The sequence below is a fragment of the Mycolicibacterium iranicum genome (assembly GCF_002101705.1).
Lineage (GTDB): Bacteria > Actinomycetota > Actinomycetes > Mycobacteriales > Mycobacteriaceae > Mycobacterium > Mycobacterium iranicum.
Genome location: NZ_LQPC01000031.1, coordinates 171,652 through 229,322, shown reverse-complemented (window position 1 = coordinate 229,322; position 57,671 = coordinate 171,652). Strand labels below are relative to the sequence as shown.

Annotated in this window: 47 protein-coding genes (2 of these 47 only partly in view); 33 read left to right on the top strand and 14 right to left on the bottom strand. The window is 66.7% G+C overall.

The annotated features are described in order from the left end of the window. The 4 genes in view from sufC to AWC12_RS17020 are tightly spaced (at most 1 nt apart) and all read left to right on the top strand, a layout consistent with a single transcriptional unit that may run on beyond the window. On the top strand, positions 1–601 hold the 3' portion of the coding sequence (sufC, locus tag AWC12_RS17035) for a Fe-S cluster assembly ATPase SufC (protein ID WP_024449338.1). The gene continues 170 nt to the left of window position 1, outside the view; 601 of the gene's 771 nt are visible here — the last part of the coding sequence; its start codon lies off the left edge, out of view; its stop codon occupies positions 599–601. 1 nt (position 602) lies between these two features. Further along, positions 603–1,865: a cysteine desulfurase gene (locus AWC12_RS17030; protein ID WP_085175723.1), complete on the top strand. Its 1,263-nt coding sequence runs from the start codon at positions 603–605 to the stop codon at positions 1,863–1,865. Beyond that, positions 1,865–2,326 (top strand): Fe-S cluster assembly sulfur transfer protein SufU, encoded by a 462-nt coding sequence (sufU, locus tag AWC12_RS17025; RefSeq protein WP_085175721.1) that lies wholly within the window; start codon positions 1,865–1,867, stop codon positions 2,324–2,326. The genes AWC12_RS17030 and sufU overlap by 1 nt, the downstream gene beginning before the upstream one ends. Further along, a complete protein-coding gene (locus tag AWC12_RS17020; protein ID WP_051226965.1) occupies positions 2,326–2,709 on the top strand; it encodes a metal-sulfur cluster assembly factor in 384 nt (127 codons plus the stop codon). The genes sufU and AWC12_RS17020 overlap by 1 nt, the downstream gene beginning before the upstream one ends. Here the strand turns inward: AWC12_RS17020 and AWC12_RS17015 are convergent. Continuing rightward, positions 2,699–3,589 (bottom strand): helix-turn-helix transcriptional regulator, encoded by an 891-nt coding sequence (locus tag AWC12_RS17015; RefSeq protein WP_051226966.1) that lies wholly within the window; start codon positions 3,587–3,589, stop codon positions 2,699–2,701. The genes AWC12_RS17020 and AWC12_RS17015 overlap by 11 nt on opposite strands. Before the next feature lie 156 nt (positions 3,590–3,745). Between AWC12_RS17015 and AWC12_RS17010 the strand changes: the two genes are divergently transcribed. The 3 genes from AWC12_RS17010 (at position 3,746) to AWC12_RS16995 (ending at position 6,323) form a co-directional block, all read left to right on the top strand. Continuing rightward, entirely contained in the window at positions 3,746–4,522 is a 777-nt protein-coding gene (locus AWC12_RS17010) for an SDR family oxidoreductase (RefSeq protein WP_085175719.1), read from the top strand. A gap of 586 nt (positions 4,523–5,108) precedes the next feature. Continuing rightward, on the top strand, positions 5,109–5,471 hold the full coding sequence (gene trxA, locus AWC12_RS17000; protein WP_024449308.1) for a thioredoxin: 363 nt from the start codon (positions 5,109–5,111) through the stop codon (positions 5,469–5,471). 18 nt (positions 5,472–5,489) lie between these two features. Continuing rightward, on the top strand, positions 5,490–6,323 hold the full coding sequence (locus tag AWC12_RS16995; protein WP_234814053.1) for an enoyl-CoA hydratase: 834 nt from the start codon (positions 5,490–5,492) through the stop codon (positions 6,321–6,323). Here AWC12_RS16995 and AWC12_RS16990 read toward each other — a convergent pair. Next, positions 6,295–8,892 carry an alpha/beta fold hydrolase gene (locus tag AWC12_RS16990; protein WP_165762819.1) on the bottom strand — a complete coding sequence of 866 codons (2,598 nt, stop codon included), beginning with the start codon at positions 8,890–8,892 and terminating at the stop codon, positions 6,295–6,297. The two genes, AWC12_RS16995 and AWC12_RS16990, sit on opposite strands and share 29 nt — an antisense overlap. A 433-nt stretch (positions 8,893–9,325) precedes the next feature. Between AWC12_RS16990 and pks2 the strand changes: the two genes are divergently transcribed. From pks2 to AWC12_RS16970, 4 genes are read left to right on the top strand one after another with little or no spacing between them, the layout of a single operon-like run. Then, positions 9,326–15,544, top strand: a complete 6,219-nt coding sequence (gene pks2, locus AWC12_RS16985; RefSeq protein WP_420087723.1) for a sulfolipid-1 biosynthesis phthioceranic/hydroxyphthioceranic acid synthase — start codon at positions 9,326–9,328, stop codon at positions 15,542–15,544. Next, the gene (locus tag AWC12_RS16980) at positions 15,544–17,010 is read left to right on the top strand and encodes a condensation domain-containing protein (RefSeq protein WP_085175713.1); all 1,467 of its coding nucleotides are present in this window, start codon (positions 15,544–15,546) and stop codon (positions 17,008–17,010) included. Before pks2 ends, AWC12_RS16980 begins: the two co-directional genes overlap by 1 nt. Position 17,011: 1 nt before the next feature. After that, positions 17,012–18,349, top strand: coding sequence for a hypothetical protein (locus AWC12_RS16975; RefSeq protein ID WP_110808665.1), 1,338 nt, complete (start codon positions 17,012–17,014; stop codon positions 18,347–18,349). A gap of 1 nt (position 18,350) precedes the next feature. Beyond that, entirely contained in the window at positions 18,351–19,673 is a 1,323-nt protein-coding gene (locus AWC12_RS16970; RefSeq protein ID WP_110808664.1) for a hypothetical protein, read from the top strand. On the opposite strand, the gene AWC12_RS16965 is transcribed toward AWC12_RS16970, so the two are convergent. Further along, positions 19,654–20,916 carry a glycosyltransferase gene (locus tag AWC12_RS16965; RefSeq protein ID WP_085175707.1) on the bottom strand — a complete coding sequence of 421 codons (1,263 nt, stop codon included), beginning with the start codon at positions 20,914–20,916 and terminating at the stop codon, positions 19,654–19,656. The genes AWC12_RS16970 and AWC12_RS16965 overlap by 20 nt on opposite strands. Before the next feature lie 25 nt (positions 20,917–20,941). Here AWC12_RS16965 and AWC12_RS16960 point away from each other — a divergent pair, with 25 nt between their 5' ends. Together AWC12_RS16960 and AWC12_RS31645 are read left to right on the top strand one after the other, a co-directional pair. Then, positions 20,942–24,070 (top strand): MMPL/RND family transporter, encoded by a 3,129-nt coding sequence (locus tag AWC12_RS16960; protein ID WP_085175705.1) that lies wholly within the window; start codon positions 20,942–20,944, stop codon positions 24,068–24,070. A 79-nt stretch (positions 24,071–24,149) separates the two neighbouring features. After that, the gene (locus AWC12_RS31645; protein ID WP_234814052.1) at positions 24,150–25,901 is read left to right on the top strand and encodes a DUF222 domain-containing protein; all 1,752 of its coding nucleotides are present in this window, start codon (positions 24,150–24,152) and stop codon (positions 25,899–25,901) included. Here the strand turns inward: AWC12_RS31645 and AWC12_RS16945 are convergent. The 5 genes from AWC12_RS16945 to AWC12_RS16925 are packed head-to-tail and all read right to left on the bottom strand — an operon-like array spanning position 25,865 to position 30,716. Further along, positions 25,865–26,644 (bottom strand): ABC transporter permease, encoded by a 780-nt coding sequence (locus tag AWC12_RS16945; RefSeq protein WP_085175703.1) that lies wholly within the window; start codon positions 26,642–26,644, stop codon positions 25,865–25,867. The genes AWC12_RS31645 and AWC12_RS16945 overlap by 37 nt on opposite strands. Continuing rightward, positions 26,641–27,381 carry an ABC transporter permease gene (locus tag AWC12_RS16940; protein ID WP_085175701.1) on the bottom strand — a complete coding sequence of 247 codons (741 nt, stop codon included), beginning with the start codon at positions 27,379–27,381 and terminating at the stop codon, positions 26,641–26,643. Before AWC12_RS16940 ends, AWC12_RS16945 begins: the two co-directional genes overlap by 4 nt. Continuing rightward, complete coding sequence (locus AWC12_RS16935; RefSeq protein WP_234814057.1) at positions 27,378–28,310, bottom strand: efflux ABC transporter ATPase subunit, DrrA-related; 933 nt, start codon at positions 28,308–28,310, stop codon at positions 27,378–27,380. Before AWC12_RS16935 ends, AWC12_RS16940 begins: the two co-directional genes overlap by 4 nt. Continuing rightward, positions 28,307–29,026 (bottom strand): glycosyltransferase, encoded by a 720-nt coding sequence (locus AWC12_RS16930; RefSeq protein WP_085175697.1) that lies wholly within the window; start codon positions 29,024–29,026, stop codon positions 28,307–28,309. Before AWC12_RS16930 ends, AWC12_RS16935 begins: the two co-directional genes overlap by 4 nt. A 7-nt stretch (positions 29,027–29,033) precedes the next feature. Then, entirely contained in the window at positions 29,034–30,716 is a 1,683-nt protein-coding gene (locus AWC12_RS16925; protein ID WP_085175695.1) for an AMP-binding protein, read from the bottom strand. 145 nt (positions 30,717–30,861) lie between these two features. On the opposite strand from AWC12_RS16925, the gene AWC12_RS16920 reads away from it, so the two are divergent. Next, positions 30,862–32,499 (top strand): ABC-F family ATP-binding cassette domain-containing protein, encoded by a 1,638-nt coding sequence (locus tag AWC12_RS16920; RefSeq protein WP_024446402.1) that lies wholly within the window; start codon positions 30,862–30,864, stop codon positions 32,497–32,499. A gap of 91 nt (positions 32,500–32,590) precedes the next feature. Next, positions 32,591–32,785 (top strand): helix-turn-helix domain-containing protein, encoded by a 195-nt coding sequence (locus tag AWC12_RS16915; protein WP_024446401.1) that lies wholly within the window; start codon positions 32,591–32,593, stop codon positions 32,783–32,785. Between the two features lie 6 nt (positions 32,786–32,791). On the opposite strand, the gene AWC12_RS16910 is transcribed toward AWC12_RS16915, so the two are convergent. Both AWC12_RS16910 and acnA read right to left on the bottom strand, forming a co-directional pair. Continuing rightward, on the bottom strand, positions 32,792–33,364 hold the full coding sequence (locus tag AWC12_RS16910) for a TetR/AcrR family transcriptional regulator (RefSeq protein ID WP_024446400.1): 573 nt from the start codon (positions 33,362–33,364) through the stop codon (positions 32,792–32,794). Positions 33,365–33,373: 9 nt separating this feature from the next. Further along, the gene (gene acnA / locus AWC12_RS16905) at positions 33,374–36,190 is read right to left on the bottom strand and encodes an aconitate hydratase AcnA (RefSeq protein ID WP_024446399.1); all 2,817 of its coding nucleotides are present in this window, start codon (positions 36,188–36,190) and stop codon (positions 33,374–33,376) included. 164 nt (positions 36,191–36,354) lie between these two features. Here acnA and AWC12_RS16900 point away from each other — a divergent pair, with 164 nt between their 5' ends. The 9 genes from AWC12_RS16900 (at position 36,355) to AWC12_RS16860 (ending at position 45,195) form a co-directional block, all read left to right on the top strand. Continuing rightward, positions 36,355–36,948 (top strand): Rv1476 family membrane protein, encoded by a 594-nt coding sequence (locus AWC12_RS16900; RefSeq protein WP_085175693.1) that lies wholly within the window; start codon positions 36,355–36,357, stop codon positions 36,946–36,948. Positions 36,949–37,167: 219 nt separating this feature from the next. Further along, a complete protein-coding gene (gene ripA / locus AWC12_RS16895; protein ID WP_024446397.1) occupies positions 37,168–38,583 on the top strand; it encodes an NlpC/P60 family peptidoglycan endopeptidase RipA in 1,416 nt (471 codons plus the stop codon). An 11-nt stretch (positions 38,584–38,594) separates the two neighbouring features. Next, positions 38,595–39,281 (top strand): NlpC/P60 family peptidoglycan endopeptidase RipB, encoded by a 687-nt coding sequence (ripB, locus tag AWC12_RS16890; RefSeq protein WP_085175768.1) that lies wholly within the window; start codon positions 38,595–38,597, stop codon positions 39,279–39,281. Positions 39,282–39,437: 156 nt separating this feature from the next. Further along, positions 39,438–40,577, top strand: a complete 1,140-nt coding sequence (gene moxR1 / locus AWC12_RS16885; RefSeq protein ID WP_024446395.1) for a chaperone MoxR1 — start codon at positions 39,438–39,440, stop codon at positions 40,575–40,577. Positions 40,578–40,616: 39 nt separating this feature from the next. Further along, positions 40,617–41,522, top strand: coding sequence for a DUF58 domain-containing protein (locus AWC12_RS16880; protein WP_036464955.1), 906 nt, complete (start codon positions 40,617–40,619; stop codon positions 41,520–41,522). Between the two features lie 27 nt (positions 41,523–41,549). Next, on the top strand, positions 41,550–42,557 hold the full coding sequence (locus AWC12_RS16875) for a VWA domain-containing protein (RefSeq protein ID WP_024446393.1): 1,008 nt from the start codon (positions 41,550–41,552) through the stop codon (positions 42,555–42,557). Between the two features lie 52 nt (positions 42,558–42,609). Then, positions 42,610–43,332: a 3-oxoacyl-ACP reductase FabG1 gene (gene fabG1, locus AWC12_RS16870; RefSeq protein WP_051226633.1), complete on the top strand. Its 723-nt coding sequence runs from the start codon at positions 42,610–42,612 to the stop codon at positions 43,330–43,332. Positions 43,333–43,353: 21 nt separating this feature from the next. Next, positions 43,354–44,163: an NADH-dependent enoyl-ACP reductase InhA gene (gene inhA, locus AWC12_RS16865; RefSeq protein WP_024446391.1), complete on the top strand. Its 810-nt coding sequence runs from the start codon at positions 43,354–43,356 to the stop codon at positions 44,161–44,163. Next, positions 44,164–45,195, top strand: coding sequence for a ferrochelatase (locus AWC12_RS16860; protein WP_085175691.1), 1,032 nt, complete (start codon positions 44,164–44,166; stop codon positions 45,193–45,195). It abuts the gene before it with no gap. On the opposite strand, the gene AWC12_RS16855 is transcribed toward AWC12_RS16860, so the two are convergent. Continuing rightward, entirely contained in the window at positions 45,192–46,061 is an 870-nt protein-coding gene (locus tag AWC12_RS16855) for an Rv1486c family protein (RefSeq protein ID WP_085175689.1), read from the bottom strand. The genes AWC12_RS16860 and AWC12_RS16855 overlap by 4 nt on opposite strands. Before the next feature lie 59 nt (positions 46,062–46,120). Between AWC12_RS16855 and AWC12_RS16850 the strand changes: the two genes are divergently transcribed. Genes AWC12_RS16850 through AWC12_RS16840 form a run of 3 tightly spaced genes read left to right on the top strand, consistent with a single transcriptional unit; the run spans position 46,121 to position 48,153 of the window. Then, positions 46,121–46,555: an NfeD family protein gene (locus AWC12_RS16850; RefSeq protein WP_085175687.1), complete on the top strand. Its 435-nt coding sequence runs from the start codon at positions 46,121–46,123 to the stop codon at positions 46,553–46,555. Between the two features lie 15 nt (positions 46,556–46,570). After that, on the top strand, positions 46,571–47,794 hold the full coding sequence (locus AWC12_RS16845) for an SPFH domain-containing protein (protein WP_024446387.1): 1,224 nt from the start codon (positions 46,571–46,573) through the stop codon (positions 47,792–47,794). Beyond that, the gene (locus AWC12_RS16840; RefSeq protein ID WP_024446386.1) at positions 47,791–48,153 is read left to right on the top strand and encodes a DoxX family protein; all 363 of its coding nucleotides are present in this window, start codon (positions 47,791–47,793) and stop codon (positions 48,151–48,153) included. The genes AWC12_RS16845 and AWC12_RS16840 overlap by 4 nt, the downstream gene beginning before the upstream one ends. Here the strand turns inward: AWC12_RS16840 and AWC12_RS16835 are convergent. Beyond that, positions 48,140–48,847 carry a TVP38/TMEM64 family protein gene (locus AWC12_RS16835; RefSeq protein WP_085175685.1) on the bottom strand — a complete coding sequence of 236 codons (708 nt, stop codon included), beginning with the start codon at positions 48,845–48,847 and terminating at the stop codon, positions 48,140–48,142. The two genes, AWC12_RS16840 and AWC12_RS16835, sit on opposite strands and share 14 nt — an antisense overlap. 99 nt (positions 48,848–48,946) lie before the next feature. Here AWC12_RS16835 and mutA point away from each other — a divergent pair, with 99 nt between their 5' ends. From mutA to lipL, 4 genes are read left to right on the top strand one after another with little or no spacing between them, the layout of a single operon-like run. After that, complete coding sequence (gene mutA, locus AWC12_RS16830) at positions 48,947–50,815, top strand: methylmalonyl-CoA mutase small subunit (RefSeq protein WP_085175683.1); 1,869 nt, start codon at positions 48,947–48,949, stop codon at positions 50,813–50,815. 1 nt (position 50,816) lies between these two features. Next, positions 50,817–53,075: a methylmalonyl-CoA mutase gene (scpA, locus tag AWC12_RS16825; RefSeq protein WP_024446383.1), complete on the top strand. Its 2,259-nt coding sequence runs from the start codon at positions 50,817–50,819 to the stop codon at positions 53,073–53,075. Next, positions 53,062–54,051: a methylmalonyl Co-A mutase-associated GTPase MeaB gene (meaB, locus tag AWC12_RS16820; protein WP_085175681.1), complete on the top strand. Its 990-nt coding sequence runs from the start codon at positions 53,062–53,064 to the stop codon at positions 54,049–54,051. The genes scpA and meaB overlap by 14 nt, the downstream gene beginning before the upstream one ends. A gap of 51 nt (positions 54,052–54,102) precedes the next feature. Further along, complete coding sequence (gene lipL / locus AWC12_RS16815; protein ID WP_272937892.1) at positions 54,103–55,356, top strand: esterase/beta-lactamase LipL; 1,254 nt, start codon at positions 54,103–54,105, stop codon at positions 55,354–55,356. Positions 55,357–55,417: 61 nt separating this feature from the next. Here the strand turns inward: lipL and AWC12_RS16810 are convergent, their stop codons facing one another. Next, complete coding sequence (locus tag AWC12_RS16810) at positions 55,418–56,152, bottom strand: hypothetical protein (protein WP_085175677.1); 735 nt, start codon at positions 56,150–56,152, stop codon at positions 55,418–55,420. 53 nt (positions 56,153–56,205) lie between these two features. Then, positions 56,206–56,580 (bottom strand): transcriptional regulator, encoded by a 375-nt coding sequence (locus AWC12_RS16805; protein WP_085175766.1) that lies wholly within the window; start codon positions 56,578–56,580, stop codon positions 56,206–56,208. A gap of 135 nt (positions 56,581–56,715) precedes the next feature. Here AWC12_RS16805 and AWC12_RS16800 point away from each other — a divergent pair, with 135 nt between their 5' ends. Both AWC12_RS16800 and ileS read left to right on the top strand, forming a co-directional pair. Beyond that, positions 56,716–57,324 carry a hypothetical protein gene (locus AWC12_RS16800; RefSeq protein ID WP_085175675.1) on the top strand — a complete coding sequence of 203 codons (609 nt, stop codon included), beginning with the start codon at positions 56,716–56,718 and terminating at the stop codon, positions 57,322–57,324. A gap of 251 nt (positions 57,325–57,575) precedes the next feature. Continuing rightward, a protein-coding gene (gene ileS / locus AWC12_RS16795) for an isoleucine--tRNA ligase (RefSeq protein WP_085175674.1) crosses the window boundary here: on the top strand, positions 57,576–57,671 show its start. 3,048 nt of this gene lie beyond the right edge of the window; the window shows 96 of its 3,144 coding nt (coding positions 1–96); the start codon lies at positions 57,576–57,578; its stop codon lies beyond the right edge, outside the window.

Genomic DNA, 57,671 nt, shown 5'->3' with positions numbered 1-57,671 from the left:
TCCGAAATACACCGTAACCTCCGGGTCGATCACCCTCGACGGTGAAGACGTCCTGGAGATGTCCGTGGATGAAAGAGCGCGAGCGGGGCTCTTTTTGGCCATGCAGTACCCCGTAGAGGTACCCGGCGTCTCGATGTCGAACTTCCTGCGCACGGCGGCGACCGCGGTGCGCGGCGAGGCGCCGAAACTGCGGCACTGGGTCAAAGAGGTCAAGGGCGCGATGACCGACCTCGACATCGACCCGTCTTTCGGGGAACGCAGCGTCAACGAAGGCTTCTCCGGCGGCGAGAAAAAGCGCCACGAGATCTTGCAACTGGGCCTGCTCAAGCCGAAGATCGCCATCCTCGACGAGACCGACTCCGGCCTGGACGTCGACGCGCTGCGAGTCGTCAGCGAGGGCGTGAACCGCTACAAGGACGCCGAGGACGGTGGCGTCCTGCTGATCACGCACTACACCCGCATCCTGCGCTACATCAAGCCGCAGTTCGTCCACGTCTTCGTCGGTGGACGGATCATCGAATCCGGCGGCCCCGAACTGGCCGACGAGCTCGAGGAGAACGGCTACGAGCGCTTCACGCAGGCTGCCTCCGCAGGAGCCTGACGTGACGGCCGCACGCACGCTCGACGTTACGGCCATCAGGGCCGACTTCCCGATCCTGAGCCGGGTGATGCGCGGCGGAGACCAGCTGGCCTACCTCGATTCCGGTGCGACGTCGCAGAAGCCGCTGGCGGTGCTCGACGCAGAGCGCGACTTCCTGCTGAACTCCAACGGCGCGGTCCACCGTGGCGCGCATCAGCTGATGGAAGAGGCCACCGACGCCTACGAGCAGGGACGCGAGGACATCGCATCCTTCGTGGGAGCCGACGCCGACGAGCTCGTCTTCACCAAGAATGCCACCGAGGCCATCAATCTCGTGGCGTACACCTTGGGAGACAAGCGCTTCGAGAACGCCATCGGGCCCGGCGACGTCATCGTCACCACCGAGTTGGAGCATCACGCCAACCTTGTGCCGTGGCAGGAGTTGGCGCTCCGCACCGGTGCCACCCTCAAGTGGTACGGGGTCGTTTCTGAAGGACCTGAAGCAGGCCGCATCGACCTCGACTCGCTGCAGCTCGACGACAACGTCAAAGTCGTTGCGTTCAGCCACCATTCCAATGTGACGGGTGCGGTTGCGCCGGTGGCGGAGCTGGTGGCCCGGGCCAGGGCGGTCGGCGCGCTGGTGGTTCTCGACGCCTGCCAGTCGGTCCCGCATCAGCCGGTGGACTTCCACGATCTCGGCGTCGATTTCGCCGCGTTCTCGGGGCACAAGATGCTCGGCCCGACCGGGATCGGCGTTCTCTACGGCCGGCGCGACGTGTTGACGACCCTGCCTCCTTTCCTCACCGGTGGTTCCATGATCGAGACCGTCACCATGGAAGCGACCACGTTCGCGCCTGCGCCGCAGCGTTTCGAGGCGGGCACCCCGATGACCTCGCAGGTGGTCGGATTGGCCGCTGCAGCAAGATATCTGGACGCCATCGGCATGTCTACGGTGCAACAGCACGAGGACGAACTGGTCGCGGCAGCGCTGGCCGGACTGTCGGACATCGGCGAGGTCCGCATCATCGGGCCGACGTCGATGCAGCACCGCGGTTCGCCGGTGTCGTTCGTCGTCGACGGGGTCCACGCTCACGACGTGGGACAGGTGCTCGATGACGATGGTGTGGCCGTGCGTGTGGGCCATCATTGCGCGTGGCCGCTGCACCGCCGCTTCGGCATCGCCGCGACTGCCCGCGCGTCGTTCGCGGTGTACAACACCCTCGACGAGGTGGACCGGCTGGTGGCCGGGGTGCGCAGGGCTGTCGAGTTTTTCGGGCGGAACTAGTGCGGCTGGAGCAGATCTACCAGGAAGTGATCCTGGATCACTACAAGCATCCGCATCACCGCGGCCTGCGGGAGCCGTTCGCCGCCGAGGTGCATCACGTCAACCCGACGTGCGGTGACGAGGTGACACTGCGGGTGGCGCTGTCGGAGGACGGTGAAACGGTCACCGACATCTCCTACGACGGCCAGGGCTGCTCGATCAGCCAGGCTTCGACGTCGGTGCTGACCGATCAGGTGATCGGACTGACGGTGGGGGATGCGCTCAAGACCGTGGCGGCGTTCTCCGAGATGGTGTCGTCGCGGGGCAAGGTCGACGGTGACGAAGATGTCCTGGGCGACGGAATCGCGTTCGCCGGGGTGGCGAAATACCCGGCACGGGTGAAGTGCGCGCTGCTGGGCTGGACAGCCTTCAAAGCGGCATTGGCGGAGGCCCACGGGCCCGAGAATTCTGAGGAGAGCTGATGAGTGATACCGCACCGGCGGGCACGAGCGAAGCGAGCGGGGAATTGGTCGAGCCCAATGACGAGCTCTTGGCGGACCTCGAGGAGGCCATGCGCGACGTCGTCGACCCCGAGTTGGGGATCAACGTCGTCGATCTGGGGCTCGTGTACGGAATCAACCTGGAGAACAGCGATGCCGGACCGGTGGCGCTGATCGACATGACGCTGACGTCGGCCGCGTGTCCGCTGACCGACGTCATCGAGGATCAGTCCCGCACCGCGCTGGTCGGCGCCGGCCTGGTGAACGAGATCAAGATCAACTGGGTGTGGAACCCGCCGTGGGGCCCGGACAAGATCACCGATGACGGTCGCGAGCAGCTGAGGGCGCTCGGCTTCACCGTCTAGCGGACTCAGCGCTCGGTCCGTCGACGGATTCGTGCGTTCGGTCCTGATGCCAGTTCGCCAGTAGGCGCAGCGCGGTGTCCGAGGACGACCCGGCCTCGGCCGTGTAAACGATCACGGACTGGTCTTCATCGCCACCGGGATGAAGCGCCTGATACGTCACCGTCACGTCGCCGACGACGGGATGGTGGTAGCTCTTCGTGCCGGTCGTTCTACGTTGCACGTCGTGTCGGGACCACCAGGTGCGGAACTCGTCGCTGTGGATCGACAGCTCCCCGACCAACGTGGAGAGTTTCGGATCGTCGGGATGGCGCCCGGCTTCATGGCGCAGCATGCCGACAGTGTCTACAGCCACCTGCCGCCAGTCCGCGTAAAGCTCGCGGGCGTGGGGTTCGAGGAAGACGAATCGAGCCTGATTACGTTGTGCCGCAGGCATGCTGCGGAACTCGGCGATCAGTGCACCGGCAAGTCTGTTGTGGGCGAGGACGTCGAGTCGCCGACCGAGGATGAACGCCGGTGAGAAGACGAGGTCCAGCCGCTCAAGAAGTTCCAGCGTTTCCGGAAGCACGCGCTGCGGGCGCGGTCGGCCGGTCCGCCGCGCCGGTCGCGGTCTACCGAGCTGATGAAGGTGTTCGCGTTCCGCGTCGTCAAGCTGCAGCGCCGTCGCAAGAGCATCGAGTACCTCGACGGATGCGCTGCGGCTGCGTCCCTGTTCGAGTCGCGTGTAGTAATCGACACTGACGCCCGCGAGTTGGGCCAGCTCTTCCCGACGAAGGCCCGGCACCCTCCGCCGGTCGACGTCGTCGAGGCCGACATCGGCTGGCGACAGTCTGGCGCGGCGGGTCCCGAGGAAGTCGGCGAGCTCGGAGCGGTTCCTTTCCACGACACCCAGTGTGTCGTGCTCCACCCGGTGTGGCACGGCCGAGGGTGGCCCAGTTTGTCCCGGGATCGACTGGGCCCGCTCGGGCGCGTCGGGGACGGGATTTCGGTGGTTGTTTGGACTGCACCACCTGACACCACCCCGGAAAGGAAAGCGAACATGTCACAGCTCATCACAGGCGCGCCGCTGACGGGACGTACCGCCGTCGTGACCGGCGCATCGAGCGGAATAGGCGAGGCCACCGCGCAGCGGCTCGCCGCCCTAGGCGCCCGCGTCGCGTTGATCGCACGTCGTCAGGATCGGCTCGATGAACTGGCACGGCGCATCTCTTCGGCCGGCGGCGCCGCGTTGGCGGTGCCCGTCGATGTCACCGACCGTGAATCGGTGTCACGCGCGGCCGGGCGCGTGGCAGCCGAATGGGGGCAGGCGGATCTGGTGTTCGCCAACGCAGGCGTGCAACTCATCTCCGCCATCGATGACCTCAAGGTCGACGACTGGCAACGCCAGATCGACCTCAACATCACCGGCGTGATGAACACCATCGCGGCCTTCGTCCCGCATTTGATCGAGAATGCAGACGCGGGGCGGCCCGCCGATCTGATGACCACATCGTCGATCGCGGCGACACGGGTGCTGGAGAAATTCTCCGTCTACTCCGGCACCAAGGCGTATCTCAGTCAGCTGACCCGGCTGCTGCGCGTCGAACTCGGACAAAAGATGGTGCGCGTCTCGACGATCGAACCGGGCATGGTCGACACTGAGCTGCCGGACCATGTCACCGATCCGGACGCAAGCAAGCTGATGGCCGATCTGATCGAGAACATCGACGTCCTCAGCGCCGCCGATGTCGCCGAGACCGTGGCTTTCACCGCCGCACTGCCGCGCCACGTCAATCTCACCGAGATCACCATCCTGCCCACGCAGCAGGCGATCTGAGGCCGGCGGGACCATCGAGATGTGACGGACCCCGCGTCTGCTTGGCGTCACGGGCCGGTTCTGCGCCCCTCATCCTGGGCGGCGCTGTCGGCCTGGGCGCGGGGGTCCTCGCCTGGCTCGACTTTGGCTCCTGGTTGGCCGGAACGACGCGGCGGTGTACCTCGTGGCCTTGCTCGAGGAGGTCTTCTGGTGGCCGAGACGGACGAAGGCGTTGCTGGCCAATTCTGTTCGCGCAGCGGCGTTCCGTCGCTCAACGTCGCCCGATCATTTCGACGCAATTTGGCCGCCTTGAATAAGTCGATCTCTAACGGCGGAACGACTGGCACGCCGACAAGATCGTCTGGCACGTCGACGGTATCGAGGTCGGCCGGATCACCAAGGCGCAGTACGAGGCGCTGGGCGGCAACTGGACGCCGTTCTCCGGCGCCTGGGAGCACTACCTCATCCTGAACGTGGCCGTCGGCAACCCATGGAACGGCGACCCTGATCCGTCGAAGCCGTTCGAGGCGCAGATGAAGGTCGACTGGGTGAAGGCCTACTCTCTGTAGAAAGGAACATCACAGCCGGAAGAAACGTTGAGGTTCACGTGGCTACTCGAGACATCACCGCGCAAGAGTTCAACGACACCATCAACGGCAACGACATCGTTCTGGTGGATTTCTGGGCGTCGTGGTGCGCGCCGTGTCGGGCCTTCGCGCCGACCTTCTCGGCCTCGTCGGAGAAACATCCCGACATCGTGTACGCCAAGGTGGACACCGAGGCCGAACAGCAGCTCGCTGCCGCCGCCGACATCCGGTCCATCCCCACACTGATGGCCTTCAAGAAGGGCAAGCTGGTGTTCAACCAGGCAGGTGCGCTTCCGGCCGCGGCCCTTGAAGACCTCATCCAGCAGGTCAAGGACTTCGACATCGACGCCGCGATCGCGGCCCAGGACAACGGGCAGAGCTGACCCGCTAACGTGCATCCCGTGACCGAAGCCACGGGATTCGTCCTCGTCGAACGACCGCGACCCCACGTCGCCCTGGTGACGCTGAATCGGCCCGAGCGGATGAACTCCATGGCATTCGACGTCATGGTGCCTTTGAAGGCGGCCCTCGATGAGCTGACCTGCGACAATGACGTTCGCGTGGTGATCCTCACGGGCGCGGGTGCCGGTTTCTCGTCGGGCGCCGACCACAAATCGGCGGGTGCGGTGCCGCACGTGGACGGGCTCACCCGTCCCACCTTCGGGCTGCGTTCGATGGAGGTGCTCGACGATGTCATCCTGGCGTTACGCAAGATGCACCAGCCGGTCATCGCCGCGGTCAACGGTGCAGCGATCGGCGGCGGCCTGTGCCTCGCGCTGGCCGCCGACATCCGCGTCGCCTCGAACGAGGCCTATTTCCGGGCGGCCGGCATCAACAACGGGCTCACTGCCAGCGAGCTGGGGCTGAGTTATCTGCTGCCGCGGGCGATCGGCTCGTCGCGGGCCTTCGAGATCATGTTGACGGGGCGAGACGTGGATGCTGCCGAGGCCGAGCGGGTGGGGCTGGTGTCGCGCTGCGTTCCACCGGAGGAGCTGCTGGAGACGTGCTATGGGCTCGCCGAGCGGATTGCCGCGTTCTCCCGCCCGGGCACCGAACTGACCAAGCGGACCTTGTGGAGCGGCCTCGATGCCGGCTCGCTGGAGGCCCACATGCAGGCCGAAGGCCTGGGTCAGCTGTACATCCGTTTGCTGACAAGCAATTTCGAGGAAGCCGTCGCCGCGCGGAAGGACAGGCGGGCGCCTGTCTTCACCGACGACAAGCGCGAGACGCATTGAGTGCACCGACGACGGCGTCGATGTGGGGTGGGCGCACCATCGAGTGGTGATCGCAGTCGAGCACCATCGACTGCACGTCGCCGGTCAGGATTCTCGGCCACAGCCTCGGGTCGTCGGAGTTGAGGTGGCTCAGGATCAACAGCGCGCGCCCGTTCCACGGTTGCGGGCGGTGCCGGTAGCCGGCGATCATCCCGACTTCCTCCACCGCGCGGGTCTTGCGGTTGTAGTCGCCGAAGAACAGACCGGCCAGGGGGACCGTCTTCTGCCGTTCCCACCACGTCCTGAAACCGTTGGCCTCGTCGGTCTGCAACGTGACGGTCGCGCCCGGAACCTCCCGGGCGACGCGGGGGGACAACCACGGGTCCAGCATGACGACCAGGTCGACGGTTTCACCGCCGGCCTCGAGCTGGCGTGCGGTCTCCAACGCGATGTGCGCACCGAGGGAGTGGCCGATCAGCGTGTACGGCCCGCGCGGCTGGATGCGCCGCAGATCTGGGAGGTGCCGTTGCACCGCCCGCGTAATCGACCAGTCGGGAAGTGTGCCTTGGTTCAGGCCGCTGGGCTCGAAGGCGTAGACGGCGGTGTCGGCGCCGACGCGCTGCGCGAGTGGGACGAAGCACAACGCCGAGGCGCCCGCCCCGGTGAAGCAGAACAGCGCAGTGTCGGTGGTGTCGGCCGAAATCGGCCGCAAGGCCACCGTGGTCGGTTGCAGATCGGCGGCGGGCCGGCGCTGCCCGAGTCGCTGGGCGAATTCGGCGAGTGTGGGGGCGGCCGCCAGATCGGACGGTTGCAGCGCGACACCATGCGATTCGCGGAGTTCGACAAGCATCTGAGCCACCGTCAGAGAGTCGCCGCCGAGGGCGTAAAAGCTGTCCGCCCGCCCCACCGTGTCAACCCGCAGCACTTGCGCCCACAGCTCGGCGACCGCTGATTCGTCAGCCCCGCAGGGGGATTGGAACGGGATGCGGTGGGGTCTCGGAAGTGCCATCCGGTCGACCTTGCCCCGGTCGCCGCGCGGTAGCGCGGAGAGGATGTCGATGTGCGCGGGCACCATCCACGGTGGCAGGTCCCGGTGCAGCCGGATGCGTAGCTCGGCCACCGAGGGTGTCCGTGCTGTTGCGCTCGGGGCGACGTATGCCGCGAGCTCGGGTGTGCCGGCGGTGCTCTGCGTCGCGACGACGGCGACTTCGCGCACATCGTCGTAGGAGGCGAGCGTCGCCTCGATCTCGGCGGGCTCCACCAGGTATCCGCGGATCTTGACGGTGTTGTCGGCTCGGCCGGAGAACACCAGATATCCGTCGTCGTTCCACCGTCCGACGTCGCCGCCGCAGTATGTGGTCGTGCCGTCACCGTTGTCGACGAACGTCGCGCTGGAGGCGGAGCTGTCGAGATAGCCGCGGCCCAAGTATGGCGACGTGATGGAGACGGCGCCGGTGTCGGCGACGTAGACCGTCTTGTGCGGTGCCGGGATTCCCACTGGGACGACGCCTCGGGGAAGCGGGGCGGTGGGTGCGATGTCGTGGCTGGCGATGGCGAGCGTCTCCGTCGATCCGACCCAGTTGGTGATGATCGCGTTGGGCGCCAGATCTCTGGCCAGTTTCACGTGTCGCGCGTGGATCGGCTCACCGGTGGTGACGATGCGCTCGACCGACGGTGCCGTGGCTCCGCGCGCTGCGTGATGCAGGGAGTCCACGAACGACGGTGTGCAGGTGATGACCTGAGCGCGGGTGGCGCGGATGCGGTCGAACGCTTCGCGGGCGCTGTACTGCCGGGGGTCGACGGCGATGATCTCGGCGCCTCCCATCAGCGATCCGAGAAGGACGTTGAGGCCGCCGGCGAAGCTGATCGGCATGCACAGCGCCACCCTGCGTGCGTCGCCCAGTCCGAACCGATCGTTGAGCAGCTGCGCGTCGGCCAGCCAGAGACCATTGGTGTGCAGCACCGCTTTGGGTGTGCCGGTGGATCCTGAGGTGAATTGGATGCTGGTCACGACGTCGGGGGTGAACCCCAGGCACAGCGGCGGGAGACTGGTCAGCTGGTCCTGCGTGATGCGCGCGATGTCCGGCGCCACGTCGATCGGTGTCACGCGGTAACCGTGTTCGGTGAGGATCTCGGCGATCTTCTCGACGCGGGTGGCCGGCATCTCGGCGTCTAGGGACACCAGTGTGGTGCCGCGCGCGAAGAGTCCGAGGACGACCGATACCGTTGCAGGAGTCAGGTTTCCGCGAACGAGTGCGGCCTGAAATGCGTCATCGGGCAGCGATGTCTCATCGCGAGCAGCGTGCGCGGCGGCGAGCAACTCGCCGTAGCTGACCGACCGGTCCGGGAAGCGGAGCGCGACACGTTCGGGGTAGCGGCGCGCGGTCGCCTCGAAGTGCGCTGCGACCGTGGGATGTGCGAGGGGGCGTTCGGTTGGAACGTCAGACGGAGTGCAGGCCGGAATCGTCGGGCCCGCCCCGCGCGGTTCCGTTACGGCGTGCCGCTGTCGGGCGGCGCGGTGTCGCGCGAGGGGGATGACAACGAGGGCTCCCGCTGCAACCAGGCAGCCGGCGAATTTGATCCGGCTCATGGGAGGCGTCCTTCGCACGTGATGACCACGGTCGGCGGCACCGACCGACAGGACCATAGCGTAGGCTAGCCTAACTACGCCAGCGGTGGGGGTCACCGTGAGGTAGCCCCCACACCGGCGTGGCGAGCGGTTAATGTGCTCCGTCGCAGGCGATCGATGGGCGACTCCCGCCAGCAGAATTTGCTGGCATCTGCAGCCGTGTCCTGGGAATCGTACTGCTGACCTCGGCCCGACGGCGATGTTCCGGAGGGTTCGGTCGTCGTAACATAGTGCAGCACAATCGGTTTCACTCACACTTTGCTCGAGCCCAGGCTTGTGCTGAGTGCTCGCATGTTCGCTTAGGCTGTGCTAACTTTCCTCAAATTGACTTTGCCGTTGTTTCGTGGGGCCGTCAGGGGGAGCCCGGGCCTGCGTGGAAGAGGTAGGGAACTACGTGGTCGAGAGGTCGTCTTTGACCCCCATTGCCGTGATCGGGATGGGGTGCCGACTGCCAGGAGGCATCGAGTCGCCGCAGCGACTGTGGGAGGCGTTGCGCAGTGGTGCCGACCTCGTGACAGAGGTTCCTCCGGACCGCTGGGACGCCGAGGAGTTCTACGACCCCGAGCCCGGCGTGCCCGGCCGCTCGGTGTCCAAATGGGGAGGATTCCTCGACGACGTCTCAGGCTTCGACGCCGAATTCTTCGGAATCGCCGAGCGCGAAGCCACCGCGATCGACCCGCAGCACCGATTGCTCCTCGAAGCGTCCTGGGAGGCCGTCGAGCACGCCGGCATCGACCCGGCGACCCTGGCGGGCACTCAGACCGGTGTTTTCGTCGGCATGACGCACAACGACTATCAGCTTGTCGCCGCCGAGGCCGACGCCATCGCCGGTCCGTACGGCTTCACCGGCAGCAATTACGGGTTGGCGTCGGGGCGCATCGCGTATCACCTTGGCGCGCACGGGCCGGCGTGCACCGTCGACTCCGCGTGCTCCTCCGGACTGCTCGCCGTGCACATGGCATGCCGCAGCCTGCACGATGGTGAGAGCTCGCTCGCGCTCGCCGGTGGAGTCAACGTTCTGCTGGAGCCGCGCAAGCTGTCCTCGGGATCAGCGCAGGGAATGCTGTCGCCGACGGGCCGATGCCGCGCCTTCGACGCCGGCGCCGACGGGTTCGTCTCAGGAGAAGCAGCGGTGATGCTGCTCTTCAAGCGTCTGCCCGACGCGCTGCGCGACGGAGACCGGGTGCTCGCCGTCGTGCGGGGTACCGCGACCAACCAGGACGGTCACACCGTCAACATCGCCACGCCGTCACGACCCGCGCAGACCGCGGTGTACCGGTCGGCCCTCGAAGCGGCAGCTATCGACCCGGCCACGATCGGCTATGTCGAGGCGCACGGCACCGGAACGCCCGTCGGGGATCCGATCGAGTACGCCAGTCTCGCCGAGGTTTACGGCACAGCGGTGCCCTGCGCACTCGGGTCGGCAAAGACGAACTTCGGGCACTCGCAGTCCGCGTCGGGTGTCGTCGGCCTGATGAAGGCCGCACTCGCTCTCGATCACGCCGAGGTGCCTCCCAATCTGCACTTCGAGCGACTCTTCGACGAGGCCGCCCAGATCGACACGGCCCTGTTCGTCCCGCAGGCCGTCACGGCATGGCCGCAGATCGGCGAGCACCCCCGCCGTGCCGCGGTCTCGTCCTACGGACTGTCCGGAACGAACGTGCACGTCGTCCTGGAGCAGGCGCCCGACCGCGGGCCGACTTCTCACGCCGGCGAGACCATCGCGGCGCCGTGGCTCTTCCCGGTGTCGGCAACCTCACCGGAAGCGCTGTGCAGCAACGCATCCCAGCTCGCCGACTGGGTGTGCGCCCGATCGGGTGAGCTGGACCTCCGTGATCTGGCCTATACGCTGGGTCGCCGCCGCGCGCACCGCACCGTACGCACCGCCGTGCTGGCCGGTACCGCCGAAGAACTCGTGAGCGCACTGCGGGCCGTCGCGGCCGGTGACGCGCCGCCGCCGGCAACTGCGCCGGACGGCAACCGCGGCCCGGTCTGGGTCTTCTCGGGCCAGGGCTCACAGTGGTCGGCCATGGGTGCGGCGCTGCTGTCTCGCGAACCGCAGTTCGCGGCGGCCATCGCCGAGATCGAACCGCTGATCGCCGCGGAATCCGACTTCTCGGTGACCGACGAGGTGACCGGGTCCGAAACAGTCAGCGGCATCGACCGCGTCCAGCCCGCCGTCTTCGCTGTTCAGGTGGCCCTTGCCCGCACTTTGGCGTCCTACGGAGTGCGCCCGGGCGCAGTCATCGGCCACTCGATGGGAGAGGTGGCCGCCGCGGTCGTGTCCGAGGCGCTCAGCCTCGAAGACGGAGTCAAAGTCATCTGCAGGCGATCGCGGCTGATGCAGCAGGTCGCCGCCGGCGGCGCGGCAGCCGGTGCGATGGCTTCAGTGGAACTGCCTGCCCAGCAGGTGCTTTCCGAACTGGCCGCGCGCGGAGCCGGTGACGTCGTGCTGTCGGTCATCGCGTCGCCCCGATCGGCGGTGATCGGCGGCGCGAGATCGACGATAAGTGCGCTGGTTCAGGAGTGGGAAGACCGCGGTGTGATGGCGCGAGAGGTGGCCGTCGAGGTCGCATCGCATTCGCCGCAGGTCGACCCGATCCTCGACGATCTGGTCCAGGCCCTCGCGGATCTCGAACCCGCCGAACCCAAGATCCCATATTACTCGGCGACACTTTATGATCCGCGCGAGCTCGCAGATTACGACGCGTACTACTGGGCGGACAATCTGCGCCACGCGGTGCGGTTCGCGGCCGCTGTTCAGGCCGCGGTCGAGGACGGGCACCGGGTTTTCGCCGAGTTGTCGCCGCATCCGATGCTGACCCACGCCGTCGGCCAGAACGCCGAGAGCCTCGATGTCAGCGCGATCGCGCTGGCGACGATGCGCAGAGCGCAAGATCTGCCGCACGGTCTGCGTGAGGTGCTCGCAGATCTTTACAGCGCCGGTGCCACAATCGATTTCGCCGCTCTGTATCCGGAAGGGAATTTGGTCGACGCGCCATTGCCCGTGTGGTCGCGACGGCAGCTGATGCTCTGCCGGGACACTGCACAGCCGGTCGTGGCCGCACCTTCCGACACGCATCCGCTGCTGGGTGCGCACGTGCGGCTCGCCGAGGATCCGGAACGCCATGTGTGGCAGGCCGACATCGGCACCCGGACCCATCCCTGGCTGGCCGACCACCGCATCCATCAGGTCGCCGCGTATCCCGCCGCCGCGTACTGCGAGATGGCCCTTGCGGCGGCGCGCACGGTGCTCGGGGACACGGCCGAGGTCCGCGACATCAGCTTCGAGGCCGCATTACTGCTCGACGACACAACCCCGGTGGCTGCGTCGGCGTCGCGGAACGGCTCCGGCGTCGCGACCTTCACCGTCGACACCCACGTCGACGGCGAGCGGGTGCGGCACGCCGGCGCCACCCTCGCAGACGCGGTCGACCTGCGCGATCCGGAACGGTACGACGTCCCTGCCCTGCTGGCCGCGCACCCCGTCACGATGGCAGGCGAATCGCTACGCGCGTGGTTCGACGAGCGTGGGGTCCAGTACGGTCCCGCCTTTGCGGGACTCAGCGCCGTCCACACCGTCGAGGGCGGCGTATCCGTCCTGGCCGAGGTCGCGCTGCCGGGGTCGCTTCGATCGCAGCAGAGGGCGTATCGCGTTCAGCCCGCGCTGCTCGATGCGTGCTTCCAGGCGGTCGCCGCTCACCCCGACCTACAGGCGGGCCGCACCGGAACTCTCATGCTGCCCTTGGGTATTCGCCGCATCCAGGTGTGGAGGTCGTTGCGCGGGGCCCACTACTGCCGCATCTGCGTGACCGAGGTGACTCCGGCGGGGGTCGACGCGGATCTCGACATTCTCGACAGCGACGGCACGGTGCTGATGTCACTGTCGGGTCTGCGCCTGGGCACCGGCCTGTCGGCATCGGCTCGGCGCGAGAAGCTCTTCAACGACCGCCTGCTGGGCATCGACTGGCATCGCGCCGAACTGCCCGAGGCGGACAGGGCCGGTGACGGACGGTGGCTGGTCATCAGCACGGCGCCTGAGGCCGACGGACGCGCCGGCGAGCTCGCCGCCGCGTTGCACGACAGGGGTGCTGACGTGAGCACCGCATCATGGCCGGTGGGCGACATGGCGCACCAGGCGATCACCGGTGTGGTCGCCGTGGTGTCCGGCCAGGAAGCCGAGGTGGTGTCTCGTCTTGTCCACGTCGCCCGCGGCGTAGCCGACATCGCTGGCGCGCCGCCTCGACTGTATGCGCTGACCGCTCAAGCGCAGTCGGTGTCGCCGGACGACGAGGTGGATCTCGACCACGCGGGTGTGCGCGGACTGATGCGCGTCATCGGTGTCGAACACCCCGGGCTGCGTGCCACCCAGATCGACGTCGACGCGCTCACGGAGCTCGAACTCGTGGCCGCCCAGCTGGTGGCAGGGTCCGACGAGGACGAGACCGCATGGCGCGACGGCGCCTGGTATGTGGCACGGCTCAAGCCCGGCCCGGTACGCCCCGAAGACCGCTTCACGACGACCGTCAAGCACGACTCCGAAGGCATGCGCCTGCGCATCCGCACACCCGGTGACCTGCAGTCGCTGGAGCTCGTCGCTGCCGAGCGCACATCGCCCCGCCCCGGCCAGATCGAGGTGAGGGTGACGGCGTCGAACCTCAATTTCGCCGACGTCCTGGTGGCCTACGGTCGCTACCCGAGCTTCGAAGGCAGGCTGCCGGAATTGGGTGCGGACTTCGCCGGTGTCGTGACGCGCGTCGGAGCGGGTGTCACCACCCATCAGGTGGGCGACCGCGTCGCGGGAATCACCGCCGACGGCGCCTGGGCCACCTACGTCACCTGCGATGCGGACATGGCCGTGACGCTGCCATCCGGTCTCGCGGATGACCGCGCCGCTGCAATCCCCAGTGCCCATGCCACGGCGTGGTACAGCCTGCACGATCTGGCCGGGATCTCATCGACAGACAGGGTGCTCATCCATTCGGCGACAGGAGGCGTCGGCCAGGCCGCCATCGCCATCGCCCGCGCGGCCGGTGCGCAGATCTTCGCCACCGCGGGCAGTCCGTCCCGGCGAGAACTGTTGCACAGCATGGGTATCGACCATGTCTACGATTCACGCACGGTGGATTTCGCAGACCAGATTCGCCGCGACACCGGCGGGTACGGGGTTGACATCGTGCTGAATTCGCTGCCTGGGGCCGCTCAGCAGGCGGGTCTGAAGCTGTTGGCGCCCGGCGGCCGCTTCGTCGAGATCGGCAAGCGAGACATCTACGCGGACAACAAGATCGGTCTATACGCGTTTCGCCGTAACCTGTCCTTCTTCGCCGTCGATCTCGCCCTGCTGACGCTGACCCGGCCTGGTCTGGTGCGGCGTGTCCTGGAGGCGGTGTTCGCCGAGATCGCCGACGGTGACCTGCCGCTGCCGGAGACCACCACCTACCCATTGTCGGATGCGGCCACCGCGATCAGGGCCATGGGGGCCGCCGAGCATACCGGCAAGCTCGTCCTCGACGTACCCAGCGAAGGTCACAGCCAAGTGGTGGTACCGCCCGCGCAGGCGGTGGCGTTCCGTCGCGACGGGGCCTACGTGATCAGCGGTGGTCTCGGTGGCCTCGGCTTGTTCGTCGCCGAGCGGCTCGCCGAACTGGGTTGTGGACGCCTCGTGCTGACCGGACGGTCGGAACCCGGTGATGCGACCTTGGCTGTGCTGGAAAGGATTCGCCTCGGCGGCACGGAGGTCGAGGTCTGCCTGGGCGACATCAGCGAGCCCGCCGCGGCCGAGCGTGCGGTGTCGGTGGCCACGGCGAGCGGCCGACCCGTGCGTGGGGTGCTGCACGCAGCGGCCGTCGTCGAAGATGCGGCATTGACGAACATCACCGACGGCCTGATCTCCCGCTGCTGGGCGCCGAAGGTCACGGGGGCGTGGAACCTGCACGAAGCCACCGTCGGACAGCCGCTGGACTGGTTCTGCATGTTCTCGTCGGCGGCGGCCCTGGTCGGATCGCCGGGCCAGGGCACCTACGCAGCAGCCAACAGCTGGCTCGACGCATTCACGCACTGGCGACGCGCGCACGGTTTACCCGCCACCACCATCGCATGGGGGCCGTGGGCCGAGATCGGTAAGGGCCAGGTCCTGGCCAAGAATTCGGCGATGGCCATCGCGCCGTCCGAAGGCGCCTACGCGCTCGAGTCGCTGCTGCGGCTCGATCGTGGATACACCGGCTACGCCCCGATCGCAGGCGAACCCTGGCTCACGGAGTTCGCGCAGCACAGCACGTTCGCCGAAGCGTTCCGCACGTTGGGGGAGACGCGGTCGGAGAGCAGCGCCTTCCTGATGGAACTGCGCACTGTGCCCCCGCAGGAGTGGGTGGGCCGACTGCGTCGGCTCATCGTCGACCAGATCGGCGTCATCCTGCGCCGCACGGTCGATCCTGATCGGCCCCTTGCCGAGTACGGCCTGGATTCCCTTGGCGTGCTGGAGGTTCGGACCCGGATCGAAGCCGAGACGGGGGTGCGCGTCGCGACCACCGACATCACCACCGTGCGTGCCCTCGCCGAGAACCTGGCCGCGGTGCTGACCCAAGAACTACTCGCCGACGGGAGTACGCACTGATGGTGGCATTGAGATCGATTCACGACTGGGTGGGCGAACCGGGCCGTGTCGTCTCCTGGCACCCCTCACCTGCGACGATGGCCAAAATGCGCGAAGCCCCGGTCAGCTCGGTGCCCGTCAGTTATCAACAGGAACAACACATCCGGACCTTTCGCAGGCGCCAGGCGGCCGGTGCCGACATGGCCCGGCTCAACATTCCCGCGTGGGACATACCGGGCCAGTGCGATCTTCGGGCGATGTCACACGTCCTCAATGCCTACCTGAGGCGGCACGACACCTACCACAGCAGCTTCGAAGTCGCTGACGGCGACGTCATCGTGCGACGCACCCTGAAGAACCCGCGCGATCTGAAGTTCGTTCCCACCGAACATGGGGCCATGACCGCGGCCCAATGGCGTTCCCATGTCCTGGCCACCCCGGACCCACTGCGTTGGGACTGTTTCCATTTCGGGATCATCCAGCGCAAGGACCACTTCACGTTCTACATCAGCGTCGACCACGTGCACACCGATGCGTTGTTCATGTGCCTGGTGCTCGTCGAAATCCATCTGATGTATCTGACGCTGATCAGCGGCGGGGCCCCCGTCGCGTTGCAGGAAGCGGGAAGCTACGACGACTACTGCCTCAGGCAACGCCGGTTCACCTCTGCGCTGACATTGGAGTCCCCGGAGGTCAGGGAGTGGATCCAGTTCGCCGAACACAACGACGGCTCCATGCCGCTGTTCCCGCTGCCACTCGGCGACCTGTCGGTGCCGTGCGGCGGCGACATGATGGTCGTGCAGCTCCTCGATGCCCGGCAGAGCAAGAGTTTCGACGCGGCCTGCACGCGCGAAGGTGTGCGGTTCAGCGGCGGCGTCCTCGCCTGCGCCGCCCTCGCGCACCATGAATTCACCGGCGCACCCGTCTATTACGGCGTCACACCCACGACGACGCGCAGCACCCCCGCCGAGTTCATGACCACCGGCTGGTTCACCGGCCTCGTCCCGCTGACCGTGCCGGTGAACTCAGGGTCGTTCGGTGAGACTGCGCGCAAAGCCCAAGCGTCGTTCGACGCACGCGGTGACCTGGCCCATGTCCCGTTCGACCGCGTGCTCGAGCTCGCCGACGGCCGATTCGGCCTACGCGGTGCGGGCCCCGGCGTGCAGATGGTGTCCTATCTCGACGCGGGCCTGCCGCCGCTGTCCCCGGCGATCATCGCCGAGTGGGAACGGATGAACGGAAAGATCTACTGCGACAGCCGGTCTGCAGATCAGATCGGAATCTGGGTGAACCGCACGGAGCGGGAGACCGTCGTGACGGTCGCATTTCCCGACAACCCGGTGGCCCGCGATTCGGTGCAGCGCTACCTGAACGTGATGAAGCAGATTTATGTCCGTATCGCCGAGTCCGAGACGCCGCACGCCGTCCGGCACGGTGTCGCCGCGCTGCACCATGGGAGCCGGCTGTCCCCGGTCCCGGGGAGCTGACATGACGGTGCTCGACTACGTCGATCAGGCCATGTATCTGGGGCTGCGCGCCACCCGCCAAGCCGCTGCGATGCAGTGCGTCTGGATCTACGAACATCCGGTCGACCTCGACGCCGTCCGGCGCTTCCACCGCGACTTCGGGAACGGCTTGTGGGGGCGCAGCATCGAGCGCTCCGCCGTACCGTTCGGCAGGCACCGGTGGGTGAGGGCCGTCAGGCCCCCAGCCGATCTCGACATCGAGGCCCGTCCCCGCCCTCGCGCCGTCCTCGGCGACTGGCTCGACGAAAGGGCGGTGCGGCCCGTCGACCCCGAGTGGGGCCCGAGCTGGCATCTCGGAGTGCTGCCGATGACCGATGGCTCGACGGCGCTGTGCCTGACGCTGTCACACTGCATCAGTGACGGCGGAGGCGCCGTCGCGACGATCCTCGATGCCATCACCGGCGAGATCCGCGACTTCGGCTACCCGGCTCCGCGGTCGCGCACCCGCCGTCGCGCCGTGGTCGAGGACCTCCGGCAGAGCCGACGTGACTTACCGGAAGTGAGAAGCACACTGGGCATCGCGGGCCGCATCGCGCGCCGCAGGCTGCTTGACCGCCCGGCGCGCTCGGCGCCGAAGGGAGTCGCCGGAAGAGGTTTCGACGACACCCGGCACGTGGCGGTCCCCTCGGTCTCGGTGTTCGTCGACCTGGACGCGTGGGATGGGCGGGCCGCCGCCCTCGGGGGCAACGCGTATTCATTACTGGCCGGATTCTGCGCGCGGCTGGCCGATTCCATGGGCAGGCGTGCGGCGGACGGCAAGGTCCCGCTGATCATTCCCATCAACGACCGCGCCGGCGTCGCCGACACCCGTGCCAACGCTGTGCAATTGGCCAGTGTGCGTATCGATCCCGCGGTGGTGTGCACGGATCTTTCCGGCGCGCGAGCCGAGATCCGGCATACGCTGGCCACGCTGGGGGAGGTGCCCGAGGAGGCCGAGCAGCTGCTGCCGCTGATCCCGTTCATGCCGAAGGTCGCGGTCAGGCGGGGCGCCGAGATGGCGTTCAACTTCGCCGAGCAGCCGGTGTCCTGCTCCAACATGGGCAACGTGCCGTCCGACGTTGCACGACTCGACGGCACCGATGCCGAGTACGTCCTGATGCGCGGCGTCGACCAGCACGTGACCCGAAGAGTGCTGGAGCAGCGGCACGGTCTGCTCACCATTGTGAGCGCGCGGGTCTGCGGCCGACTCTCGCTCGCCGTGGTGGGCTATGCGGGCGGAGTCGTCGACACGAGGTCTGCGCTGCGCGTGCGCGTGGAGCGCACGCTTTCCGACTTCCAGCTCATCGGCGCGGTCGTCTGACATGCGCGACGACCGGCTCGCCTACATCGACCAGGCCACGTTTTTGTCGCTGCGCGCAACGGGGCAGGCGCAGGTGGTCCAGCTCGTGTGGGTCTACGAGCATCCTCTGGATCATGTTGGCTTGAAACGTTTTCACGAGAACTTCGGCCATGGGCTCGCGGGCAGACGCATCCAGCGATCCCCGCTCCCGTTCGGCAGACACCGGTGGATCTCGTCGACAGGTCCTGGGTGCGACCTCGATGTCGCGGAGGAACCCCGACCGCGCGAGGACCTGAGCGACTGGATCGACGAACGGTCGCAGGTCCCGGTCGACCCGGAGACGGGACCGGGCTGGCATCTGGGCGTCCTTCCGATGACGGACGGTTCGACAGCGGTCACGCTCGTCGCATCGCACTGTCTGATGGACGGATTGGGTCTGGCGCAGACGCTGGTCGAGGCCATCACCGGCTCGGTTCGTGAATTCGATCATCCGGCGCCGAACGCACGCACCCGTCGCCAGGCGCTCGCAGAGGACACCCGGGAAACGTTGCGCGGCATCGGCGCCGCCGGCCGCGCGATGGTCGCGGCAGTTCGGTTGTCACGGCGGCGGCGCGACGAGACACCCCCGAAACCGCAGCGACGTCACGTCGGGTACCCCGACGAGCTGGTCGTAGTGCCTGCGATCTCCGTCGTCATCGACCTCGGCGATTGGGATCGGAGCGCGAAAAGGCACCGGGGGAACAGCCATTCGCTGTTCGCCGGCTTCGCGGCGGGGCTTGCGCACCGCATGGGCCGCTGCCGTGCCGACGGGACCGTCGACCTCGTCCTCGCGCTGTCCGATCGGACGTGGGAGGACACCCGCGCCAACGCGTTGCGATTCGCGGGCGTGAACGTCGACCCGGTGCGCGCGGCCGGCGATCTTTCGGATGCGCGACGGGACATCCGCGCGGCGGTGGCCGCGCTGCGGGAGAATCCCGACGAAACCTTCGCGCTCCAGCCCTTGACCCCGTTCATCCCCAGGCGCGCGGTCAGAGGACTCGGCGCTACGGTGTTCGGCCCTCAGCCGGTGTCGTGCTCCAGCGTGGGTGAACTGCCCGAGTTGGGCTTCCAGATCGACGGGACCGTCGCCGAGCACGGGTACCTCCGCGCGGTGGACCAGAATGTGAGGCGGCGCCAGATCGAGGGCGCCGGCGGTCAGCTGGTGCTCGTGGCGGGACGTGTCGGCGGGAAGATGAACATCGGGGTGACGGCGTATGAGCCCGGTGCGCGGAACACGAAGCCGCGCCTGCGAGCGCTGGCGGCAGACGTTCTGGCCGAGTTCGGCATCAGCGGCGAGGTACTTTGACCGGTACCCGACCCCTTTTCGCCGAGGCTTCGAGGAGATCTGCTGCGGCGCATAGGCTTTGCGCAGGTGTGGCCATGCGTGCCGCCAGCTCCCAGGCGCGCTGTGCCGACGCGGGCGTGAGCACGCTGCGTAACCCTGCGCGCAGCGAGTCAGCCGTGACGGCCGCGAACTTCTGTGCCTGGCCCACTCCCAATCGCTTGACCCTTGCCGCCCACAGCGGTTGCTCGGCGCCGATCCACAGCACCATCGTCGGAGCACCCGCGCGCAGACCCGCTGCCGTCGTGCCCGCACCGCCGTGGTGGACCACGGCTCGACACCTCGGGAACACGGCCGAATGATTGACCGAGCGCACCACTTTGACGTGGTCGGCGGTGGCGCCGTCGAGTTTCCAGACGCCCGAGCAGATCAGCGCGCGCTCCCCGAGGTCGGCGCACACACGCGAGATCATCGCCACGGCCGCGGCGGGGGATTCGACCGGCATGCTGCCGAAGCCGAAGTAGATCGGCGCGCTCCCAGCGTCGATCCATTCCGACGTCGCGGCGTCGGTGCGAGTGTCGAGTTGCAAGGTCAAGGCGCCGGTCACAGGTCTGCGGCCGGTCCATTCCTCGGCCAATCCCGGAAAGAGCTCTTTGTCGTAGGCCTGGATCTCCAGGGCACCACCGTCGATCATCCTGCGGATGGCTCTGACCCTGGTCTGCGGCAGTCCCAGTTCGCGGCGTTGTGCGTCCTCGGCGGGGCGGATCACTCTCCAGTGCAACGACTCCACGATCGGCCACACCGATCCGACCACGGGTGCCGGCAGCTTGAGGGGCAGGACGTACGGATTGGTGCGAAACGGGAAATAGTGCAGGGCTGCCAGCGGAATGCTGTGGTGCTCGGCCACATTGGCGGCCAGCTCCTGGTAGGTGGTGCCGGTCAGGATGAGATCGGCGTCCGCCGCCAGGCTCACGAGCGTGTTGCTCATCTGCGCCCAGCCCTGCGTCATGTAGTCCCGCACCTCTCGAAACGCGGCCCAGGGATGCCGAATTCGCAAGGGTTGACGGAACACATCGGCTTCAAGCTGCTGCTGGGAATCGACCCCGTAGGCCACGGCGGTTTCGAGTCCGGCCTCCTCGACGAACCGCACCAGGTTGGGCGGCACGGCCATCCGGACCTGATGCCCTCGGCGGAGCAATTCCAGCGCGACCGCCGCGCACGGCTCGACGTCACCCCGAGTTCCGTGAACGGCCACCGCGAATCTCACGCATCGTCCTTCCCGGGAGTCAGAAGTGTTTGAGCACGGGGGGCTTCCGGCCCTGGGCCGTGCGATCGTGCGTCACCCCGTCGTCGTGATCGTAGCCTGGGTCGCGACCGCGGTGCTGCTCTTCCTCACGGTGCCTCCGCTCGCCGTTGTCGCGCAGAAGAACCCGCCGCCGTTCCTGCCCGAGGATTCCCCGGTATTCATCGCGAGCCAAAAGATGGAGGCGGCGTTCGGGGAGGCCGGCTCGGGCAATATCGCCGTCGTCATCCTGAGCAACGAGAACGGATTGACGCCCGCCGACGAAGTCGTCTACCGGACCGTCGTCGACGATCTCAAAGCCGATACGGTGAACGTCGAGTCGGTGCAGGACTTCATCTCGACTCCTGAACTGCGTCAGGTCATGTCGAGCGAGGACGGCAAGGCGTGGAACCTGCCTGTCAGCATGACCGGTGACATGGGCGCCCCCAGCGGGCAGGAGGCCTACCGGCACGTCGCAGAGGTGGTCGAGGACGCGACCGCCGACACCGCGCTGACCGCCAATCTCGTCGGCGCCGCAGCCACATTCGAAGACATCAACGCAATCGGTGCCCGCGATCAGCTCATCATCGAGATCTCGACGGTGATCACCGTGCTGCTGATCCTCATCGTCGTCTATCGAAACCTGGTCGCGATGATCATCCCGCTGCTGACCATCGGCATCTCACTGGGCATCGCGCAGCAGGTGGTGGCGGCCCTGGGCGAGATGGGTCTGGGGCTCGGCCCGCAGACCATGGTGCTGATGACCGGCATGATGATGGGAGCCGGCATCGACTACGCGGTCTTCCTCTTCAGCCGCTATCAGGAGCTTGTACGCTCCGGCCTCAAATCTGACGACGCCCTCGTGGAAGCGCTGCGGTCGATCGGGGAGGTGATCGCCGGATCGGCAGGCACCGTTGCGCTGACGTTCCTGGCCCTGTCCTTCGCCACCCTCGGGGTGTTCTCGACCATCGGCCCGGCACTGGCGATCACGATCGCGATCGGCTTCCTGGCGTCCATCACGTTGCTGCCCGCGTTCATCGTGCTGACCGGCCGGCGGGGATGGATCGCGCCGAGGAAACAGGAACTCACCCGCCAGTTCTGGCGGCGTTCCGGCGTCAACATCGTGCGCAAGCCCGTCGCCCACCTCATGGCGAGCCTTCTCGTGCTGGGGGGCCTGGCCTCCTGTGTGCTGTTCATGAACTACAACTTCGACGACCGCCAGTCGCTGCCCGACGATGCGCAGAGCAACGTCGGCTACGAGGTGATGAACCGGCACTTCCCGATCAGCACAACCCTGCAGCAGTTCGTCACCGTCCATTCGCCGGACCAGGACTTGCGGACGCCGAAGGCGTTGGCCGACCTCGAGCAGATGGCGGGCCGCGTCGCGCAGGTGCCCAACATCGACATGGTGCGCGGCATCACGCGGCCGTCGGGGGAGACGCTGGAACAGGCGCGAGCCACCTATCAGGCGGGTGAGGTCGGCGGGAAACTGCGTGAGGCGTCGACGTTGATCAACGACAATGACGGCAATCTGAACACCCTCAGTGACGGTGCCGGGCAACTCGCCGACGTGCTGAACGAGATCCGCAACGGCGTGGTCGGCGCACTCGGCAGCGTGCGTGGACTGGCAGGTGCGCTCGACGACATGTCGACGCGCTTCGGCGGCGCGGAGACCCTCGATGAGATCGACAAGACCGCGACCCTGGTGGACAACATGCGCTCGCTCGGAGATGCCTTGAGCGAGAACGTCAAACGCGTCAACGACTTCTACGTCTGGGCGACGCCCGTCGTGAACGGGCTCAACACCAGCCTGACGTGCAACATCGATCCTGCGTGTGTGAGGGCACGGGCCGAGCTTCAGCGGATCGCGGCCTCGCGCGATGACGTCGCCCTCACCCGAATCGCCGAGCTGTCCCGGCAACTGCAGACCACCGACGGCACTGACTCCGTGTCGGAGGCACTGCGCGGTATCGGCGACAACCTCACCGCGGCAACGCAAGCCGCCCGTGATCTGGGTATCGGCGAGCCGGGCGGCGTCCAGAAGCAACTCGACACCATGCTCGACGGCGCCAACACACTTGCCGATTCGAGCCGCAGGCTCGCCGAGGGCGTCCAACTCCTCGTGGACCAGACCCGGCAGCTGGGGGGCGGTCTGAACCAGGCGTCGTCATTCCTGCTCGCAATGCGGACCGACGCGGCAGAACCTCCGATGTCGGGCTTCTACATCCCGCCGGAGGTGCTGACCCAGCAGGAGTTCGAGAAGGCCGCGAAGCTGTTCGTGTCCGAGGACGGCCGCACCGTCCGTTATCTCGTGCAGACCGCGCTGAATCCGTTCGGGCGCGACGCGATGGATCAGGTGGGCGACATCATCGCCGCGGCCGAAAGCGCACGCCCCAACACGACATTGGCCAACGCCGAGATATCGATGGTCGGTTTCTCCGCGGTGAACGGCGACATCCGCCACTATTACAGCGGCGACAGCCGGTTCATCATGATCTCGACGCTGATCGTTGTGTTCGTCATTCTGGCACTGCTGTTGCGAGCCATTGTCGCCCCGCTGTATCTGGTGGCGACGGTGATTCTGTCCTACGGCTCGGCGCTGGGTATCGGCGTCATCCTGTTCCAGTTCCTCCTCGGTGAGGAATTGCATTGGAGCGTACCGGGTCTCGCATTCCTGGTGCTGGTGGCGGTCGGGGCCGACTACAACCTGCTGCTGATCTCCCGTATTCGTGACGAGTCGGCGAAGGGAGTGCGCACCGGCGTGATCCGGACGGTGAGTGCGACGGGCGGCGTCATCACATCGGCGGGACTGATCTTCGCGGCGTCGATGCTCGCACTGACGGTGAGCAGCATCAGCACGATCGTGCAGATGGGTTTCGTGATCGGGGTCGGGCTGCTGCTGGACACGTTCGTGGTCCGCACCGTCACCGTGCCCGCGGCGTGCGTACTGATCGGCGACAAGAACTGGTGGCCCTCGAAGGGGCCTCGGGTGGCGCCGAAGCCGCCGAACGCGAAACGGATACCGGCTCCGGTGGCGTGTACCGGAGCGCTTCACGATGACGAAGAGGGTTGGGTGGACTGCGAATTCGCGAACGCGGCCCAGGCGGCAAGCAGGGTTTCCAACGCCTGGGGGAGGTAGTTGTCCACAAACCTGAATCCATCCCCAGGGGTAGATCCTGGCCCTGTCGAGTGCCCGTCGGCTGACTATATTCGAAAGTGTGTTCGACAAGTTTCTGGCGGCGGTATCGGCCGCTCGCACCCCCGGTGAGGGGGTCCGTGCGTGCGCGCGGCTGGAGAATGCCGCCTGCGCCGCGCGGCTCGGGCACATGGCCGACATGCTCGACGCGGCCTATGCCGCCTCAGGGTCAGCGAATCGGGATCAGTGGCGATGCGACAACTGGTCGGCAGTGTGCGCGCAGATCGGAGCCGCTCACGAGGTGACCAGCGGGGTGGCCAGCGGGCTGCTCACCGATGCCGTGGCATTACGCGAGCGGCTGCCACGGGTCGCCGCCGTGTTCGCCGAGGGTTTGATGTCCTACCGTCTGGTCCACACGATCTGCACGCGCACCATGCTGGTGAAAGATCCCGATGCACTACGCGAGATCGACGCCGAGTTGGCGGATCTGTTGGTCAGGTGGGGTGCGAAGTCTCGCGAGAAATCCGAGAAAGATGTCGACGAACTCGTGCTACGCCACGATCCGTATGCGCAGCGTCGCACGGAATCGGCGTGCCGCGACACGCACCTGGACGTGCAGACCGACTCTGCCAACGGCGTGTGTTACGTGACGGCGACGGTGTTGGCACCCGACGGCGAAGCGATTGACAAGCGCGCCGATGCGTTGGCGCGCACGGTGTGTGACCGCGATCCGCGGACCTTGGATCAGCGTCGCGCAGCAGCCCTGTCCGCCATGGCCTATGGCTGGGACCGGTTGCCCTGCCTGTGCGAATCCGACGCCTGCGATGCGGCCGCCAAGCCCGCCGGCGGCGGGGTGGTGATCCATGTGATCGCCCACCAGGACGTGGTCGAGGCTGCCCGGTCCGACGCCGACGCAGGTCCTCACGACGCGCGGGACCCCGACGCGGATCAGCCTCGCGATGAGCAGTCCGACGGCGACCTCGCTCGTCAGACCGATGGTGACGCGGGGCCCGAGGATGCGCGCGAGCACGACGGCGGCGCCCACGGAAAAGCTGGCGTAGCCGATGACAGCGATTGCGCTGCAATCGAGCTGCCGCAACCCACTATCGGCGATCTCACTGCCCAGAGGCGTGCTCTGGTCGGCGAGAATCCCCCGTTGCTCCCGAAGCCGTGGCAGACGTACACGTTGCGCGGTCTGCTTGATGAGCTCGCCGCCGATCCCGGTGAATTCTGTCAAGCGCGGCCCGCGAAGATCCTCGGTGGTGCGGTCCTGCCTGCGCCGGTCGCCGCGCAAGTCGCCCTGCACGCCACCATCAAGGCGCTGATTCACCCCGGGCAGGCTCCATCAGAGCCGCGCTATCGCCCGTCCACAAAGCTGGCCGATTTCGTCCGCTGCCGGGACCAAACATGCCGATTTCCGGGCTGTTCGAGACCGGCGACGATCGCCGACATCGACCACACCATCCCCTACCCGCACGGGCCGACGTGTGCGTCGAACCTGGCTTGCCTGTGTCGGGAGCACCATCTTCTGAAAACCTTCTGGCCGGGCTGGAGCAGCGTGCAATACCCCGACGGCACCATCGTCTGGACAGACCCTGACGGCTGCACCGCCACCACCTATCCGGGGTCCCGATCGTTGTTTCCCGAGTTGTGCTTGCCTACCGCCCAAGTAGCGGTCACCGCAAGCCCGCGTAAGCACACCGAGGGTCTGATGATGCCCAAACGCACCATCACCCGCGCCGAAGCCCGCAAGCAACGCATCGACGACGAACGCCGGCGCAACGAGTCGGGCGGCGGTCAGCCGGCGCCTCCCGATTGGCCGGCACGGCGATAACCACGCGCCGCCAACGGACCGAAGACCGCGAGAAGGACGGCGAGCCAGCTCACGCCGGCGAGCATCGCCGGTCCGGCGGCGTCGCCGTCGGCGAGTGCCCGCATCGACTCCACCACCGGCGTCAGCGGTTGCAGCCGGATCAGCGGCTGCAACCAGGACGGGAACAGCTCGACGGGTGCGAAGCCGCCGGTGCAGAACGCCAGGCCGATGGTCGCGCCGCCGAGCGCCGTCAGCAGCGCGGTGCTCTGCCGGGTGGCCGCGACGGACGCGACGATGGTGGCGAAGACGACGACGACCAGCACAGGGATGAGCAGGAACGGCACCACGGCCAGCGGGTTGCCCTGGAATCGAAGGCCCAGAGCCATGCCGACGGCGACGATGATGATCCCGGCCCCGAGCGTTCTGACGCCCTCTGCGGCAAGGGTTCCCGCGAGGAGGGTGTATCGCTGAACGGGTTGCACCCAGAAGCGGCTGAGCAGGCCGCTGTCCCGGTCGGTGGGCAGCTGGAAGCCTGCTCCGACCGCCCCCATCATGGCGCCGGCGACCGTGCACATCGGCACCAGTGCGCTCAGGTTGTCGCTGCCGGTGAGCTGCACCATCGACTTGCTGACGACGAGGTGATAGGTCAGTAGCAGCAGCGTCGGCAGCAACAGCGACTGCATGGGGATGACGGGGTTCCTTCGCCAGTGCGTCACCATCCGTTCGGCGAGGATCGCCGTCGTGATGAGTGGACCCGTCCTCATCGAGCCCGCCTCTGTGTCCGCACCGCGATCGTGCCGAACGCGGCGAGCAGACCGAAGCACCAGGCCACCGTGATCAATACCTCTGCGCTCGACGCCTGCCCGGCGGCGAGATTGCGCAAGGTGTCGGTGATCTGGGAGACCGGCTGGTGCGTCACGAACGGCTGAACCCAGCCGGGGAACGACTCGGCCGGCGCCAGACACGTCGAGACGAGAATCAGCACGAGCTGCGGAACCATCAGCAGCTGGCCGGCGCCCACCCTTCCGATCCAGGTGCCCGTCGCATCGGCGCCCAGTGACAGCGCCACCGTCAACAGCAGCGGCACGACGAGAAATGCTGCGGCGCTGACCAATCCGCCCGACATCCGGAAGCCGAGCAGATACGCGGTCGCCAAGGCCGCCGCCATCGCCAGCAGGCCCCGCAACAGGCAGTACAGCATCCGCGCCGTCATCGGCGCCAGCAGCGAAATGGGTTGCGTTCGCAGTCGCACCGCGAAACCGCTGGCCTTCTCCCAGCCGGCGCGATCCGCGGTCGTCACCGCACCGAGCAACATCGCCTGCACGATGACGCCGGGAAGTAGATAGTCGGCATAGCTCATGTCCCCGGTGTCGATCACATGCCTCAGTGCGAAGTTCAGGCCGAGGAGCGTCCCGACCGGGGCGACCACGCCGAGCACGAGGTCGAAGTCGCGCAGTGCGACGTGCACCATCCGTTCGGTCAGCGCGGCAAGGGAACTCACGGTGCAAGCGCTGCCTGGGTCAAGTTGAGGAACACCTCGTCGAGCGTGGGCCTGCGCAGCGTGATGTCGATGAGCTCGACCCCGAGCTGATCCGTCCTGCGCACCACCTCGCTGAGGGTGCCGACCCCGTCGACCGCCCGGACCGACACCGTGTTGCTGTTCCGGTCGGCGTCGACCTCGGCGATCTCGGCCAGCGCTGCCGACACCCTGGTGATGTCGGCAGGGTGAACGAGGGTGACCTGACAGTAGGTGGCGCCGGTCTGCGCCTTGAGTTCCTCCGCGGTCCCGCTGGCCACCACCCGCCCGCCGTTGAGGATGACGACCGAATTGCTCAGCACATCAGCCTCTTCCAGATACTGCGTGGTGAGCAGCACGGTGACACCCTGAGCCGACAGTGATGATACGAGCTCCCACACCTGAAGTCTGCTTCGCGGATCCAGACCCGTGGTGGGCTCATCCAGGAACAGCACCTTCGGCGTGGTCACGAGTCCGATGGCGATGTCGACGCGTCGCCGCATCCCGCCCGAGTACGTCTGCACGGGGCGATTCGCGGCGTGCCCCAGCTCGAACTGCTCGATCAGCTCGTCGGCCCGCTGCCGGGCGGCCCTACGCCGCATGCCACGCAGCCGGCCGAACAGCATCAGGTTCTCGCGTCCGGTGAGAAGCTCGTCGAGGCAAGCACTCTGGCCTGTCACGCCGATGCTGGTGCGCACCTCGTCGGCCTGCTCGACGACGTCGTAGCCGGCGACCACCGCCTGCCCCGATGTCGGCGGTATCAGCGTCGACAGGATCTGCACCGTCGTGGTCTTGCCGGCACCATTGTGGCCCAGGAGCGCAAGGACCGAGCCCGTCGGCACCGCGAAGCTGACATCCGCGAGCGCGCAAACCCCGCCGTCGTAGGCCTTGGACAGCCCCGTCACCTCGATCAACGGATCACCGTCCACTCCTTGCTGACCGAGCGGCGGAACGCGAACACCGACACGGAGTTCGAAAACCATTGCCACAGCAGGGTCCGCCATCCGAGGGCGTGTGCCCGGCGCCCGGAGTGATACACGGTCAGGCGGCTCTCGAATCGGGTGCGCCCGATCCGGGAAAGCCTGCGGAACAGGTCCATGTCCTCGGCGGCGGTCAGCGATTCGTCGAAGCCGCTGAGTTCGCGGAACGCGTCGGCGGTGATCATCTGAAACTCGCCGCCCGAACCGCCGATGCCCAGCAGGTTGTTCTGCAGCCAGAACTGCAGGCCGAGCATCGTGAACACGTACTTGTCTGCTGCCGTCGCTGTTTCGGGGTGCACGCGGTACCTGCCGGTCAACGCGACCACCCGGTCGTCGGCCCTGAAGACGTCGAGCGCAATCCGGAAGAAGTCGTCGATGTCGGGCACCAGCACGTCGGCGTCGACGAAGACGAGGTGGTCGCCGCGGGCCGCCGCCGCCCCGGCGTTGCGCGCCTCGGCGATCGTCTGCCTGCGTGGGTGCTCGTGCACGACGACCCGGTCGGCGAACCTGCGGCAGATCTCAACGGTGTCATCGCTGCTGTTCCCGTCGGACACGATGATCTCGTGATCGCCCGAGTAGGCGCTCAGACACCGCAGCGTTCGCTCGATCGTCTGGTGCTCGTTGAGCGTGGGGATGATGAAGGACAGCATCGCGAGCTCAGGCGTCGAGGCGGGCGAGCGAGGCGTCGAGATATTGCTCCACGCACTTTTGTCTGCGGATCTTGCCGCTGGTGGTGATCGGGAGCGAGCCCCGCTTCACGAGCACCAGTTCGGCGAGGGTCAGGCCGTGGGCATTGGCCACCGCGGCGGTCACGTCGCCGACGATGTCGCGGTCGGTCTTGGCTTCGGCGACGACCACCAACTGTTCCGTGCCGTCCTGATCGACGGCGATCGCCGCGCTGCGCCCCCCGGAGATGGCGCTGACGGTGGCTTCGATGTCGTCGGGATAGTGGTTGCGGCCCCGCACGATCAACAGGTCCTTGAGCCGTCCGACGACGAACAGTTCGCCGTCCGAGAGAAATCCGAGATCGCCGGTGCGCAACCACTTCTGGTCGGGTTCGCCGTCGAGTGTGGCGCCGAAGGTATCGGCGGTTTCGTCAGGCTTGTTCCAGTAGCCTCGGCATACGTTGTCGCCGCGGGTCCAGATCTCGCCGATCCTGCCCGCAGCGACTTCGCGCCGGGATTCCGGATCGACGATGCGCAACTCAGGGGAGGCTGGAACTCCGTAGCTGATCAGCGGTGTTCCCACCGAGCCGCGCTCGGCCACACCCTGCGACAGCTTCTCGGCGTCGAACGGGACTACCGTCGGTGCGGCGCCCGGCAAGCGCGTCGCCACGTAGAGGGTGGCTTCGGCCAACCCGTACGACGGACGGATCACGCTGTCCGACAGGTTGAACGGCGCGAATCGTTTCGCGAACCTGTCGACGGTCCCCGGTTGCACCCGTTCCGCCCCGCTCATGATCGCCAGAACGTTCCCGAGATCGGCTCCGGCCATGTCCGCGTCGGCGGTCCGGGCCGCGGCGAGGTCGAAGGCGAAGTTCGGCGCCGCGGTCAGCCCCCACCGGTGACTGCCGAGCAGTTGCATCCAGCGGGCCGGCTTCGTCAGGAACGCCACGGGGCTGGTGAAGACCGTGGTCCAGCCGCCGAGGATCGGTGTGCAGATCCCGAGCAGCAAACCCATGTCGTGATAGAAGGGCAGCCACGACACCACGGTGGTGCCTGGGGGAGCGACCTTGCCGTGGTCGGCGAAGAAGTTGGCGGTCATCTGTTCGAAGTTCGCCGAGAGGTTGCGGTGCGACACCATCACGCCTGCCGGGGTCCGCGTCGAACCCGAGGTGTATTGCAGATAGGCCACGTCGGGGCGATCCTCGCGCCTGCGCTGTGGCCGGCGCCGGGCGTTGAGGTCGAGGCGGTCGATCGCGACGATCGCCGGCGGGGCGTGACGGTCGCCGACGCACCGGACAACATCGTCGACGAGCACCGATGTGGTGAGGATCACCGCGGGCGCGGCATCGTCCAGGACGGCCCTGATCCGTTCATCACCCGAGGGGTGCATCGGCGCCGCCAGCGGCACCGCGATCAGATTCGCCTCCAGCGACCCGAGGTAGCCGACGACGTACTCCATGCCCTGAGGAGCCAGGATCAGCACTCTGTCGCCACGTTGTGCTTGGCCTCGCAGTTCGTCCGCGAGGTTGACCACGCGCCGGTAGAGCTCAGACCAGGTCAATGCCTCGGGTACGCCCGCGGCGTCCGTGTCGTAGTCGACATACGTGAACGCGGCATCGTGCGGCTGCAGGCTGGCGCGTTCCCGCAGGATCGCCGGAATGGACGACTCGATCACTTCTCCCTCTCACCACCTAACGTCCGAAGTAGCTTAGGCTAACCTCGCTTAAAATATGCTGCCGCGTTATCGGTTGGCGCCGGACGGGTGGCGGGCACTAGCCTTTGAGGGCCCAAGCCCACTTGTCGTCATCGGGAGCATCAGCGTGATCACCGCAACGGACCTCGAGGTCCGCGCCGGAGCGCGCACGCTTCTTTCGATCGAGGGTTCGGCGCTGCGCGTGCAACCCGGCGACCGGATCGGTCTCGTCGGGCGCAACGGTGCCGGCAAGACGACGACGATGCGCATCCTCGCGGGTGAGGGTGAACCGTACGCGGGCACGATCACGCGTGCAGGTGAAATCGGTTACCTGCCACAGGATCCCAAAGAGGGTGACCTCGACATGCTCGCGCGCGATCGAGTGCTGTCGGCCCGGGGTCTGGACACTTTGCTCGCCGACCTGGAAAAGCAGCAGGCGTTGATGGCCGAGGTCGCCGACGACGCCGCGCGTGACAAGGCGATCCGACGCTACGGGCAGCTGGAGGAGCGCTTCGCCGCGCTGGGCGGGTACGCCGCCGAAAGCGACGCAGGCCGGATCTGTGCGAGCCTCGGTCTGCCCGACCGCGTCCTGACCCAGCCGCTGCGCACCCTTTCCGGTGGTCAACGTCGCCGCGTGGAGCTGGCGCGGATCCTGTTCGCCGCCTCAGATGGGGGAGCTGCCGGTTCGAATTCGTCCATGACGCTGCTGCTCGACGAGCCCACCAACCACCTCGACGCAGACTCGATCGGCTGGCTACGTACCTTCCTGCAGAACCACTCCGGCGGCCTCGTGGTCATCAGCCACGATGTAGAGCTTCTTGCCGACGTCGTGAATCGGGTGTGGTTCCTCGACGCGGTCCGTGGCGAGGCCGACATCTACAACATGGGGTGGCAGAAGTACCTCGACGCACGCGCCACCGACGAGCAGCGCCGGCGCCGGGAACGCGCCAACGCCGAGAAGAAGGCGGGCGCGCTGCGCGCCCAGGCCGCCAAGATGGGCGCCAAAGCCACCAAAGCCGTTGCCGCACAGAACATGCTGCGTCGCGCCGAGCGCATGATCGCCGAACTCGATGCCGAGCGGGTGGCCGACAAGGTGGCGCGCATCAAATTCCCGACGCCTGCGCCCTGCGGTAAGACGCCGTTGATCGCCAAAGGCCTCACCAAGACCTACGGCTCACTGGAGATTTTCACCGGTCTGGATCTGGCCATCGACCGGGGCTCGCGTGTCGTGGTGCTCGGCCTCAACGGCGCGGGTAAGACCACACTGCTACGGCTGCTCGCCGGGGTGGAAAAACCCGACGCCGGCGGTCTCGAACCCGGTTACGGGCTCAAGATCGGTTACTTCGCGCAGGAACACGACACCTTGGACAACATGGCGACGGTGTGGGAGAACATCCGCCACGCCGCACCGGACACGGGTGAACAGGACCTGCGCGGCCTCCTGGGCGCCTTCATGTTCAGCGGTCCGCAACTCGAGCAGCCTGCCGGAACGCTCTCGGGCGGTGAGAAGACCCGTCTCGCGCTGGCGGGTCTGGTCGCGTCGACCGCCAACGTGCTGCTGCTCGACGAACCGACGAACAACCTCGACCCGGCGTCGCGTGAACAGGTGCTCGACGCACTGCGTAGCTATGCCGGCGCCGTGGTCCTCGTCACGCACGATCCCGGAGCGGCCGAGGCGCTCGATCCCCAGCGGGTGTTGCTTCTGCCCGACGGCACCGAGGATTTCTGGTCCGATGACTACCGCGATCTGATCGAGTTGGCGTAAGACTTTTTTCGCTGGCCGGCTGTGTTAACCCCCAAGCGGCTGGGTATGAGGACGTCTACATCCGTGCAACACCTGCGGGGAGGCGTCCCATATGAAGAACGACGGCAAGTCGAGAGACCAGTTGCTGACCGAGTTGCGCACCGCCTACGAGGGCGGCGCAAGCATCAGGGCACTGGTGGCATCGACAGGCCATTCGTACGGCTCGATCCACACGATGCTGCGGGAATCGGGCGCGACGATGCGCAGCCGCGGCGGGCCGAACCATCGCGGCAGGCGCTCCGCCTAACCGCGCTTAAACTGAGCCGTTGTGCCGTACCGACGCCTCCACGAGGTCGAGGACGGCACTGAGCTTCTGTGGGTCGTCGCCTGATGCCAGTCGCGCGACCAACCCGTCGAGTACCAGCTCCAGATAGGTTCGCAGGACTTCGTCGTCGACGTCGTCCCGTAGCCTCCCCGCTTGTTTCTGACGACGCAGCCGTTCCGAGGTCGCTGCGGACAGCTCGGCCGAGCGCTCCGCCCAGCCGCGGCTGAACGCCGGATCGTTGCGTAGTTTGCGCGCGATCTCCAGCCTCGTGGCGAGCCAATCGAATTGCTCAGGCGCAGCGAGCATGTCGCGCATCACCTGGATCAGACCTTCGCGCGCCGCGACGTCGGCCATGCGTTCGGCGTCCTCGCGGGCGAGTTCGAAGAACAGCGTGTCCTTATCGCGAAAATGGTGAAAGATCGCGCCGCGCGACAGCCCGATTGTCTGCTCGAGCCGTCGCACGGTCGCGCTCTCGTACCCGTACTGTGCGAAACACCGACGAGCGCCGTCGAGGATCTGACGACGGCGCGCCGCCAGATGATCGTCGGTCACCCGGGGCATGATGCTCCGTTACGACTTGAGCATGTTACGCAGCACGTACTGCAGGATGCCGCCGTTGCGGTAGTAGTCGGCCTCACCGGGGGTGTCGATGCGGACGACCGCGTCGAATTCGACCTTCGAACCGTCTTCTTTGGTGGCGGTCACATGCACCGTCTTCGGGGTCTTGCCGTTGTTGAGTTCCTCGATGCCCTCGATGTCGAAGGTCTCGGTGCCGTCGAGCTTGAGGCTCGCCGCCGACTCACCCTTCGGGAACTGCAGCGGGATGACTCCCATACCGATGAGATTCGAGCGGTGGATGCGCTCGAACGACTCGGTGATCACCGCGCGCACACCCAGCAGCGTGGTGCCCTTGGCGGCCCAGTCGCGCGACGACCCTGACCCGTATTCCTTGCCGCCCAACACAACCAGCGGGATGCCGGCCTTCTGGTAGTTCTGCGACGCGTCGTAGATGAAGGCCTGCGGTCCGCCATCCTGGGTGAAGTCCCGGGTGTAGCCGCCCGACACATCGTCGAGAAGCTGGTTCTTGAGCCGGATGTTGGCGAACGTGCCACGGATCATCACCTCGTGGTTGCCGCGTCGCGACCCGAGCGAGTTGAAATCCTTGGGCTCCACGCCGTGCTCCTCGAGGTACTGCGCGGCCGGCGTGCCCTTCTTGATGCTGCCGGCCGGCGAGATGTGGTCGGTGGTCACCGAATCACCCAGCAGCGCAAGCACTCTGGCGCCCTTGATGTCTTTGACCGGCTCCGGCTCGGCCGGCATGCCGTCGAAGTACGGGGCCTTGCGGACGTAGGTGGAGTCCTCGTCCCACTCGAACGTGTTGCCCTCGGGCGTCGGCAGCGAGCGCCACCGGTCGTCGCCCTTGAATACGTCGGCGTAGGAGTCGGTGAACATGTCGCGGTTGATCGACGAGGCGATGGTCTCCTGGATCTCCTGCGCCGAGGGCCAGATGTCTTTGAGGAACACATCGTTGCCTTCGGTGTCCTGACCGAGCGGATCGGACTCGAAGTCGAAGTCCATCGTGCCGGCCAGGCCATAGGCGATCACCAGTGGCGGCGAGGCGAGGTAGTTCATCTTGACGTCGGGGGAGATGCGGCCCTCGAAGTTGCGGTTGCCCGACAGCACCGCCGTCACCGACAGGTCGTTGTCGTTGATCGCCGCCGAGATCTCGTCGGGCAGCGGGCCGGTGTTGCCGATGCACGTCGTGCATCCGTAGCCGCCCAGGTAGTAGCCGAGCTTCTCCAGGTACGGCCACAGACCGGCCTTGTTGTAGTAGTCGGTGACGACCTGGCTACCCGGGGCCATGTTCGTCTTGACCCACGGCTTGGTGGACAGGCCCTTCTCGACGGCCTTCTTGGCCAGCAGCGCCGCGCCGAGCATGACCGACGGGTTGGACGTGTTGGTGCACGACGTGATGCCGGCGACCACGACCGCGCCATGGTCGAGCACGAATTCGCCGCGCTCCTCGGAGCGCACGGTGACCGGGTTGCTGGGCCTGCCTTCGGAGCCGTTGGCCGCCGACGGGCGGGCATCGACGGCGCCGTCGTCGGCGAACGACAGCGAGACCGAATCGCTGGCCGGGAAGGATTCGTCGACGGCCTCGTCGAGCTTGGTCTCCGGCGCCGGGTGATTCTCCTCGACGTAGTTGTGGATGTCCTTGCGGAACGCGTTCTTCGCATCCGACAGTTCGATGCGGTCCTGCGGCCGCTTGGGGCCCGAGATCGACGGCACGACCGTCGACAGGTCCAGCTCCAGATACTCCGAGAACACCGGCTCCTTCGCGGGATCGTGCCACATGCCCTGTTCCTTGGCGTAGGCCTCGACCAGCGCGAGCTGCTCGTCGGTGCGACCGGTCAGCCGCAGGTAGTTGATGGTCTCCTCGTCGATGGGGAACATCGCTGCGGTGGAACCGAATTCGGGGCTCATGTTCCCCAGCGTGGCGCGGTTGGCCAGCGGCACCTCGGCCACACCCTGGCCGTAGAACTCGACGAACTTGCCGACCACGCCGTGCTTGCGCAGCATGTCGGTGACGGTCAGCACGACGTCGGTCGCGGTGACGCCGGGCTTGATCTCACCGGTCAGCTTGAAGCCGACGACCCGAGGGATCAGCATCGACACGGGCTGGCCGAGCATGGCCGCTTCGGCCTCGATCCCGCCGACGCCCCAGCCGAGCACACCGAGGCCGTTTTCCATCGTGGTGTGGCTGTCGGTGCCTACGCAGGTGTCGGGGTATGCGACGCCATCCCGGGTCATCACGACGCGGGCCAGGTACTCGATATTGACCTGGTGGACGATGCCGGTACCCGGGGGGACGACCTTGAAGTCGTCGAACGCGCCCTGGCCCCACCGCAGAAACTGGTAGCGCTCGCCATTTCGCTCGTACTCGAGCTCGACGTTGCGCTCGAAGGCGTCGGCGCGGCCGAACACGTCGAGGATTACCGAGTGGTCGATGACCATCTCCGCGGGGGAGAGCGGGTTGACCTTGTTCGGGTCACCGCCGAGGGCGGCGACGGCTTCGCGCATTGTGGCCAGGTCGACGATGCACGGCACGCCGGTGAAGTCCTGCATCAGCACGCGCGCCGGCGTGAACTGGATCTCGATGCTCGGCTCGGCCTCGGGATCCCAGTTCGCGATCGCCTCGATGTGCTCCTTGGTGATGTTGGCACCGTCCTCGGTGCGCAGAAGGTTCTCGGCGAGCACCTTGAGGCTGTAGGGAAGTTTCTCGTTACCGGGGACCGCGTCGAGGCGGTAGATCTCGTAGCTGTTGTCTCCGACCTTCAGCGTGTCCTTCGCCCCAAACGAGTTCAGGGATGAATTCTTGCTGCTCACATCAACTCCCGGCTGTAGACCATCGCCGCGACGGGCTGTGTCGGCGGCACTTGTAACTCTAACAGTACGCTTGTCCTGTAAGAACTCCCAGGGTGACTTCCAGTCTTGTCGCTGGGGCGGCGTGCTGCCACCCGTGTGGTGTACCCGTCGCGTACGGTGCTGATGTGTCTGGACTGCAGTTCGTCCCGTTCGTGCCGACCTATATCCCGGTGCAGCTGTGCCAATCCGTGGGCATCGACGTCAAGCCGGGGGAGTCGATCCCCGACGCCTGCATGGACATCGTGCGTGCCAATGTGGCCGACACCGGGGTGAGTGTGCCTGTCGGAACGTCTCCGGAAGTCCAGTCGCAGCTGCGCCAGGTCGTCGAGGAGGCCGCCGGCGAGGGGATCGATCTCAAGATCGTCGTCATCGACGCCGACCCGCCGATCCACACCCCGCTGCGCGACATCGCGACCGAGGTGGGGGAGGCCAACCCCGGCGCGACGGTGCTCGCGCTGAGCCCGGGATTTGCCGGTACCTACAGCCCGGAGTTCGATCGCGTGACGCTGGAGGCGGGTGAAGACCAGGCGAAGACGGGTGATCCCGTGCTCTCCTCGCAGCAATTCGTCGCCGAGTTGACCACGTCTCATTTCCCCTGGACGCCATTCACGATTGTGCTTGTTTTCGCGGTGGCCTTCGCGGTCGTTGCGACCCGTGTTCTGCAGAAATGGGGCAAACGCGCTGCCGACTCCAGGGCAGCGTCGACCAGCGTCGATTAGTGGATTGACGCTCGGCGCGCAAATTCAAACATCACTATTTGATAACGCCGTTTGCAATTACAAACTTGTAATTCGTGACTAAAGTTTCTTTAGGGTCAGATGTGACGTACGGTGCAATCGGTGCCTGATGTTGCAGCTGTGATTTCTGTGACTCTGGGCTCGGGCGCCAGACCCTGTGTGCCGACACGTTCCGCGTGGAGCCTGAGGAGATTGAGTCGAATGAGACGCACCCCTGGCGGCGCCTCCGCTTCGCGGCTGTGCGCCGCATCCCTGGCCTTCGGCATGGTGCTCACCACGCCGGCGCTCGCGCAGGCGCAACCTGCCCGGCCTGACAGCATTGCGCAGTTGGTCACCGACGTCGCCAACGTCAATCAGCAGCTGCAAGACCTCGGCGCGCAGATCCAGATGCAGCAGGAGAGCGTCAACAAGGCCATCCTCGACGTCCAGACCGCGCGCGACAACGCCGCTGCCGCGCAGGTCGAAGTGGATGCCAGCGCGCAGCGCGTCAAGGACGCCAACGCCGCGATCGCCGCCGCCCAAGACCGCTTCGACACCTTCGCCGCGGCGATGTACGTCAGCGGCCCGTCCAACTCTTATCTGACGGCCACCGATCCGTCCGACATCCTGCACACCGCAGCGGCGGGCCAGACGCTCTCGCTCAGCTCGCAGAAGGTGATGGCCGATCTGCAGCGCGCACGCACCGAGCAGGTCAACAAGGAGTCGGCGGCGCGCTTGGCCAAGCAGCAAGCCGACGAGGCGGTCGCCGCGGCCGAAACCAGTCAGCAGCAAGCTGTTTCGGCGCTGACCGAAGCGCAGGAGACGTTCAGGGCCCAGCAGGTCGAACTCGACCGGCTGACGGCCGAGCGCGCCACCGCCCAGGCCAAGTTGGAGCAAGCCCGAACCCTGGCCGCGCCGTCCGGCAGCGGTCCAGCGGCGGCGCCGGCCGGGGCCGCGACCTCCCCGGCCGGGGCCGGTGCTGGTGGCGGCGGCGGAGCCGACTGGGACGTCGACCCCGCGACGGGAAATCGCGAGACCGCCTGGGACATGACGCTGCCTCAGATCCCGAGCGCGTTCGTCAGCGGCGATCCGATCCAGATCATCAATGCGGTCCTCAAGATCATCACGACGTCGGTCGAGATCACCCGGAACCTGGGCCGCAAGTTCATGCAGGCACTCGGGCTGATCCCCCCGGACTCCGGAATCACCAACGGTGCGATCCCGGCCGTCGCCGGCCCGCAGGCCACCGAGTTCGTCATCAAGCGCGGGATGTCCCAGCTGGGCGTGCCGTACTCGTGGGGCGGCGGCAACGCCGCGGGCCCGAGCCGCGGAATCGACTCCGGCGCAGGCACTGTCGGCTTCGACTGCTCGGGCCTGATGCTCTACATGTTCGCCGGCGTCGGCATCAAGCTCGACCACTACTCGGGCTCCCAGTACAACGCCGGCCGCAAGATCCCGTCGTCGCAGATGCGTCGCGGCGACATGATCTTCTACGGCCCCAATGCCAGCCAGCACGTCGCCATGTACCTGGGCAACGGGCAGATGCTGGAAGCCCCGTACACGGGCTCGGTCGTGAAGATCTCGCCCGTACGCACCAGCGGCATGACTCCGTATGTGACCCGAATGATCGAGTGGTGACCCGGGTGCCGATGATCCTGCGTCGCCTACTGGTCGCCGTGGCCGCCGCGGCCGTCCTGCTCGCCGGGGCGGTCGCGCCGGCGTCCGCTCAGCCCGGGGGTGGTCAATGGGATCCGCTGCTGCCGATGCGGCCCAGTGCCGGGGCACCCGGGGACGCGCTCGCCATCGCGAACGCGTCGCTGGCGGTCACCGCGCAGGCGACCCAGGCCACCATGGGCATGGGCCGCAAGTTCCTGCAAAGCCTCGGTCTGGTGCCCCCCGACGCCCCTAGCGTCGCCCCGGGCAGCGTGCGCGGCGCCGCCGCCGTCGAGCACGTCATCAGGCGCGGCGCCGCCCGACTGGGCACCCCCTACTCGTGGGGCGGAGGCAAGCCCACCGGACCCAGCCTGGGCGTCGAACGCGGTGCCAACACCGTTGGGTTCGACTGCTCCGGCTTCACGCAGTACTCCTTCGCCGGCGTCGGCGTGCTGATCCCGAAGTATTCGGGCGATCAGTTCAACACCGGTCGCCGGGTCCCGATCCAGCAGGCCAAGCGCGGCGACCTCCTGTTCTGGGGGCCGGGCGGCAGCCAACACGTCGCGATCTATCTCGGCAACGGGCAGATGCTGGAGTCCGGCGGCACCGCCGACAAGGTCGTTGTCAGCAAGGTCCGCATGGCGGGACTGCAGCCGACCGTGCAGCGCATCATCGAATCCTGAGTGTGGCCTGAGTTATTTCTGAGCAGGCCGGGCGACGTCGACGGATCACCGACCGCCTGGAATAGTTGACTGCGGGCGCGCGGCCACGACCGGTCGGTGCCGCGATGAAGCCGCTGTGAACCAGCATGTACGGCGCATGTGGAAGGAACTTTTTTGATGACCTCACCGAGTGGACCGCCGCAGGGCGCTGGAGGATTTCCCGGACAGGCCCCCGCCCCGGGCTATTCCGCGGGAGCCCACGCGGCCCCGAGTTCCAATGGCGGTCTGCAGAACGAGGTGCACACGCTCGAGCGCGCGATCTTCGAGGTCAAGCGGATCATCGTCGGCCAGGACCAGCTCGTCGAGCGCATGTTGGTCGGGCTGCTCGCCAAGGGCCACGTCCTGCTCGAAGGTGTACCCGGTGTCGCCAAGACGCTGGCGGTCGAAACCTTCGCCAAGGTCGTCGGCGGCACGTTCGCGCGTATCCAGTTCACCCCCGACCTGGTGCCCACCGACATCGTCGGCACCCGCATCTACCGCCAGGGCAAGGAAGAGTTCGACATCGAACTCGGCCCCGTCGTGGTGAACTTCCTGCTCGCCGATGAGATCAACCGTGCGCCCGCGAAGGTGCAGTCGGCACTGCTGGAGGTCATGGCCGAGCGCAAGATCTCGATCGGCGGCAAGACCTTCCCGCTGCCCAGCCCGTTCCTGGTGATGGCGACGCAGAACCCGATCGAGCAGGAGGGCGTCTACCAGCTGCCGGAAGCGCAGCGCGACCGCTTCCTGTTCAAGCTCAACGTGGACTATCCCTCGCCGGAAGAAGAGCGCGAGATAATCTACCGGATGGGTGTCAAACCGCCCGAGCCCAAGGGCATCCTCACCACGGGCGACCTGCTTCGCCTCCAAGACGTCGCCGCGAACAACTTCGTCCACCACGCGCTCGTCGACTACGTCGTGCGTATCGTGACGGCAACGCGCGAGCCCGAGAAGTTCGGCATGCCCGACGCGAAGGCCTGGATCGCTTACGGCGCCTCGCCGCGTGCGTCGCTCGGCATCATCGCCGCGTCCCGGGCACTCGCGCTGGTGCGCGGTCGTGATTACGTGATCCCGCAGGACGTCGTGGAGATCATCCCCGACGTGCTGCGTCACCGGCTTGTCCTCACCTACGACGCGCTGGCCGACGAGATCTCCTCCGAGACGGTCGTCAACCGCATCCTGCAGACAGTCGCGTTGCCACAGGTGAATGCGATTCCGCAGCAAGGCCATTCGGTCCCGCCCGTCGTGCCGGCCGCCGCGGCAGCGGCGAGCGGTCGCTGACCTTTGACACGGTCAACTCGCTCCGTAGACCTCCCGTCGATGAAGCGGGGGGAGATCCGCGACCCGGCGCTGACGGCAGCGCTGCGCAAACTCGAGCTGACGGTGCGGCGCAAGCTCGACGGCGTGCTGCACGGCGACCATCTGGGCCTGCTACCGGGGCCGGGATCAGAGCCGGGTGAGTCGCGCGTCTACCAGCCGGGTGACGACGTCCGCCGGATGGATTGGTCGGTCACCGCGCGCACCACCCATCCCCACGTGCGCCAAATGATCGCCGACCGCGAATTGGAGACGTGGCTGGTGGTCGACGTGTCGGCCAGCCTGGACTTCGGCACCGCAGGGTGTGAGAAGCGCGATCTCGCGGTGGCCGCCGCGGCGTCGATCGCGTTCCTCAACAGTGGTGGCGGTAACCGGATCGGGGCGATTGTCGCCAACGGCGAGACCGTGCGCCGCGTCCCCGCGCTGTCTGGGCGGATGCACGAGCAGGAGCTGCTGCGCACCATCGCCACCATGCCGAAGGCGCCCCCCGGCGTCCGCGGTGACCTCGCCGCGGCGATCGACTCCCTACGCAGGCCCGAGCGCCGGCGCGGGATGGCGGTGATCATCAGCGACTTCCTCGGGCCGATCAATTGGATGCGTCCGCTACGCGCCATCGCAGGCCGGCACGAGGTGCTCGGCATCGAGATCCTCGATCCGCGCGACGTCGAACTTCCCGCGGTCGGGGATGTCATCCTGCAGGACACCGAAACCGGCCGCACCCGCGAGTTCACGATCGACGAACGCTTGCGCGCCGACTTCGAGCAGGCTGCTGCGGCCCACCGGGCAGATGTCGCGCGCACGCTGCGCCGTTGCGATGCGCCGCTGCTGACGCTGAGGACTGATCGGGACTGGATCGCCGATGTGGTGCGGTTTGTGGCGAGTAGACGCCGCGGCGCCCTGGCCCGCTAAAAACGACGACGAAATGGCAAGTAACGCATGACTTTACCGTTGCTCGGACCCATGTCGCTCTCGGGTTTCGAACACCCCTGGTTCTTCCTCTTCTTCCTTGTCGTCATCGGGCTGATCGCGCTCTACGTCGTGGTTTCGCTGTCGCGTCACAAGCGGATGCTGCGCTTTGCGAACATGGAGCTGCTGGAAAGCGTCGCGCCCAAGCGGCCCAGCCGTCTGCGCCATCTGCCGGCCGTGCTGCTGATCCTGTCGCTGGTGTCGTTCACGATCGCGATGGCGGGACCCACCCATGATGTGCGCATTCCGCGCAACCGCGCCGTGGTGATGCTTGTGATCGACGTGTCCCAGTCCATGCGTGCGACCGACGTCGAGCCGAACCGCCTGACAGCTGCGCAGGAAGCAGCCAAGCAGTTCGCCGACCAGCTGACACCCGGAATCAACCTGGGTCTGATCGCCTACGCCGGCACGGCGACGGTGCTCGTCTCACCGACCACCAACCGCGAATCCACCAAGACGGCGATCGACAAGCTCCAGCTCGCCGACCGCACCGCCACCGGTGAGGGCATCTTCACCGCGCTCCAGGCCATCGCCACGGTCGGTGCGGTGATCGGCGGCGGTGACGAGCCGCCGCCCGCCCGCGTCGTGTTGATGTCCGACGGTAAGGAAACGGTTCCGTCCAACCCGGACAACCCCAAGGGTGCCTACACCGCGGCGCGCACGGCCAAGGACCAGGGCGTGCCGATCTCCACAGTCTCGTTCGGAACGCCGTACGGCTACGTGGAGATCAATGACCAGCGGCAGCCGGTTCCCGTCGACGACGAGATGCTCAAGAAGATCGCCGACCTCTCCGGCGGCGAGGCGTTCACGGCGTCGAGTCTCGAACAACTCAAGGAAGTGTTCACCAACCTCCAGGAACAGATCGGCTACGAGACGATCAAGGGCGATGCCAGCGTCGGCTGGCTGCGGCTGGGCGCCGTCGTCCTCGCCGCGGCCGCACTCGGTGCACTGTTGATCAACCGCCGACTGCCCAACTGATCTGTGTAAGGCGATTTCTTGGCAATGATGCGCACCGACTAAGTTGACGGGCATGACTTCTCCCGCTTTCGTCTCCCGTTCGGTGCTCGTCACCGGCGGCAACCGGGGCATCGGCCTGGCCATCGCGCAGCGCTTGGCCGCCGACGGCCATAAGGTCGCCGTCACGCACCGCGGATCGGGTGCTCCGGAGGGACTGTTCGGCGTCGTGTGCGACGTCACCGACAGCGAGGCCGTCGACCGCGCGTTCAAAGAGGTCGAAGAGCACCAGGGTCCTGTCGAGGTGCTGGTGTCCAACGCAGGCATCTCCAAGGACGCATTCCTGATGCGGATGACCGAAGAGCGCTTCGAAGAGGTCATCAACGCCAACCTCACCGGTGCGTTCCGGGTGGCTCAGCGGGCCTGCCGCAACATGCAGCGGGCACGCTTCGGGCGAATCATCTTCATCGGTTCGGTCTCCGGTATGTGGGGCATCGGCAACCAGGCCAACTATGCGGCCGCCAAGGCTGGTCTGATCGGCATGGCGCGGTCCATTTCCCGTGAGCTGTCGAAGGCCGGTGTGACTGCCAACGTGGTGGCGCCCGGTTACATCGACACCGAGATGACCCGCGCGCTCGACGAGCGGATTCAGGCCGGCGCGCTCGAATTCATCCCTGCCAAGCGCGTCGGCACCGCCGATGAGGTCGCCGGCGCGGTCAGCTTCCTGGCGTCGGAGGACGCGAGCTACATCGCCGGCGCGGTCATTCCCGTCGACGGCGGCATGGGCATGGGCCACTAAGAGAATCGGAAAAGGACTGACATGACTGGGTTCCTGGAAGGTAAGCGCATCCTCGTAACGGGGATCATCACCGACAGCTCGATCGCGTTCTACATCGCCAAGGTCGCCCAGGAGGCGGGCGCCGAAGTGATCTGCACGGGCTTCAACCGGTTGCGGCTCATCGAGCGCATCCTCGACCGGCTGCCGTCCAAGCCGCCACTACTCGAACTCGACGTTCAGGACGACAAGCACCTCGACACCCTGGCCGACCGCATCTCCGAGGTGATCGGTGCGGGCAACAAACTCGACGGCGTCGTGCATTCGATCGGCTTCATGCCGCAGACCGGCATGGGTATCAACCCGTTCTTCGACGCACCGTACGAGGATGTCGCCAAAGGCATTCACATTTCCGCGTATTCGTACGCGTCGCTGGCCAAGGCGGTGCTGCCGATCATGAACCCCGGCGGTGGCATCGTCGGGATGGACTTCGATCCGACCCGCGCCATGCCTGCCTACAACTGGATGACGGTGGCCAAGAGCGCGCTGGAATCGGTCAACCGCTTCGTCGCCCGCGAGGCGGGCAAGGTCGGCGTGCGTTCCAATCTCGTTGCCGCAGGCCCGATCCGGACCTTGGCGATGAGTGCGATCGTCGGTGGGGCGCTGGGCGACGAGGCGGGCGCGCAGATGCAGCTGCTCGAAGAGGGCTGGGATCAGCGCGCTCCGCTGGGCTGGAACATGAAGGATCCCACGCCCGTCGCAAAGACCGTGTGCGCCTTGCTGTCCGACTGGCTGCCTGCGACCACCGGAACCGTGATCTACGCCGACGGCGGCGCAAGCACCCAGCTGCTGTAAATGGAGTCCCAGCATTTCGATGCGCTACTGCTCCTGTCGTTCGGGGGTCCCGAAGGTCCCGAGCAGGTCATGCCGTTCCTGGAGAATGTCACCAGGGGGCGCGGAATCCCCAGGGAGCGGCTGGAATCCGTGGCTGAGCACTACCTGCACTTCGGGGGAGTCTCGCCTATCAACGGCATCAACCGCGAGCTGATCATCTCGATCGAGGCCGAGCTGGCGCGCCGTGGGAGGGAACTGCCGGTCTACTTCGGCAACCGCAACTGGGAGCCGTTCATCGAGGACACCGTTGCAACGATGCGCGACAAGGGGATTCGCCGCGCAGCAGTATTCGCTACATCGGCGTGGGGCGGATACTCCGGGTGCACGCAGTATCAGGAGGACATCGCGCGCGGTCGCGAGGCCGCCGGTCCCGAAGCGCCCGAGCTGGTGAAGCTGCGACAGTATTTCGATCACCCGCTGTTGATCCAGATGTTCGCCGATGCGATCGCCGATGCCGCCGCCACGCTTCCCGAAGAGCTCCGGGGGCAGGCGCGACTCGTGTTCACCGCGCACTCGATCCCGCTGCGTGCCGCATCCCGTTGCGGCCCAGATCTTTACGAGCGTCAGGTCGGTTACACCGCGGCTCTGGTGGCAGCCGCGGCCGGTTACCGCGACTACGACCAGGTGTGGCAGTCGCGTTCGGGTCCGCCGCAGGTGCCGTGGCTGGAGCCCGACGTCGGGGACCACCTGGACAGCCTGGCCGCCAACGGCGCCAAAGCCGTGATCGTGTGTCCGGTCGGTTTCGTCGCTGATCACATCGAGGTCGTGTGGGATCTCGACAACGAGCTCGCCGATCAGGCCGCGGCCGCGGGGATCGCTTTTGCCCGGGCGTCCACGCCCAACGCGCAGCCCAGGTTCGCTCAACTCGTCGTCGATCTCGTCGACGAGATGCGCCTCGACCGGACCCCGTTGCGCGTCGAAAACCCCGCTGCGGTGCCCGGTTACGGCTGCAGCGTCAACGGCGCCCCGTGCACCTCAGCGTGTGGCGTCTAGCCCTGCCAGGCTGAGTGCAGGATCGCGTCGACTGCCGCCAATCGCGCCGAGCGCACCACCGACGTGAGCGGGCGAAGCGCGTCGCTGGCCAGCTGAACCTCCGACGAACTCTGCAATCCGATCGGAATCAATCCCGAGCTGACAGTGATGATCGCGTCGACGTGGGCCGCGTTCTCCAGCACCCGCGCCGCGCGCGTCGGGGCATGGTCGGGCACCCGATGGGCCCTGGTGGCGTCCAGGACCTGCTCGACGAGCCTGCGCGGATCGCCGACATCACCCGCGGAGGCGCCGGCCCGCAACGCACCCAGCGCGTCTGCGGCCGAACGCACCGCGTCGCGCAGCTGGTATTCGGCGTCGCCGAGATCGAAATGGCCGGCCGGCGGTGCCGACGAAAACGAATAGACCGTCCACGACAGGCCGGTGAGCTCGGCCTCGTACTCGTAGTCGTCGTCGGGATCGAACGCGTCGGGATAGCTGTCCTGATACTCGAAGTCCGGGACGAGGCCGATCGCGCCGCTCGGCCCCGTCACGATCACCGCTTCACCCGCGGCGACGGCGTCACGTCCGAACTGGGTGTTCGGCGGAAGCCCGCGAACGTCGCCGGGAACAGGGAGGGCCAGCGAGATCGCCGGCTGTGAGCCCGCGTGGGCGGCCGCCGTACGCACCGTCTGCAACAGCGACACCGATGCCGCATCGTCGAGGTCCGGCCACGACAATCCGGTTCGCTCCGCAGCGGCCGAGTCGTATGCCGTCACTGAATGCCTTGGCGTCCAGAGGGATAACGCGTCCAACACATCGTCGGGAGCGGCGGCGCCTGCCAGCCAGGCATTCGTCCACACGGTCAGCGAAACACTCGGGCACCACATGATGGCGCAAGTGTAGTTGTTACCGGCTCATCCAGTCGGCTGCGCGATAGGCTGGCGGCATGCCTGTCGCATTGATCTGGCTGATCGCATCGCTTGCGCTCGCAGGCGCCGAGGCGCTGACCGGTGACCTGTTCCTGCTGATGCTCAGCGGTGGTGCGCTCGCCGCTGCCGGCTCCAGCTTCCTGCTGGACTGGCCGCTCTGGGCCGACGGTGTCGTCTTTCTGCTCGTGTCGGTGCTTCTTCTGGTGGGTGTCCGTCCCGCACTGCGTCGCCGGATGCAGTCGGGCAAGGGGCTTCCCGAACCGGCGAAGGCTCTCGAGGGCAAGAGTGCGCTCGTCCTCGACCGCGTCGGCCAGCACACCGGCCAGGTCAAGCTCGACGGCGAAGTCTGGACGGCGCGCCCGTACAACGAGAACGATGTCTACGAAGTCGGAGACCAGGTAACCGTCGTGCACATCGACGGAGCCACCGCGGTCGTCTCGAAAGTCATCTAGAGAAGGAGTCCTGTCGTGGATGGTGCCATCGCAGGGTTGGTCCTGCTGGCGGTGCTCGTACTGTTCGCTGTCGTCATCGTCGCGAAATCGGTGGCGCTGATCCCGCAAGCCGAGGCCGCGGTCATCGAGCGCCTGGGCCGCTACAGCAAGACGGTGTCCGGCCAGCTCACGCTGCTACTGCCGTTCGTCGACAAGATCCGCGCCCGGGTCGATCTGCGCGAGCGCGTCGTCTCGTTCCCACCGCAACCGGTGATCACCGAGGACAACCTCACGGTCAACATCGACACCGTCGTCTACTTCCAGGTCACCAATCCGCAGGCCGCCGTCTATCAAATCAGCAACTACATCGTGGGCGTCGAACAGCTGACCACCACCACGCTGCGCAACGTCGTCGGCGGCATGACCCTCGAACAGACGCTGACATCGCGTGATTCGATCAACGGCCAGCTGCGCGGGGTGCTCGACGAGGCCACCGGCCGATGGGGGTTGCGCGTCGCCCGCGTCGAGCTTCGCAGCATCGATCCGCCACCCTCGATTCAGGATTCGATGGAAAAGCAGATGCGCGCCGACCGCGAGAAGCGCGCCATGATCCTGACCGCCGAAGGCAACCGCGAAGCCTCGATCAAGCAGGCCGAAGGCCAGAAGCAGGCGCAGATCCTCGCAGCCGAGGGCGCCAAGCAGGCCGCCATCCTCGCCGCCGAAGCCGATCGGCAGTCCCGGATGCTGCGGGCCCAGGGTGAGCGTGCAGCGTCCTATCTTCAGGCGCAGGGCCAGGCCAAGGCCATCGAGAAGACGTTCGCCGCGATCAAGCGCGGTAGGCCGACCCCGGAGATGCTGGCCTACCAGTATCTGCAGACCCTGCCCCAGATGGCCAAGGGCGAAGCCAACAAGGTCTGGCTCGTCCCCAGCGATTTCGGATCGGCCCTGGAGGGCTTTACCAAGATGCTGGGCGCGCCCGGCTCCGACGGAGTGTTCCGCTACACCCCGTCGCCGGTGGAGGAGGACCTGCCGGCGCCGGAGGATGATTCGGCTGAGGTGGCGGAATGGTTCAACACCCAGACCGATCCCGAGATCGCACAGGCAGTGGCCCAAGCGGTCGCAGAAGCCAGAACGCCGGTGGCGGGTTCACTTGATGGACCGCCGCAGTACCCGCCGCTGTCGCAGCAAGCGCAACCGCCGGCGACCGACTACTCCCAGCAGCAGCCCCCCGTCGGGCGTCATGGGGCGCCGGGACAGTGACCGCACTGACGTCGCCGCGTACCTATTCGGTGTTGGCGCTGATGCAGGTCGCCGATGCGGTCGCCTGCGCGAAGGAGATTCCGCCCATCAAGAAGGCCTTCGACGATGTCGGGCTTCCCGAAGAGGTGCGGCCGCTGATCCCCGTCGTGAAAGCGGCCAGTGCGATCGGGCTGCTGTCGGTGTTCCGGTTTCCTGCGCTGGCGAGGCTGACGACGTTCATGCTGACCGTCTATTTCGTGCTGGCCGTGGGTTCGCATGTCCGCGCCAAAGACTGGAGCCCGGGTCTGGTCGCGGCGTCGTCGTTGCTCGCCCTGTTCGGCGCGATGACCGTGAAAGGTCCCGAAACTAAGACGCGCTGAGGCGGTCGCGGCGGTGCGACCTGATTTCGACGATCAGCCCCGCCACACCCATTCCCGCGGTACACATCGAGACGACCAGCAGCGCGGGGCTGACCTGGCCGGTCAGCGCATCGCCCAGAATGACGATGGCCGCCGTCCCGGGCAGCACGCCGACGAAGGTGGCCAACGTATAGGGGAGCACCCGTATCGAGGATGCGCCGGCGGCGTAGTTGAGGACCGAGAATGGCACCGCCGGGATGAGCCGTGTCGCCAGCACCACGGGCCAGCCGCGTTCGCGCAGACGCCGGTCGATCGCGTCGACGCGCGGGTGGGAGACGAGCCGGCTGACCTGCCAACCCGCGATCCGGACCAGCAGCAGCGCGATGACCGCGCTGACGGTGCTGGCGGCGACCGCGATGGGAATGCCCAGAACGGGTCCGAACAGCAGACCGGCGGCCAAGGTGAACGCGGTGCGCGGGAACGGAAAAACCGTCATCACCACATGCGCGGCGAAGAACACCAGAGGGAACCAAGGTCCCGCAGAGGTGGCCCAGTCCCGAAGTTGGAGCGCCGTCGGGAACGGGACCAGCATCGCGATTGCGACGAGAATCACAATGGCCGACGCGACGGCCGCCAGTCGGGTCGGTGGCACCGTCTTCAGCGTGGCGACAACCGCGGCTCTCACGGTACGAAGCGTGCTGACTACGGATTTCACGGTTACTGACAATACGGGCCGGGAGCAAACCCACCCCGTTGGCGCAGTGTGGAATCTGCACACCGGCGCACGCTGATGTGAGCCTCATCATTTAGCCTGATGGCTGTGCAGAAACCCAGCGACGGCGCTGCCGCAGGTGTAGTCGACTCCGATCTGGACCGATGGCGCTCCGCCGTGGCGGGCGTGCTGGCGAAGACAACGAAGAAGGACCCCGCCGAGCTGGGCACCGAGCCTGAGCGTCTGCTCGACTCGCCGACGTACGACGGTTTCCCCATCCGGCCGCTCTACACGAGCCGGGACGATCTCACCGAACCCGCGCTGCCGGGCCGTTGGCCCTTCGTGCGTGGCGGCGACGCACTGCGCGACGTCAAAGCCGGCTGGAAGGTGGCCGAGGTCTACCCCGCAGACGGGTCTGCGGCGGCAGAGGCGAATGGCGCCATCCTGGTCGGGCTCACCGAAGGCATCAGCGCGTTGGTGCTGCGGATCGGCGAGGGCGCAGTGGCGCCGTCGGAGCTGCCTGCGCTCCTTGACGGTGTCTACCTCGACCTGGTGCCCCTCGTGATGCACACCGATGGCGCGGCATACGGCGCGACGCTCGAGGAGCTGCTCGCCATGCTGGCGGGACTCGACGACGACCAGCGATCGCGGCTGTCGGTGGATCTCGCGGCGGACCCGCTCACCGCGCCGCTCGCCGGGCGCGCCGCGCCGTGTCTCGAGGAGGTCGTCGGACGGGCGGAGCAGGTTCTCGGATTCGACGGGCACGTGCGGATGATCACCGTCGACGGGCCCACATTCCACAATCTCGGTGCCAACGCGACCTGGGAGCTGGGGGCTGCCGTCGCGGCGGGCGTGGCCTACCTCAGGCATCTTGTCGACGCCGGGCTCAGCACCTCCGCGGCGCTCGGCCTGATCAGTTTCCGGTTCGCCGTTGACGATGACCAATTCCAGTCCATCGCGAAACTACGTGCCGCACGTCAACTCTGGGCCAGAGTGGCCGAGGTGGTCGGCGATCCCGACTCCGGTGCCGCAACCGTTATCGCGACCACGTCGCTGCCGATGATGTCCCAGCGCGATCCGTGGGTGAACATGCTGCGCACCACCGTGGCGGCCTTCGCGGCCGGCGTCGGTGGCGCCGACATCGTGCAGGTGCATCCGTTCGATGTCGCGATCGACGGCGGATTCCCCGGCACTGCGCGCAGCTTCTCGCGCCGGATCGCCCGCAACACGCAGCTGCTTCTCCTGGAGGAGTCGCACATCGGCCGCGTCCTGGACCCCGCGGGCGGTTCCTGGTTCGTGGAGGACCTCACCCGGGAGCTCGCCGAGCAGGCCTGGGCACACTTCCAGGACATCGAAGCCAGGGGTGGGTTCGAGGCGGCACGAGAGCACATCGGCACTCAGATCGCCGAGGTCGCACAGCGCCGGGCCGACGACATCGCGCACCGCAGGACTGCGGTGACCGGAGTCAACGAATTCCCGAATCTCTCGGAAGTGCCTCTGCCGCAGGGAAGTCCGCTGCCGTCGGTGCGACGTTACGGCGCGGACTTCGAAGCGCTGCGCAACCGCTCCGACGAATATCTGGAGAAACACGGCGCACGCCCGAAGGCGCTGTTGCTGCCGCTGGGACCCCTTGCCGAGCACAACATCCGCACCACGTTCACCTCGAACCTGATGGCGTCCGGCGGTATCGAGGCCGTCAACCCGGGCCCCCTCGAGGCATCGGGAATCGGTGCCGCGGTCGCCGAGGCGGGGGTCACCGAGGTGGCTGTCGTATGCGGCACCGACAAGCGTTACGCGGATGAGGCCTCGGCCGCGATCGACGCCGCTAAGGCCGCAGGCGTGAAATACGTCCTTCTCGCCGGCCCCGAGAAGGCGGTCGCCGATGCGCCGTCGAAACCCGACGGCCATGTGACCGCGAAAATCGATGCGGTGCAGACTTTGTCAGATCTGCTGACGCGATTGGGGGCATGACATGACTGCCACGGAACCGAAGAAGAAGATCGACTCTTTCGCAAATGTCCCGCTGACCGGTGACACGGCTGGCGCCGCGCCGACACAGGCCGAGGTGAAAGAACAGGTGACCGCGGCTGCCGCCGCGCACGGTTACACCGCCGAGCAACTGGATTGGGCGACGCCTGAAGGTATCGACGTCAAACCGGTCTACATCGCCGCCGACCGCAGGGACGTGGTCGATGCCGGCTATCCGCTGGACAGCCTCCCGGGAGAGCCGCCCTTCGTGCGCGGCCCGTACCCGACGATGTATGTCAACCAGCCGTGGACGATCCGCCAGTACGCCGGCTTCTCCACGGCAGCGGAGTCCAACGCGTTCTACCGTCGCAACCTCGCCGCCGGCCAGAAGGGCCTCTCGGTCGCCTTCGACCTGGCTACCCACCGCGGTTACGACTCCGACCACCCGCGGGTGGCGGGCGACGTCGGTATGGCCGGTGTCGCGATCGACTCGATTCTCGACATGCGCCAGCTCTTCGACGGCATCGACCTGTCGTCGGTATCCGTGTCGATGACCATGAACGGTGCCGTGCTGCCCATTCTCGCGCTCTACGTAGTGGCGGCCGAGGAGCAGGGCGTGCCGCCGGAGAAGCTGGCCGGGACCATCCAGAACGACATCCTCAAAGAGTTCATGGTCCGCAACACCTACATCTACCCGCCGAAGCCGTCGATGCGGATCATCTCCGACATCTTCGGCTACACCAGCGCGAAAATGCCGAAATTCAACAGCATCTCGATCTCCGGCTACCACATCCAGGAAGCCGGCGCGACTGCCGACCTGGAGCTCGGTTACACGCTGGCCGATGGAGTCGAGTACATCAAGGCCGGCTTGGACGCCGGTCTCGACATCGACAAGTTCGCACCCAGGCTGTCGTTCTTCTGGGGCATCGGCATGAACTTCTTCATGGAGGTGGCCAAGCTGCGCGCGGGCCGGCTGCTGTGGAGCGAGCTCGTCGCTGAATTCGGAAGCCAAAGCCCAAAATCCAGGTCATTGCGCACCCATTCGCAGACCTCGGGATGGTCGCTGACCGCTCAGGACGCGTTCAACAACGTTGCCCGCACCTGCGTCGAGGCGATGGCTGCCACTCAGGGGCACACCCAATCCCTGCACACCAACGCCCTCGACGAAGCCCTCGCGCTACCCACCGACTTCTCGGCTCGCATCGCCCGCAACACCCAGCTGCTGCTACAGCAGGAATCTGGGACCACGCGGCCCATCGACCCCTGGGGCGGCTCCTACTACGTCGAATGGCTGACCTACCAGCTCGCCGAGAAGGCGCGGGCACACATCCGCGAGATCGCCGAGCACGGTGGCATGGCCCAGGCCATCAACGAGGGCATCCCGAAGTTGCGCATCGAGGAGGCGGCCGCGCGCACCCAGGCCCGCATCGACTCCGGCGCGCAGACGGTGATCGGCGTCAACAGATACCAGGTCGACGAGGACCACGAGATCGAGGTGCTCAAGGTCGAGAACAGCCGGGTGCGCGCGGAGCAGATCGCGAAGCTGGAACGGCTGCGCAGTGAGCGTGATGAGCATGCGACGCAAGCCGCGCTCGCCGAATTGACCCGTGCCGCAGAGGCATCGGGGCCGGCAGGGGAGGACGGTCTGGGCAACAACCTGTTGGCACTGGCCATCAACGCCGCCCGAGCGAAGGCGACCGTCGGCGAGATCTCCGACGCTCTGGAGAAGGTCTACGGCAGGCACCAGGCCGAGATCCGGACCATTGCGGGCGTGTACCGGGATGAGGTGGGCATGGCCAGCAACGTCAGTAGCGCAACAGAACTGGTTGAAAAGTTTGCCGAGGCCGACGGTCGCCGTCCCCGGATCCTCGTCGCGAAGATGGGTCAGGACGGCCATGACCGCGGGCAGAAGGTGATCGCGACAGCGTTCGCCGACATCGGCTTCGACGTCGACGTGGGCTCACTGTTCTCCACGCCGGAGGAGGTCGCGCGCCAGGCCGCCGACAACGACGTCCACGTGGTCGGGGTGTCGTCGCTGGCTGCCGGCCACCTCACGCTGGTGCCTGCGTTGCGGGACGCGCTCGCCGAGGTCGGCAGGCCCGACATCATGATCGTGGTCGGCGGCGTCATCCCGCCCGGCGACTTCGACGAGCTCTACGAGGCCGGGGCGACGGCGATCTTCCCGCCCGGCACCGTCATCGCCGATGCCGCGATCGGGCTGCTGAACAAGCTCGCCGAACGACTGGGATATGACCTCACCTGAACTGGCCGAGGCGATCCGCAGCGGTGACCGCTCGGCACTCGCGAGAGCGATCACGCTCGTCGAGTCGACGCGTCCGGATCACCGGGAGCGAGCTCAAGAGCTGCTGCTTGAGCTCATGCCGGAGGCCGGGTCGGCCATGCACGTCGGCATCACCGGGGTCCCCGGGGTGGGGAAGTCGACGACGATCGAGGCGCTCGGGCTCCATCTGATCGAGCAGGGTCACCGGGTGGCGGTGCTCGCCGTCGACCCGTCTTCGACGAGGACCGGCGGCTCGATCCTCGGCGACAAGACTCGGATGGCCAAACTCGCGGTGCACCCCGACGCCTACATCCGGCCGTCACCGACCTCGGGAACCCTGGGCGGGGTCGCGAAGGCGACGCGCGAGACGATCGTGTTGCTGGAAGCCGCAGGCTACGACGTGGTGCTGGTCGAGACGGTCGGGGTCGGCCAGTCCGAGGTGACCGTTGCCAACATGGTCGACACGTTCGTGTTCCTGACCTTGGCTCGCACCGGTGATCAGCTGCAGGGCATCAAGAAGGGTGTTCTTGAACTGGCCGACATCGTGGTCGTCAACAAGGCCGACGGCGAGCACGCCGTCGAGGCGAAATCGGCCGCGCGAGAACTCGCCGGCGCCATCCGTCTTATCTATCCACGTGAAACGCTCTGGCGCCCACCGGTTCTCACGATGAGTGCGCTCACGGGTACGGGTCTTTCGGAGCTGTGGGACACGGTGCTCAAACACCGGGCGGTGCTGACGGAGGCCGGCGAGTTCGAGGCCAGGAGGCGCACCCAGCAGGTGGAATGGACCTGGTCGATGGTTCGGGACACCGTGCTGGACCGAGTGCTGTCCAGCCCGGGCGTCCGGGCGATCCGCAGTGACGTCGAGCGCCAGGTGCGCGACGGTGAGCTGACGCCTGCGCTTGCTGCGCAACGGATACTCGACGCCGTCGAACAGCCGCCGAAGGCCGGCGGCTAACAAATTGGTAACTCCGAGATCGTTTGCCGCACCGCGAGGTAAATTCATCTTGTGACGGGCGTCAAAGGTGACCTACCGCGCGGCGTGAACGGCGAAGCCGATCCCAACTTCACGTGCGCGGTACGCGCATTCGCCCAGATGTTCCCGCACCGCCGGTTCGGTGGTGGCGCGTTGTCTGTGTACCTCGACGGTGAGCCCGTCGTGGACGTGTGGACCGGATGGTCGGATCGCAAAGGCAAGCGGCGCTGGACCGCGGACACTGCCCCGATGGTGTTTTCCGCGACAAAGGGTGTCGCGGCCACCGTCATCCACCGGCTCCACGACCGCGGGCTGATCGACTACGACGCTCCCGTCGCCGAGTACTGGCGCGAGTTCGGCGTCAATGGCAAGTCGCAGATCACCGTTCGGGATCTGATGCGGCACCGGGCGGGGCTGTCACAGCTCAACGGGGTGGCCAAGGCCGACCTGATGAACCACATCGTCATGGAGGAGCGGCTCGCTGCGGCCCCGATGAGCTGGTTGCACGGTAAGCCCGCCTACCACGCGTTCACGTTCGGTTGGCTGCTGTCAGGCCTGGCCCGATCGGTCACCGGGATCGGGATGCGTGAGTTGATCCGCACCGAAGTCGCGGCGCCGCTGAACACCGACGGTATTCATCTCGGTCGTCCGCCCGTGCAGGCGCCGACTCAGCCGGCGCGCATCATCGGCCCCCAGACCCGGGTGCAGAACCCGGTCTTCAATCTTGTCGCACCGCACATTGCGGCATTGCCGTTCTCGGCGGGATTCGGCGCGATTTATTTCCCGGGCGTCAAGGCCTTCGTCCAGGGCGACATCCCCTTGCTCGACGGCGAGATCCCCGCCGCCAACGGTGTGGCGACAGCCCGGGCGCTGGCTCGCATGTACGGCGCGATCGCCAACGGCGGCCGCATCGACGGCATGCAGTATCTGTCGCGGGAGACCGCCGCGGCGCTCGTCGGGCGTCGCAGCCTGCGCCTCGATCACAGCATGGTCATGCCGCTGTCGTTCCACCTCGGTTATCACGGGCTGCCGATCCCCGGTCTGCTGCCAGGCTTCGGGCATGTCGGACTAGGCGGGTCCTTCGGCTGGGCTGACCCGGACACCGGGCTCGCGTTCAGTTTCGTCCACAACCGACTACTGACGCCGATGGTGGTCAGCGATCAGGCCGGCTTCGTCGCCACCGCGGCGCTCATCCGGCGGGGGGTGTCGCAAGCCCGCAAGAACGGCCATCGGCGGGTGCGTGAATTCGGTGCACCGTTCGCCGACACCACCGCAACGGCTGTCTGATCTGAGTTGCTGCGGGCCGGGCCTGCACAGGGGGAGCCGCTGGTGCGGTTTCTGATCGTCGTCAGGTGTTCGCGCGCGAGAACCACTTCGTTTTGAGGCGCCAGGAATGGGCGGACGTGAGCGCGAAACCCGCTCCGCAGGCACAGGCGAAAACCCACACGAGCGTGCTGCCCTGAACCGTTTGTAGCGTCGGGACGAATGCGGTGATGAGGCGCACCACGCAGGCGAGAATGCCCATGGCGCATGCGAAAAGGTAGACGTTGGCGATGGGGCGCGACCGCGGATCGGTGCGCAGGATGAGCAGTGCCCGCGCGCAGTAGACCAAGAGGTAGATCAGCAGGCTGCAGAGCATCAGCCAGTACAGGTTGAGCCACAGGTCGGTTGGCACGTCGAAGAAGTCGGCGCGGTAGATCGAAGCGCCGTTACCGAGCCAGAAAGCGCCGAGGAGAAGCGGGATGCACAGCGTTGCTGGCAGCTCGATGTGCTGACGGAAGCGTTGCTGCAACGCGTGGTCTTGTTCCAATCGTCCCAGCGCGTTGTAGACGACGGCCGACGCCGCGACGATGTAGCAATCGTGTCCCAGGTAATCCTCGAGGTTCCACTTGCCCGTCAGCGAATACAGGAACGGGCCGAGAGTCTCCGAGGCCAGGGGTGACATCAGCAGCACGGCTGCGCCCTGGAGTGCGATGTTGAGGGTGGCGGCCACCTCCCAGCGGCACGACCAGGTGACGCGACGAATCCACAGGCTCCACGCGATACACAGGAGTGTGATCACGATGAGTGAAGCCAGTGCCATGGGGAGTCGCTTTCGGGCGGAACGGGTTCAGCAAATTGTATGCGCTAAACCCGCTAAAGGGGAGGCGCATCCAGTCGTGGTGTCAGATCCGACAGCTTCGTCCGGCGCTTCGTCGCGGTATTTACCGTGGTGTCAGCCAGTGTGGCCACCCCGCGAGGTGCCGGTCCGAGCCCCTCTACGTACTGCAGAACTTCCCTTCGAGACATCAAGCCGAACTGAATCTGAAGATCCGGGTAGCTAAGTGCGAACCGGTCGGCTACAAGACGTAGTTCTTCCGCATTCGGATAGTCGGCCTCTTTGATTCGGCGGTAATAGGTACTGCTCGAAATGCCAAGTGCGTCAAAAATGTCCTTGGCATCAATCTCTCCGTCAAGGAGGTAGTCGAGCAGGGCTTTGAGCTGTCTGCCGTTCTCGTCCGTACGAGGCATCTGATCACCATAACGCCTGATCCCGGCTTTGGGCAGCCCCTCCCGGCAAATAGATAACACGTTCCTAATTGACATAGCCGTCACAGTTTTGGGAGCACTCTCCCAAATTTGGGACATTCGCTGTACGGTAAGTCCATGGTCGCTCCATACATCTCGGACGAGGTCAAACAACGGCCTGTCCACAACGCGCCGGTAACCCTGGATGTGTTCGATCACCCCACGGTCGACACGCTGCCCGCCCAACTAGAGAAGTTCGGTACGTCGCCTTCGAGCGAACTGACCGAGGAAGTCGACGCGGCGGCAGAATGGCTTGGCGTGCAGGTCGAGGAGATTCTCCTGGCTGCATTGGGTCGCACCCTGGGCCGCACCCGTGGCGAAGGAACCGTGACGGTGGACGTCACCGGTGGCCATCGCTGGTTGAGTCACCCCGTGACCCTGATCTGTTCGGATGCCCAGCCGATGGGGCCGACCGAGATGCTGCAGGGCGCTCACAGTGCATTGGCCGCAGCCCCCGGACGCGCCAGCGCTCAGTCGGAGCTGCTGCTCAATGTCGTCGCCGCCGAACTGCCCGACGTGCCCGCCGGCCGCGCGCTCGAAGTGCGTGCGCAGCGCGTGGACGGCCTGCTGCAGATCGACTGGTTCTATGACGCGTCGCGTTTCGACGCGTATTCCATCGAAGAGATGGCCGAGCAGTTCCCGCTCGCGGTCATCGAGATCACCTCGGACGCTGCTGCGCCGCTGTGATGAACGGCGGCGCCCGCGGCTAGACTCTCGTCCAACGGTGTCGATCCGGCTATCACCGGGGAGCCTTCGGAAGAACAGCTGCGAGCGAAACGCTCGCGCCCAGTAGAACCGAACGGTTGGGCTCGTCATCGCCCTGACTTGAGCGGCGCACGTTCGACGTGCGCAAGCGGGGTGGTACCGCGGCGCTCGCGCACCGGCGCGACGTTCGTCCCCGTGCCTTGACTCGACGTACGGCACAGGAGACCCAGCACGTGACCGCATATCCCAAGCCCGCTTCCGGCGCGCCGAAGTTTCCGGAGCTGGAAGCCGAGGTGCTCAAGTTTTGGGACAGCGACGACACCTTCCGT

Excerpts from the sequence above, each read along its gene's own strand:
- AWC12_RS17020 (WP_051226965.1), top strand. The coding sequence starts at position 2,326 with ATGAGTGATACCGCACCGGCGGGCACGAGCGAAGCGAGCGGGGAATTG.
- AWC12_RS17010 (WP_085175719.1), top strand. The coding sequence starts at position 3,746 with ATGTCACAGCTCATCACAGGCGCGCCGCTGACGGGACGTACCGCCGTC.
- AWC12_RS16990 (WP_165762819.1), bottom strand. The coding sequence starts at position 8,892 with ATGAGCCGGATCAAATTCGCCGGCTGCCTGGTTGCAGCGGGAGCCCTC.
- AWC12_RS16980 (WP_085175713.1), top strand. The coding sequence starts at position 15,544 with ATGGTGGCATTGAGATCGATTCACGACTGGGTGGGCGAACCGGGCCGT.
- AWC12_RS16975 (WP_110808665.1), top strand. The coding sequence starts at position 17,012 with ATGACGGTGCTCGACTACGTCGATCAGGCCATGTATCTGGGGCTGCGC.
- AWC12_RS16970 (WP_110808664.1), top strand. The coding sequence starts at position 18,351 with ATGCGCGACGACCGGCTCGCCTACATCGACCAGGCCACGTTTTTGTCG.
- AWC12_RS16945 (WP_085175703.1), bottom strand. The coding sequence starts at position 26,644 with ATGAGGACGGGTCCACTCATCACGACGGCGATCCTCGCCGAACGGATG.
- AWC12_RS16930 (WP_085175697.1), bottom strand. The coding sequence starts at position 29,026 with ATGCTGTCCTTCATCATCCCCACGCTCAACGAGCACCAGACGATCGAG.
- AWC12_RS16915 (WP_024446401.1), top strand. The coding sequence starts at position 32,591 with ATGAAGAACGACGGCAAGTCGAGAGACCAGTTGCTGACCGAGTTGCGC.
- AWC12_RS16910 (WP_024446400.1), bottom strand. The coding sequence starts at position 33,364 with ATGCCCCGGGTGACCGACGATCATCTGGCGGCGCGCCGTCGTCAGATC.
- ripA (WP_024446397.1), top strand. The coding sequence starts at position 37,168 with ATGAGACGCACCCCTGGCGGCGCCTCCGCTTCGCGGCTGTGCGCCGCA.
- ripB (WP_085175768.1), top strand. The coding sequence starts at position 38,595 with ATGATCCTGCGTCGCCTACTGGTCGCCGTGGCCGCCGCGGCCGTCCTG.
- moxR1 (WP_024446395.1), top strand. The coding sequence starts at position 39,438 with ATGACCTCACCGAGTGGACCGCCGCAGGGCGCTGGAGGATTTCCCGGA.
- AWC12_RS16880 (WP_036464955.1), top strand. The coding sequence starts at position 40,617 with ATGAAGCGGGGGGAGATCCGCGACCCGGCGCTGACGGCAGCGCTGCGC.
- AWC12_RS16875 (WP_024446393.1), top strand. The coding sequence starts at position 41,550 with ATGACTTTACCGTTGCTCGGACCCATGTCGCTCTCGGGTTTCGAACAC.
- fabG1 (WP_051226633.1), top strand. The coding sequence starts at position 42,610 with ATGACTTCTCCCGCTTTCGTCTCCCGTTCGGTGCTCGTCACCGGCGGC.
- inhA (WP_024446391.1), top strand. The coding sequence starts at position 43,354 with ATGACTGGGTTCCTGGAAGGTAAGCGCATCCTCGTAACGGGGATCATC.
- AWC12_RS16860 (WP_085175691.1), top strand. The coding sequence starts at position 44,164 with ATGGAGTCCCAGCATTTCGATGCGCTACTGCTCCTGTCGTTCGGGGGT.
- AWC12_RS16855 (WP_085175689.1), bottom strand. The coding sequence starts at position 46,061 with ATGTGGTGCCCGAGTGTTTCGCTGACCGTGTGGACGAATGCCTGGCTG.
- AWC12_RS16850 (WP_085175687.1), top strand. The coding sequence starts at position 46,121 with ATGCCTGTCGCATTGATCTGGCTGATCGCATCGCTTGCGCTCGCAGGC.
- mutA (WP_085175683.1), top strand. The coding sequence starts at position 48,947 with ATGGCTGTGCAGAAACCCAGCGACGGCGCTGCCGCAGGTGTAGTCGAC.
- scpA (WP_024446383.1), top strand. The coding sequence starts at position 50,817 with ATGACTGCCACGGAACCGAAGAAGAAGATCGACTCTTTCGCAAATGTC.
- meaB (WP_085175681.1), top strand. The coding sequence starts at position 53,062 with ATGACCTCACCTGAACTGGCCGAGGCGATCCGCAGCGGTGACCGCTCG.
- AWC12_RS16810 (WP_085175677.1), bottom strand. The coding sequence starts at position 56,152 with ATGGCACTGGCTTCACTCATCGTGATCACACTCCTGTGTATCGCGTGG.
- AWC12_RS16805 (WP_085175766.1), bottom strand. The coding sequence starts at position 56,580 with ATGCCTCGTACGGACGAGAACGGCAGACAGCTCAAAGCCCTGCTCGAC.
- AWC12_RS16800 (WP_085175675.1), top strand. The coding sequence starts at position 56,716 with ATGGTCGCTCCATACATCTCGGACGAGGTCAAACAACGGCCTGTCCAC.